Origin of the sequence: Nocardiopsis sp. N85 (assembly GCF_028882275.1) — a bacterium.
Taxonomy (GTDB): Bacteria; Actinomycetota; Actinomycetes; order Streptosporangiales; family Streptosporangiaceae; genus Nocardiopsis; species Nocardiopsis lambiniae.
Map to the genome: position 1 here is coordinate 57672 of NZ_JARBUT010000002.1, position 57671 is coordinate 115342.

Below are 57671 nucleotides of genomic sequence, written 5' to 3' on the forward strand. Positions count from 1 at the left end.
CGTCCTCGGGGATGGGCACCGTCTCGGGGTCGCCGTAGACCGTCGCGGAGGAGCTGAACACGAGGTCGCGGACGTCGTGCTCGTCCATGACCTCGACGAGGGAGAGCAGGGCGTCGAGGTTGTTGCGGTAGTAGCGCAGGGGCTGGGCGACGGACTCGCCGACGGCCTTGAGGCCGGCCGTGTGCACGACGGCGTCGATGTCGTGATCGGCCAGGACCCGGGCGACGGTGGCCCGGTCGGCGCAGTCGCCGTTCTCCAGGACGGGGGCCCGCCCCGTGATCCGCTCGACCCGGCGCAGCGACTCGGCGTGACTGTTGACCAGGTTGTCCAGGACGACGACCCGGTGTCCGGCCTGGAGGAGTTCGACCGCGGTGTGCGAACCGATGTACCCGGCCCCGCCGGTGAGCAGTACGTTCATCTTCGCTTTCCCTGCTGAGAGGAGCACCCGCCGCGCGACGGGTGTCCACCAGGATAGGTTCACCCGGCGGCCGGAGGCCACGGACACGACGGCGCCCGGCCGGAACGGGTCCGTTCCGGCCGGGCGCGGTGGTGCGGGGTCGGTCAGTACCGGCCCGGCGGGGTGGAGCGGCGGGTGTCCAGCCACAGCACCTGCGGGTCGTGGTCGCTGACCTGGTCGTGGAACTCGGAGTTGATCCGCACGACCTCGTAGTCGACTCGGCCTGCCAGGGCCTGGTTGACCAGGATGTGGTCCAGGGCCTGGGAGTTGCCGTCGAACACGTAGTTGTGGCGTTCGCCGGCGGGCAGGTCGGTCATCGGGTTGTGGAGCGGCCCGTCCCCGGCGAGGATCTCCAGGGTGCGGGAGAACTGGAAGTCGTTCAGGTCGCCCATGACCACCAGGTTCGCGTTCGGGTCCACGGCCAGCAGTTCCTCGGAGAAGTCCGCGACGAGCTCCGCCTGGGCGTTGCGCTGCGTCTCGCTGGTGCGGTTCGGCGGCTGCGCGACCCCGTGCAGCGCCTGGTCGCCGCCCTTGGAGTTGAAGTGGTTGGTCACCACGTAGATGTCGCGGTTGAGCGCGCGGAAGTGACCGACCAGCGGCTTGCGGCTGGACTCCCACGCCGGGTCCTTCGGGGCGATGCGTCCCGGGGACACCGACAACTCGGGGCCGCGGGCCCCCTGGACGACCTCGACGGCCGTGGTGGCGTCGCCGCCCGGGCGGTCCACGAACCGCACGCGCGCGGGGTCGAAGAGGAAGGCGTTGCGGATGTTGCCGCCGGGGGCGCCGCCGTCCTGCTTGTCCTCGGGGCTGATCTGCCGCCACTCGTAGGCGGGCCCGCCCTGTGCCTCGACCGCCGCCACCAGCCGGTCCAGGGTGACCCCGGCGTCGACGGTGCCGTCGTCCACGGCCCCGTTGTCGTCCTGGATCTCCTCCAGTCCGATGATGTCGGGCCCGCCGAGGTACTCGACGATCCCCGTGGCCAGCGCGTCGTACTTGGCCTGGTCGTCCTGCCCGCCGAGGTTCTCGACGTTGTAGGTGGCGATGGAGACCTCGTGCCGGGCGGTGTCGCGGACGGGGGTGCGCTCCAGGTCGCCGGGCACGTGCTCGCCCAGGGCGGTGGCGCGGACGAGGTAGCCGCCGAACCGGCTGTAGTACACCGGACCCTCGGTGACCCCGGCGAGCGTGTCGCCCACGTTGACCTGGGGGAACGGGCGTACGTCGCGGTCCAGCAGCGATTCGATCTTGACCCGGCCGGCGTTGGGGTCGTCGTAGGAGCCGTAGACCACGCCGCCGTTGGCGGTGCGGTTGTGGTCCGGCTCCACCGTGACCCAGAAGGCGGAGTAGGGGTCGGTGGGGGCGATGACGGGGGCGTCCTCGATCCGGACCATCATGTGCTCGTGGGCGGCCCAGAAGTCCAGGGCGTACGTGTCGGGGAGCAGTTCGAGGTCGGAGATGTCGCCGCCGTGGTCGGGGGCGTAGGTCGCGGGGATGACGCCCGCCTCCAGCGTCACCGACTCCGGTACCGGGTTGCCGGTGGACAGGGTCGTCCACACGGCCTGGTCGAGCTGGGTGATGGTCTGCGTGCCGGAGCCGGGCCGGTACTCGTTCACCCGGCCGGAGACCAGGACCTCGTCGCCCACGGCCAGGGCGGGTGTGGTGGAACCGGTGAACACGAACAGGCCCTCGCTGGTGCGGGGGTCGTCGTCGCCCTCGGGATCCTGGAACCAGAAGCCGCGCGCGCTGCCGAAGGCGTTGATCGCGGTGACCACACCGGGTACCCCGGTCACGGTGTCCCCGGCGTACGGGGAGGTGCGGGTGACGCCTTGGACGTCGTGGATGCGCAGGTCGCCGGGCTCTTCGGGACCTCCGGGGTCTTCCGGACCCTCGCCGAGGCCCTCCCCCGCCGCGTTCACGGGAGTGGGCTCACCGGCGCGGAAGTCGGCGGCGTTGTCGTCGGTGTCGGTGAGGGAGTCATCGCGGGCGGCCGCGGTGGTGTTGGTCAGCGCCGGGGCGGGCGCGCCCTCGCGGATGACGGCGCTGCCGTAGCCGACCACGTCGATGATCGTCTCGTCCTGGGCGCAGGCGGCGGCGGTGCGGCACTCGACGGGCGCGGTGCCGGAGACGAGCAGGACCGTGCCCGAGGTGGCGGCCATGTTGGCCGAGCCCACGGCGTCGGGGGTGGGCAGGTCGACCTCTCCCCCGGCGCCGGCGGCCTGGCGGATCAGGTAGCGGCCGTCGGCGGGGATCTCCCCGGACAGCGGCGTGACCTGGGCACGGGTGTTCGCGCCCGGGGAGGCGGGCAGGTACTGGACGCTCCATCCGTCGAGGCCGAGCGCGACCCCGGTGGGGTTGCCCAGCTCGACGAAGTCGTGGCGCAGCACGGCGCCGCTGTTGCCACCGCCGCCGTAGACCTCGGCGATCACCGGGGTGGTGGCGTCGGCGAGGGCGGTCGGGGCCGCTCCCAAAGCCGCGGCCAGGATCACCGCTGCCGCGGCGGACGTCGGCGCGAGCATGCGCCGTGGTCGATCGGGGGACACGTTCTCTCCGGGGTACTGGGGAGTAAGGGGGCGGGGACATCATGACGCCTGTCCGTGTCCGGTCGAAAGAGAGAACGTGAAAACAAGACGAAGCGGCACCGGGTTGGTGTGATCCGCCCAGTGCCACTCCGTCCTCCCTTCGTGCGATCCGCCGAATCGCGCCCCCGCGAGGCCGCCCACGGGGTTCTGGAGGCCGGCGCAGGAGACGCCCGAGGCACGAGGACGTCGACGCAGCGGCCGAAGGTTCCCGTTCCCCGGGCGGCCTCGCACGAACCGAAGCGCAGCGCAGGTTCACAGGAGGCACGGCCGCCCACGGGGTTCTGGAGGCCGGCGCAGGAGACGCCCGAGGCACGAGGACGTCGACGCAGCGGCCGAAGGTTCCCGTTCCCCGGGCGGCCTCGCACGAACCGAAGCGCAGCGCAGGTTCACAGGAGGCACGGCCGCCCACGGGGTTCTGGAGGCCGGCGCAGGAGACGCCCGAGGCACGAGGACGTCGACGCAGCGGCCGAAGGTTCCCGTTCCCCGGGCGGCCTCGCACGAACCGAAGCGCGGCGCAGGGCCGAAGGGGCACTCCCTCTCAGAGACGCGGGTCGACCGGCTCCGTCTCCAGCGCCAGGACCGCGAACACCGGCTCGTGCACCCGCCAGAGCGGTTCGCGGCGGGCGTGCCGGGCCAGGGACTCCAGGCCCAGCTTGTGCTCGCGCATGGCCAGGCCGGTCTTGCGGCCCAGGCCACGGTCCTTGAGGACCTCCAGCCGGTCCGGGTCGGTGTAGTCGGGACCGTAGATGATCCTCAGGTACTCGGGGCCGCGCACCTTGAGACCGGGCTGGGTCAGCCCCTTGCCGCCCTCGGCGCGGGCGCCCTGGAGCGGCTTGACGACCATGCCCTCACCGCCGGCGTCCACCATGTCCTTCCACCAGGAGGCGGCGGAGGCGCAGGCGGAGGGGTCGGTGGTGTCCACCACGAGGTAACGGGTGACGCGCACCAGCGGGTCGGCCTCGGCGAGCCGTTCGGCGATGGCCATGTGCCACAGGTGGTCGGCGTCGGTGTACTCGCGCCCTTCGGTGGCGAGCACCATGAACGGCGCGAACCGCAGGCCGGCGATCCCGTCGGTGTCCCAGGAGTAGCGCCGGTACACCCGGCTGAACTCCTCCATCCGCACCGTGCTCCGCTCGACCTTCTCCACCAGTCGGCCCACGTCCAGGCCGCGCGCGGCGGCGGCGGCCAGGGCGGTGCCGGCGGCGGGCAGGGAGGCGCGGGCCGCCGCGCCCACGGAGGCGTACTGGGAACGGATGAGCTCACGGGCCTTGGCCGACCACGGCAGCATCTCCCCGTCCAGCGCGATCCAGTCGGTGCCGAGGCGGTCCCACAGTCCGGCCTCGGTGACGGCGGCGCGCAGCCGGTCGATCACCTCGGCCTGGAGCACCGGGTCGTTGAAGAACGGCCGGCCGGTGCGCGTGTACACGGTGCCGAACTCCCCGGGCACGAACCGGCGTTCGGCGGCCTCGGCGTCGCGGCACAGCACGGCGACGGCGCGCGAGCCCATGTGCTTCTCCTCGCAGACGACCTGCCCGATGCCGGCGCCCCGGTACCAGGCGAACGCCTCGGTGGGGTGCTCCAGGTACCCGGCCTCGGCGCTGGTGGGCGCCGGGGCCATGGTCGGCGGCAGGTACAGCAGCCATCGGGGGTCGACCGCGAACCGGCTCATCACCTCCAGGGCGCCCAGGGTGCTCGCCCCGTTGGTCCGCACGGCCCCGTGCTCCGTCTCCACGAACTGTCCGGAGCCGTGGTCGCCGAAGCCGACGTCGGTGATGTCCACGACCGCGTCGGAGCGTTCCGTCGGACCGTCGGCGGTCTCGCCTCCCAGCGGTCGGGAGGGCTCGTACCAGGTCTCGCGGGCGGCGACGTCGACGATCTCGCGTTCGGGGTAGCGCAGCGCGGTGAGCCGTCCGCCGAACACGCAACCGGTGTCCAGGCACAGGGTGTTGTTGACCCACTCGGCCTTGAGCACGGGGGTGTGTCCGTACACGACGGCGGCCTTGCCCCGGTAGTCGCGGGCCCAGGGCAGGCGCACCGGCAGCCCGTACTCGTCGGTCTCCCCGGTGGTGTCCCCGTACAGCGCGAAGGAGCGCACCCGCCCGGAGGCCCGGCCGTGGTAGGCCTCCTTGAGTCCGGCGTGGGCGACCACGAGTCGCCCCTCGTCGAGGATGAGGTGGCTGACCAGGCCGTCGCAGAAGTCGAGGACCTCCTTGCGGAACCCCTCGCTCTCGCGGCCCAGCTGTTCCAGGGACTCGGCGAGCCCGTGGGTGGTCTGGACCTTGGCCCCCTTGAGCGCCCGGATCAGCTTGTTCTCGTGGTTGCCGGGCACGCACAGGGCGTCGCCGTCGCGGACCATGCCCATGGCGAGGCGCAGTACGCCGGGGGTGTCGGGGCCCCGGTCCACGAGGTCGCCGACGAACACCGTCGTGCGTCCCTCGGGGTGGTGGGCGCCGACGGCCCTGCCCCGGTCGTCGCGGGCGATCGCGTAACCCAGGGTGGTGAGCAGCTCCTCCAGTTCCTCCCGGCAGCCGTGGATGTCGCCGATGACGTCGAAGGGGCCGGTGAGTTCGCGCCTGTCGGGCCAGGCGCGCTCGCGTTCGATGGCGACCCGCTCGATCTCCTCCACGCCGTCGAGGACGTGGATCTTGCGGAACCCCTCCTTGCGCAGGTACTTGAGGCTCTGGCGCAGGTCGCGGCGCTGCCGTCGGATCACGTGGTCGCCGAAGTCCCGGTCGGGGCGGACCCGGTTGCGCTCCCGGGCCAACGCCTCGGGGACGTCGAGGACGATCGCGGTGGACAGCACGTCGTTGGCCTTGGCGATGGCCAGGAGTTCGGCGCGGGCCCTGGGCTGCACGTTGGTGGCGTCCACCACGGTGAGCAGGCCGCGGCGCAGCCGGATGTCCACCACGGTGTGCAGCAGGGAGAAGGCGTCCGCGCTGGCGCTCTGGTCGTTCTCGTCGTCGCTGACCACCCCTCGACAGAAGTCGGAGGAGATGACCTCGGTGGACCGGAAGTGCCGGGCCGCGAACGTGGACTTGCCGGAACCGGACACGCCGACCAGCACGACGAGTCCCATGGCGGGCACGCCGAGGACGCGCGGTGCGGCGTCCGGAGCGGTCTCATCGGTGCTCATCGTGTGAACACTCCCATCTGGGTCGGGGAACCGGTGGTCGGGTCCTCCGGACCCACCGGCAGGTAGCGGACGGTGTAGCCGTTGCGTTCGGCGACGCCGTCCGCCCACAGGGTGAACTCCGCGCGATTCCACTCGAAGCGGTGGTCCGCGTGGCGGAAGGCGCCGTCGGCCAGGCCCTCGTAGTGGACGTTGTACTCGGCGTTGGGCGTGGTGACCACGACGATCCGGGGCCGCGCGGAGGCGAACACGGTCTCCTCCAGGGCGGGCAGCCGCGCCGGGTCGAGGTGCTCGACGACCTCCATCAGCACGATGGCGTCGTGTCCGGCGAACCGGGCGTCCCGGTACACGGCCGAACCGACGAGCAGGTCGGGGCGGGGCGGCCGGGTGCCCTTCTCCCTCGTCCCCTCGGCGTCGGCGAACAGGTTCCGGTGCCGCCTGTTGCCGGGGGCGCAGCCCCGGCAGGTCCGGCGGTGCGCCATCTGGAGGGAGACGGTGTCGACGTCCACGCCGGTGACGCGCTCCAGGGTGGGGTCGGCGACCAGTTTCGTCAGCAGCGCCCCGGAGCCGCAGCCCAGGTCGAGCACGCTGGAGACGCCCTCCGCGCGCAGGACCGCCAGGACCGCCCCGGCGCGCTGTTCGGCCAGGGACGGCGGGCGCTCCTCCCCCTCGGGGGTGACCACGGGGGCCTCCTCCAGGCTCGGGTCGTCGACGCCCTCGTCCTCGGCGACGTCGTCGGCCTCGGCCAACCGCGCCAGGGCGGTGCGCACGTAGGTGGCGCGCCGATTGAGGTAGCGGCGGGTGATCCAGGCGCGTTCGGGGTGACGGGCCAGCCATCGGGACCCGGCCTCCGTGTCGGGATCCTCCTCGGTGGTCTCGGCCTCGGGGTCGGTGACGCGCAGGCCGCCGGCGCGCAGGAGCTTGTCGATCTCGGTGCGGTCCACCCAGTAGTGCTTGTTGCCGTCCATCGCGGGCAGCAGGACGTACAGGTGGCTCAGCGCCTCCGACAGCACCTGCTCACCGGTGAGGGTGAGCGACAGGTAGTGGGAGTCGCCCCAGTCGGGCAGACCGGGGTCGAGCGGCACGGGTTCGGCGGTCACCCGCCAGCCGAGCGGTTCGAACAGGGCGCGGGCCTTGTCGGCGCCGGCCCGGCACGGGACGGCGGGCAGGCGCAGTTCGAGGGGCAGGGGCGTGGTGACCAGTTCCGGCCGTGCCCGGCAGTCGCCCTTGAGCGCGGAACGGAACACCCGGCCCAGCGCGACCGTGAACAGCGAGGAGGTGGCGAAGGGGCGGTCGTTGACGTACTGGGCCAGGGCGAAGTCGGGTGTGCTGACGGAGGTGCGCGTCCGGAGCAGCGCCTGGGGGTCGACCTCCAGGAGCAGGGCCGCCGTGCACCGTTCCTCGGTCGCCTCGGGGTAGAACACGTGGGCGGTCCCGAAGGACTGCTCGAAGCTCTGCGCCCTGTCGGGGTGTTTCTGCAACAGGAAGCCGAGGTCGGTGGCCGGGGCCTCCGGGGTCGCGGTGGTGGTGATCGTCAGTAGCACCCGTGCATTGTGACCTGTGGGCCGGCACGTTGGCCAAGTCTTTTCCTCACGTTTCGCCCCCCGGGCCGCTCCGATGAGTGCTTCTCCTCGTGGCGGCGACGAAACCCGCGCCACCGCGGCGGCTCCACACCACGCGGGGGATGTGCGCCACGCGGGGGACGTGCGGGTCATGTCCCCACCGTCCCCCGTGGTGACCGTCCGCGCCCGAGTACCCCTACCCGGCTCCGCCCGGTCGAACGCCCAGCTCCTCCATGGCCCGGGCGACCTGGCGGCGGGGGTCTCCGAAGAAGGCCCAGGGCACGTCGCAGTACAGGTTGCCGACGGCGGTCAGGTGCCAGCGCGCGGCGTCGGCGAGTCCGACCCGGTGGAAGGCCCATCCGAAGAGGTGGTGCGCCTGGACGTCGCGCGGGTGCGGGGCGGCGCGTTCGGCCCAGCCCCGGGCCAGGTCGAACAGCTCGGTCACGGCCTCCCCGTGCAGCCGCCCCAGGGTCCGGTCCGCGATGAAGGCCATGGTGCCCTCCGCGGTGAGCCGTTTGTACTCGGCGCGCAGGAACTCGGCGTGCGCCAGCGCCAGTACGGCGGGCAGCGGATCGCCCTCGGGAGCGGTGTCGGCGGCGGCGCCGGCGAAGGCGAACATCTCCTCCTCGCTGCCGCCGCGCGCCGGGGACAGGATCCGCACCCGGCCCATGTGGGCGGCGAACAGGTGCGGGGCGCGCCGGTGGATCTCCGTCCACAGCAGGTCCTTGGTCTCCCGGTCCGCGCCCGCGCCCATCGCGACGGTCTGCAACGCGGTCCAGGGGGCGGCGTCGTCGGGGCGCAGTTCGGCGGCGGCCTTCAGGAGCCGGCGGGCGTCGTCGAGTCCGGCCTCGGCGGCCTTGTGCTCGGCGGTCCCGCCGTGTGCGCGCAGGGCACCGGTGAGCAGGGCGTGGCCGAGCCACAGGAGGACGTCGGCACGGTCGGCGGTGTCCATGAGGTCGCCCAGTTCGTCGACCCGGTCGGCGGCGGCCCGGCCGAGCACCTCGACGGTCGCCACCCGCGCCTCGGGGTCGTCGCGGGTCTCGGCGAGCAGGGGCAGCGCGTCGGCGAGGTCACCCTCGGCGATCGCCTCGGCCGCCGCCCGGAGCATGGGGTCGGTGCCCAGGGAGGCGGAGGTCAGGAGACTGTCGATCGGGACTCCGGAGGTCGCTCTCGGGTCGCCGGGATTCCATCGCCACATGTCGCCGAGGGTAGCGTTCCCGCCGCGCCGGCGGGACCGGGGCGGATGACCGGGCGGCACGGGTGCGCCCGCCGCGCCCACGTGAACGGGTAGGGGCGCGGCGGGCGGGCGGTCAGGCGACGGGGGTCGGCGTGCCGTCGGCCGTCGCGGGAGCGGTGTTCCGGTTCCGTCGGTGCGCGATCACCTGGAGGGCGATGAGGGCGGTCCCCAGGACGGATCCGGCCAGGACGAACCAGGAGGAGTCCACGCCGAGCGACAGCGCCGCCCCGAACAGGGCGCTCCACTCCGGAGCGATCATGATCAGCAGGGAGGCGACGACGAACGCGATCCGTTCGCCGACGGCGACCGGCCTCAGGAAGTGGCCCTCCAGGGCGATGGCCGCCGTGGCCAGGGCCACGCATCCGCTGACGACGGCGACGGCCAGGTCGGTGATCGGGCCGTCGACCTCCATGAGCGCCGAGTAGGCCATGAGCATCGGGATGAGGTAGAGCCCCTTGGCGAACTTCCACGCCGACAGTCCCGAGCGCATCGGGGAGGCGTTGGCCACGCCGGCGGCGGCGAACGCGGCGAAGGCCACCGGCGGTGTCACGTTGGAGTCCTGGCTGTACCAGTAGACGATCATGTGCGCGACGATCACCGCCAGCCCCAACTCCTGGAGGGCGGGGACCGCCAGCACGGCCAGGACCACGTAGGCGGCGGTCACCGGCAGGCCGATGCCCATGATGAGCGAGGCGATCGCCACCATGAGCAGGGTGAGCAGGAGGCTTCCGGCGAACACGGTGACCAGGACGTCGGACAGCACCAGTCCCAGGCCGGTCAGCCCGACCATGCCGACGATGATGCCCGCCACCGCGCAGGCCACCGACACCGGCATGGTGTTGCGGGCGGCCAGGACGAAGACCTCCAGGATGTCCCGGGGCCCCAGCCGGCTGGCGGCCCGCAGCATGGCCACGAGGAACAGGGCGCCGCAGGCCCACAGGCCGGCCCGGGTCGGGGGCACGTAGTTGAGCAGCAGGACGATGAGCAGGAGCAGGGGCGCGAGGAAGTGCCAGCCCGCCGCCATGACCGCGCGCATGCGGGGCAGGTCGGAGTCGCGGGCCACCCCGATGCCGTACTTGCGGGCGAGGATGTCCACGAACAGGAACATCACCCCGAAGTACATGAGCGCGGGGATGATGGCGACCTTGACGATGTCGGCGTAGGGGATGCCGGTGCGCTCCGCCATGATGAACGCGCCCGCGCCCATGATGGGCGGGAGGATCTGGCCGCCGGTGGAGGCCGCGGCCTCCACCCCCGCCGCGTCGTGCCTGCGGTACCCGACCTTCTTCATCAGGGGGATGGTGAACGGTCCGGTACTGACGACGTTGGCGATGGCGCTGCCGGACACCGAGCCCATGAGCGCGCTGCTGAGCACCGCGCCCTTGGCGGGGCCGCCGACCATGCGCCCGGTGAGCACGTAGGCCAGCCCGACGAAGAAGCTGCCACCGCCGGTCTTGGACAGCAGGGCGCCGAACAGGATGAACACGAACACGAAGGTGACGACCACGCCCAGGGTGAGGCCGTAGACGCCGTCACCGAGGTAGGAGTGCGTGGCGATGCGCTGGATGGTGGCGCCGGAGTGCCCGAACTGGCCGGGGACGAGCGGACCGACCCACGCGTAGAAGATGAACGCGGCGACCATCACCACCATGACCATGCCGACCGTGCGCCGGGTGGCCTCCAGCAGGACGACGATGGCGATCAGGCCCATGATCCAGTCGAGGTCGGTGTAGGCGCCCGCTCTGGAGGCCAGCTCCTGCTGGTACACGATCGGGTAGAGGCTGGTCACGAAGGCCGCGCCGATGAGCACCGTGTCGAAGACCAGGGCGGGGATCGACCGTCCCGCGCGACCGGGCAGGGACGGTTTGACCAGCAGCACCAGGACCAGCACGAACAGCAGGTGGATGAGGCGCTGTTGACGGGCGTCGAAGCCGCCCAGCAGGGCGATGTGGATCTGGAAGAGGCCCAGGCCCAGGGCCAGGACCAGCACCAGGACGCCGACGGTGGTGGCGAGCGGCCCCTCGCCCCAGCGTTCGACGGCCATCCGCTTCCAGACGGGTCCGGCCCCGTCGTCCTCCCCCTCGACGTCGGGGAGCACGTCGGCGGACGTGCCGGTGCGCCGGCGTCCGAACCCGGGTCCGCGGTCCGCGGTGTCCCCGTCGGTCGCGGTGGACGTCGCCGTCCCCTCCGTGGCGGGGACGGTCGCGGTCTCCTCCCCCTCGTGTCCGGGGGTGTCCCCCCGTGCCTGTGACGGTGTCTCGGCCATGGTCTTCCTCGGGTCGTCCGTAGGGGGCCGTCGGGGGCGCGGTCGTATGCGGGATCCCGGCGGCGGAGGCGGTGGTCGGGCGGCGCCCCGGAGCGTCAGCAGTCCGGTGCGGGCACGCGGGTGAGCGGCAGGTGGAGAGTGGAGAGGCGGACCGGCTCCACGGTCACCCGGTGGGCGGCGAGGCACGGGGAGAGCCGTACCTCGGCATCGGGTGTGCGGATCCGGTGGTCGATGGCGGGGGCGCCGACCCGCAGGGCCAGGACGGGCCCGATGTCGCGGCCCATGTCCTCGACGACCCACCACGGCCCTTCGGCCCGGCCGTTCCCCTCACCGGGGATCTGCCCCATACCGGCGCCGAACTGGCGGATCCGGGTGGCGTCGACGACGAGGTGTCCGTCGCGGACCACGAGGTCCTCCTCGATCGGCAGGCGGTCGATGGAGTGCACGTAGGAGACGGTGAACACCTCTCCCTCCGCCAGGGGGAGGTGTCCGATCACGGCGCCCTCGTCGGCGACGCGCAGGGCCGGGTGGACCGGCCACACCAGTGCGCCGAGGAGCGCCAGGGCGACGGTGAGCAGTGCGGCCGTGCGCACGTCGCGGTCGACGGGGGCCCCGGGACCGGGGCCCCCGGGACGCGGCCGCCCGGCGGTGCCGGGGGCCGCGTCGCGGTCGGGTGTCGTCTTCACGGGGTCCTACGTCAGGGGCGGAGTTCCTCGGGGATCTCGATGCCCTGCTCCTCGTAGTAGCGCAGGGCGCCGGGGTGCACCGGGACCGGGCTGTTGAGGATGGTCTCGGCGACCAGGTACTCCTCGGCCGGGGCGTACACGTCGAGCACCGCGTCGATGTTCTCGAACATGGCCTTGGTGATCTCGTAGGCCTGGTCCTCGTTGAAGCCGCCGCTGACCACGAGGGCGTTCCACACGGCGATGGTGGGGACGTCCTCGTCGACACCCGGGTAGGTCCCCGCGGCGATGGTGTGCTCGGTGTAGCCGCCGTAGCCGTTGACGACCGCGGAGCGCTCGTCGTCGCAGAGCGGGATGAGGTGGAGGTCGTCGGTGGTGCCCAGCTCGGTGATGCCTGCGTGCCCTTCGCCGACCACCCAGGAGCCGGCGTCGAGCTGGCCGTTCTGGAGGGCGCTGGCGGTCTCCGCGTAGCCGAGCTGGTCGATCTCGATCTGGTCGCCGGCGATCTCCAGGGAGGCGAAGACCTGGTTGGTGGTGGCCTCGTTGCCGCTGCCGACGTCACCGACGGAGTAGCGGCTCTCCACCACGTCGGAGAAGCACTCGAACCCCTTGGACTCGGCGATGGGGTCGAGGGTGACCGCGTGGAAGACGTTGGGGTAGAGCACGGCCAGGGAGTAGGTCTCGACGGGGGCGCCCTCGAAGTCGGCGGTGCCGGTGGCGGCCTGGTCGGCGGCGTCGCCCTGCACGATGGCCATGTGCGCGGTGCCGGACCCGAGGAGGCGGATGTTCTCCACGGAGGCGCCGGTGGCCTCGACGGAGCCCGACTGTCCTTCGATGTTGTCGCCGATGATGCCGCTCAGCGCGCCGCCGATCGGGTAGTAGACGCCCGCCGTGCCGCCGGTGGCGATGCTCAGCTGGTTCTGCACGGGCCCGGAGCCGATCTCCACCTCCTCGTCCCCGCCGGATTCCGCGGGCTGGGTGCAGGCGGTCAACAGCAGGACACCGGTGGACAGGGCGGCCAGGGAGGGGAGGGCGCGTCGCATGGTCAGGGGTCCTCTCGGGTGTTCCTCGGGGGCTGTCACGGAGCGGTGGGCGGCGGTCCCGTGCGCCCCGGGATCGGGGGGACCGCACCGGAGAGCGGGTGTGTCGCACGCCACTCCGTTGCCGAGAAACGTAACCGGCACCTCCCGGAAACCCCCCGTCCGTCCTCACCTTTTGAGGTTCCTCTGAGGTTTCCCCCGACTTGCTATCGTTCGAGCATGTCGCGGTCCTCTCTGAGCCTCGTGTGGCCCCTCACCGCGGCCCTCCTCGTGCTGACGGTGTCCACGCCGCTGCTCACCCGGGCCGAGCCACGGGAGGCGCCCCCGGTACACCTCTCCCTGGGCACCGGCGGGACCGGCGGCGTGTACCACGAGTACGGCGCGGCGCTGGCGCGGATCGTCTCGTCCTCGCACGGCGACGTGCGGATCACCGCGCTCACCACCGCGGCCAGCGTGGAGAACAACCGGCTGGTGGCCGAGGGCTCCCTGGACGCGGCCTTCACCCTGGCGGACGTGTCGGCGCTGGCCGTGGCGGGCGACCCGCCGTTCGACGAGCCCCTGCCGATCAACGCGATCGCCCGGTTGTACGACAACCACACCCACGTGGTGGTGCGGGCCGACTCCCCGTACCGGTCCCTGTCCGACCTGGCCGGGAGCACGGTGTCGGTCGGGGCGAAGGGTTCGGGTACCGAGATGATGGCCGAACGGCTGCTGGACCTGGTGGGGCTGGAGGAGGACGGCGGCCCCGATGCGGGGGTGCACCGGTTGCGGCTGTCCATCGGCGGATCGGCCTCGGCCCTGGAGCGGGGCGCCATCGACGCCTTCTTCTGGTCGGGCGGGCTTCCCACCCAGGCGGTGGCCGACCTCGCCGAGCGCTTCCCGATCCGGTTGCTGGACCTGTCCGAGCACGTCAACGCCCTGAGCGAGGAGCACGGGGCCTACTTCTCCGAGCTGCCGGTACCGGCGAGCACCTACCCGGGCGTACCGGCGGTGCGCACCATCGGTGTGCCGAGTCTGCTGGTGGTGGGCGCGGGCATGCCCCGCCCCACCGCCGAGGAGCTGACCCGGCTGCTCTTCGACTCCCGGGCCGAACTCGCCGAGATCCACCCGGTGGCGCTCCAGCTGCACCCCCGGTCGGCGATCGCCACCTTGCCGGTGCCCCTCCACCCCGGGGCCGCCGGTTACTACCAGGAGGTCAAATACGCGCACGATCGGGTGGCGGAATCGGCCGCGGTTCCGTGACCAGGCGGATCCGCGCGTCGATCCCCTGGGGGCGCGCGGGACGCAGGGTGAGCGAGGCCCCCTGGAGTTCGAGCAGGGTGACGACGATGGACAGGCCCAGGCCCGAACCGCCCACGCCGCCGTCGCGCCAGAACGGCCGGGTGGCCTGTGCCAGCTGCCCTTCCGGCAGGCCGGGACCGTCGTCGACGACGTGCACGTCCACGTGACCCTCCCCGTCCGGCCCGGGTGGGGACCCGTGGACGCGCACGGTGATCCGCACGCCCTCCCCCCCGAACTTCAGGGCGTTGTCGATGAGCGCGTCCAGGGTCTGGTCGAGCGTGCCCTCCACGCACCGGACCCGTATCCCGTCCCCGCCCTCCTGGAGCAGGGTCGCCCCGGCCCGTTCGGCGATGGGCTCCCATGAGAGCAGCCGGTCCCGGACGACCTCACCGACGTCCTCCCACACCGTCGAGTGCTCGGTGTCCTCGGTGCGCGCCAGGGTGAGCAGGCTGTCGCAGATGCGGGTGAGCCGGTCCACCTCGTCCAGGGCCAGCCTGTGTCCGGTGCGGCCCTCGGGGGTGAGGTGCCTCGACAGGGCGTCCACCCGCAGCCGCAGGGCCGCCAACGGGTTGCGCACCTGGTGCCCGGCGTAGGCGACGAAGACGCGCTGGCTCTCCAGCATCGCGGTGATGGTGTCGGCCATCCTGTTGAACGACTCCCCCAGGCGTCGCAGTTCGACCGGCCCCGCGGCGGTGCGCACCCGGATGTCCAGACTGCCTCCCGCGACCGCGCGGGTGGCCTCGTCGAGGTCGTCGATGGGCCGCAGGATCCACCGGGTGAGCGGCCCGGCCGCGGCGATGCCCGCGATCATGAGCGCGGTGACCGCCGCCGCGGCCAGGGCCCACTGGACGAGGGTGGCCCGGCGCAGCGACGCGGTGGGCGAGGCCGTGACGGCCGCGCCCACGACCTCACCGGACCGGCCGACGGGTTCGGCGACGATGAGGGGGCCGTCCTGCCAGGGGTAGACCACCCGGTCGGCGCCCATCCGGTTGCCGGCCAGCGCGTTGCGGACCGCCTCGGGCATCGGGTCGTCGGACCGCCGCCCGGGGTCGATGTCCGTGATGTCGAGGCCGGGCCGGGACGCGGCCACCACCCCGCCCTCGCGGTCCACGACGATGGCGGAGATGCCGTAGAGGCGGTCGTAGGCGGTCAGTTCGGCCGTGAGGATGCCCCCGGAGCCGGTGAGGACCGCGGGTTCGGCGATACCCGCGAACCGGGCGGTGTCGTTGATCCGGTCCAGGAGCATGTCGGAGGTGCCCCGGGCGGCGATGCTGCCGCACAGGGGGAGGGAGAGCCCGAGACAGGCGGCGACCAGCAGGGTCACGTACACGGTGATGACACGGCGATGCATCGGCCCGCCCCGGATCAGTGCCGTGACGCCGCCGGAACGGCGTCCGCCGACGCGTCCGCCGGTCCGTGGGCGACGGTGAGCCGGTACCCGACCCCGCGCACCGTCTCGATGAGGCCGGGAACGTCGAGCTTGGCGCGCAGGGTGCCCACGTGCACCTCCAGGGTGCGCAGCGTCCCCGACCAGGTGGTCCCCCAGACGCGCAGCAGCAGGTGCTCGCGGGACAGGACGGTGCCGGCCTCACGCGCCAGGGCCAGCAGCAGGTCGAACTCCTTGCGGGTGACCTCCACCCGGGCGCCGTCGCGTTCGACCGTGCGCCCGGCCGGGTCGATGCGCAGGGGTCCCGCGATCAGGGGTTCGTCGGAGGGGCGGCGGGTGCGGCGCAGCACCGCCTCCATGCGGGCGCACAGTTCCTCGATGGCCAGGGGTTTGACCACGTAGTCGTCGGCGCCGGAGCGCAGTCCGCGCACCCGTTCGCGCTGTTGGCCGCGCGCGGTCACCATGATGATCGCCGTGTCGCCGACGTCGTGGCGTTCCCGGATCATCCGGCACAGTTCCACGCCGTCCATGTCGGGCAGTCCGAGGTCGAGCAGCACGATGTCGGCCGGGTCGGCGGCCAGCGCCCGCTGCGCGGTGCGCACCTGGGTGACGGTGTAACCGTGGGTTTCCAACGCCCCGGCGAGGGCGTCGGCGAGGCGAACGTCGTCCTCGACGAGCAGCACCTTGATCATGGGTCGGGTCCTCGGGTGCGGGGGTGGTGATACCCCCGCACCCTAACCCGACGAGTGTGCCCGGGGACACACCAGGGCGTCCCGGACGTCACATTTCAGGGGCGCGAGATGTTCGCCTCGGGGACGATCTCGGGCGCACCGTGCTGGATGGCGTCCGCCTCGTGGTCGGTGTCCTGTTCCTGGGCGGAGCGCTCGGCCTCGATGCCCTTGCGGTAGTACTCGACCTCGCGCTGGACCTGCGCGTCGTCCCATCCCAGCGGTTCGGCCATGAGTTCGGCGGCCTCCTCGGCCGCGGCGATGCCGCGGTCCCAGGTCTCGAAGGAGATCCGGGTGCGCCGGGCCAGGACGTCCTCCAGGTGCCGGGCCCCCTCGGCGCGGACCGCGTACACCACCTCGGCGCGCAGGTAGTCGTCGGCTCCGGTGAGCGAGCGGCCCAGGTCGGGGCGTTCCCTGATCAGGTCGAGCAGGTCGTCGGCACAGGTGCCGTAGCGGCGCAGCAGGTGGGAGATGCGCGAGACGTGCAGCCCCGTGTCCCGGGCCAGCCGGTGGCGCTGGTTGACCAGGGCCGAGTAGCCGGAGGCTCCCACCAGCGGGAGCTTGTCGGTGACCGACTTGGGGATCCCACCGCCCAAGCCGTGCGCGACGGCGTCCACTGCGTCCTTGGCCATGACCCGGTAGGTGGTGTACTTGCCGCCGGCGATGAGGACCAGTCCGGGCACCGGATGGGCGACCACGTGTTCGCGGGAGAGCTTGGAGGTCTCCTCCGACTCCCCCGACAGCAGCGGGCGCAGGCCCGCGTAGACGCCCTCCACGTCGTCCCTGCTCAACGGGGTGCGCAGCACCTGGTTGAGGTGATCGAGGACGTAGTCGATGTCGGCGCGGCTGGCGGCCGGGTTCTCCTTGTCCAGGTCCCAGGCGGTGTCGGTGGTGCCGATGATCCAGTGCCTGCCCCAGGGGATGACGAACAGCACGCTCTTCTCGGTGCGCAGGATCATCCCGGAGGAGGCCTGGATGCGGTCGCGGGGCACCACCAGGTGGACGCCCTTGGAGGCGCGCACGTGGATCTGCCCGCGACCGCCGACCATCTCCTGGATCTCGTCGGTCCAGACCCCTGCGGCGTTGACGACCTGGCGGGCGCGGATGGAGATCTCCTCGCCCTTCTCCAGGTCCGCGGCGCGGGCGCCGACCACGTGTTCGCCCTCGCGCAGGAAGCCCACCGCCTGCACCCGCGAGGCGATCCGCGCCCCCAGTCCGGCGGCGGTGCGCAGGACGGTGGTGACGAAGCGGGCGTCGTCCACCTGGCAGTCCCAGTACTGGACCGCGCCGGCGAGCGCGTCGCGTTTGAGCGCGGGGAAGATCCGCAGCGCCCCGCCGCGCGTCAGGTGCCGGTGCGAGGGCAGTCCCCGGTTGTTCCGCGAGGTCATGGCCAAGGTGTCGTACAGGGACACGCCCGCGCCGATGTAGAAGCGTTCCCAGTGGTGGGCGAACGGGAAGAGGAAAGGCACCGGTCGCACCAGGTGCGGGGCGATGGTGGTGAGCAGCAGGCCGCGCTCCCGGAGCGCCTCTTGGACCAGTTCGAAGTCGAACTGCTCCAGGTAGCGCAGGCCGCCGTGGATGAGTTTGCTGGATCTGCTGGAGGTGCCCGACGCGTGGTCGCGCGCCTCGATGAGAGCCGTGGACAGCCCGCGCGAGACGGCCTCCAGGGCGATGCCCGCCCCGACGATGCCGCCGCCGACGACGAGGACGTCGAACTCCTCGTCCCGCATCGCCGCCAAGGCGTCCTCGCGCCCCTCCGGTCCCATCCAGGTGGTCGTCATACCCGTGTGTCCCTCCGTCGCGATGGTTCTTCCTCCCCGGCGCATACCCGCCGGAGGGGCCCGCCCATCGGAGCGGCCGAAGGACCCCAGGCTAACCGGGCCCTCGGCCGTCTCAGGGGACGCCACGCGCGGCGTCCGGTCAGCTCCGGTCGGGACGCGGCAGGAGCAGGGCCGCGAAGGCGACGACGACGGTGGCGGCTCCGCCGACCAGGGCGGCCGTGCCGAGCCCGCCCCAGACGCCGGCGACGGCGGCCAGCACCGTCAGACCGAGGGCCCCGCCGATCTGCTGGGCGGTGGAGGCGGCGGCGGAGGCCACCCCCTGTTCGCGTTCGCCGACCCCGCCGCCGGCGGCGGTGAACACGACCGGGTAGACGGTACCGGCCGTGAGGCCGAGCAGGATCACCACGGGGAGCATCGCCCAGTACGAATCGAAGGCCAGGGCGACGGCGAAGGCCGCGGAGGTGAGTCCGACGCCGACGGTGCCGACGAACAGTGCGGTGCGCACGCCCCGTGCCAGCAGGCGGGGCAGCAGCAGGGCGGAGCCGAGCATCGCGGCCGCCCCTTGGGGCAGGAAGCCGAGGCCGGCGGCGAGCGGGTCCAGTCCCAGAACGGTCTGGACGTGGGTCGTGTACACGTAGTGCAGCGTGGCCACGACGCCCATCAGGACGAGGATCAGGACCATCGCCACCGGGAGGTGACGGTCGCGCAGCAGGGTGGCGGGGAGCAGGGGGTCGGCGGAGCGGCGTTCGACGGGGACGAGGGCGGCCAGTGCCGCGAGGCCGAGGAGGAGGACACCGCCGCCGTCGAGGGAGAGCCAACCCGAGGTCTGGAGACGGAAGACCCCGAACACGAGCAGCAGCGCCCCGACGGTGACCAGCGCGGTGCCGGGCAGATCGAACCCGCGCGGGTCGGGGCGGTGCCGGTCGGCGGGGAGCAGGCGCGAAGCGGCCAGGGCCACCGCCAGGGAGGGGACGACGATCGCCCAGAACACCGCGGACCAGCCGAAGGCGCTGGCGAGGACGCCGCCGACGGCGCCGCCGGCGAGTGCGCCGCCGGCGCCGGCCGATCCCCAGACGGCCATCGCCCGGTTGCGGGCGGGGCCCGCGGGAAAGGCGGTGCCGATGAGGGCGAGGGTGGCGGGGAACAGGGCGGCGGCGCCGACCCCTTGGGCCGCGCGGGCGGCGATGAGCACGCCCGCGTGGTCGGCCAGGGCGCCGGCGACGGAGGACAGGCCCAGCAGGAGCGCGCCGAGCACGAGCATGCGGCGTGCGCCGAGGCGGTCGACGGCCCGCCCGCCCAGGAGGAGGAGACCTCCGTAGCCGAGGGCGAAGGCGTTGACCACCCACGGCAGGGCGGCGTCGTCCAGGTCGAAGGCCCTGCCGATCTCGGGCAAGGCGATGTAGACCACGTTGAAGTCGAGCGACAGGGTGAAGTGGGCCGTGGCCAGGAGGGCGAGGGCGGCCGGTCCGGCGGTGCGCGCCTCGGCGACGGTACGGGACTCCGGGGAGGTCATGGTGCACGTCCTTGACATTGATCCAGAGCTGGATTATTCAGCACTGGAATATATGTGGATGATGCGGCACTGGAACTTTCAGTGGGAGACTAGGCCAATTCATTCCAGCGCGCAACAATCCAGCGTGGTAGCATATCGGCATGAGCGAACAGGGCTGCCTCGACACGGCCGAGGAGCGGACCTGGGACGCCGCCACACTGGCGTTCCGGCTGCTCGACCAACGGGTGGAACGGGACGTACAGGCGGCGTCCGGCCTCCCGCTCACCTACTACGAACTGCTCGTCCTGCTCTCCAAGGCGCAGCGGCGCTCCCTGCGGATGAGCGAACTCGCCGAGATCACCCACACCCGCCCCAGCCGCGTCTCCCACGCCGTCGCCAAGCTCGCCGAGGCCGGGCTCGTCGAGCGCGTCCACTGCGAGACCGACCGGCGCAGCTGGTTCGCCACGCTCACGGACAAGGGCATGGACACCCTGCGCACGACCGGCATCGAACACGTGCGCAGCATGCGCGAGAACATGTTCGACCTGCTCAGCCCGGAACAGCAGGCCCAACTGCTCGACATCTCCCGCACCCTGCTGGACCGTCTGGCCCCGGGCGCGACCGAACACGCCACCCGGGTCCTCCAGGAGGTGTAGGGCCGCCCTCGAACGCCCTTCCGTGCCCTGGGGGGTTCTGGAGGCCCGGAGCGAACGTCCGAGGAACGAGGACGTCAGCACAGGGGCGAGGGTTCCCGTTCCCCGGGCGCCCTCGCACGGACCGAAGCGCAGCGGAGGTGCAGAGGCACGGCCGCCCACGGGGTCCGGGAGGCCGGCGCAGGAGACGCCCGAGGCGCGACGCCCGCCGCGCCGGGGAACGCCGGGCACCGGGCGGAACCCCTCCCGGTGCCCCTCCGAGAGGCCCCGGGCCGCCGGGAGAACCCCCGGTCAGGCCGCCGCGTCCGCGTAGGCGTGCGCGTAGGCCAGCACGTCGGCCACGTACTCCGACGACCGGTTGTACGACAGGATGGCCGCCTCCCAGTCCGCGGCGACGGTCAGGTCCCGGCCGCCCGCGCACAGGTAGCGCCCGGCGGACAGGGCGGCGTCGTCGATCTGGTGCGGGTCGGGATCGCCACCGCTCACCGAGACGCCCCAGCGGGCCCACGTGCTCGGGATGAACTGCATCGGACCGATGGCCCGGTCCCATTCGGCGTCCCCGTCCAGGAGACCGCCGTCGGTGTCGGGGATGGCCTGGGTGTTGTTGGTGCCGTCGAGCGGGATGCCGATGATGTCGACGGTGGTGGTGCCGTCCGGGCCGATCTCGCCGCCCGCGTAGGTGCCGTGCCGCGACTCCACGAACCCGATCCCGGCGAGGGTCGGCCACGACAGGTTGCACGAGGGCAGTTCCTCGGCGAGCGCCAGTTGCGCGCCGGCGTAACCCTCCAGGGCACGGGGCGGAACGGAGGTGGCCGTTGAGACCAGCTCCAGCCAGTCGTCGGCGGGGCGGCGTTCCGCGGCGCCGTCGGGGGTGGACCGTTCGTCGGCGCCCGCCGCCAGGGACTCCTCGGCGCCCGTGGCCGGATCGACCTCGGCGGGCGTGGGGGGACCGGTGAGCCCGTCGTGCGGAGGCGTCTCGATGGTGCCGTCGAGCGGGCCGGCGGCCGTCTCGGGGGGGACCTGCCAGGCGTCGAACGTCCGGGAGAGCCGGTCGACCACGAAGAGCACGCCGCCGGTCAGCAACAGGCAGAGCGCCAGGGTCGCGCAGACGGCGATGAGCGGGCCCTTGCCACGCTTCGTACCGCGGGTGCCTCCACCCAAGGTCGTTCCTTCCATCGGGGGCGTCGGACTCGTATGCCGACGGCCGGATCATGGTCGCACACCGCGTTCACGGGGGTTTCGACCGCACAACGCGGACGGGGGCGCCCCGGTTCCCCGGGACGCCCCTCGTTCGCGGAGAGCATCGGATCAGCGATGGGGGTTGACCACGACCTCGACCCGCTGGAACTCCTTGAGGTCGGTGTAGCCGGAGGTGGCCATGGTGCGCCGCAGCGCACCCATGAGGTTCATGGAACCGTCGCTGGTGGACGCGGGCCCGTGCAGGATCGACGACAGGTCGCCGATGGTGCCGACGTGCACCCGCTCGCCGCGCGGCAGCTCACCGTGGTGCGCCTCGCTCCCCCAGTGGTAACCGCCGCCGGGGGCCTCGGTGGCGCGGGCCAGCGGTGAACCGACCATCACCGCGTCGGCGCCGCAGGCCAGGGCCTTGGCGATGTCGCCGCTGGTGGTCATGCCACCATCCGCGAGGACGTGCACGTAGCGGCCGCCCGACTCGTCGAGGTAGTCCCGGCGGGCGGCGGCGACGTCACCGATGGCGCTGGCCATCGGCACGGCCACGCCCAGCACGGAGCGGGTGGTGTGACCCGAACCGCCGCCGAACCCGACCAGGACGCCGGCGGCGCCGGTGCGCATCAGGTGCAGGGCGGCGGTGTAGGTGGCGCAACCGCCGACGACGACCGGGACGTCCAGGTCGTAGATGAACTGCTTGAGGTTGAGCGGCTCGGCGCGCCCGGACACGTGCTCGGCCGAGACCGTGGTGCCGCGGATCACGAAGATGTCCACGCCCGCGTCGACGACCGCCTTGTGGTACTGGGCGGTGCGCTGCGGGGACAGCCGCGCGGCGGTGACCAGGCCGGCGTCGCGGATCTGCTCGATCCGGCGGCCGATCAGCTCCTCCTGGATGGGGGCGGAGTAGATCTCCTGGAGCCGCTTGGTGGCGGCGACGTCACCGAGTTCGCGGATCTCCGCCAGCAGGGGGGCGGGGTCCTCGTAGCGGGTCCACAGACCCTCCAGGTCGAGCACGCCCAGACCGCCCTGGCGGCCGACGGCCACGACCGTCTCCGGCGAGGCCACGCTGTCCATGGGGCTGACCATGAGCGGCGTCTCGAACCGGTAGGCGTCGATCTGCCAGGCGATCGACACCTCCTCCGGGTCGCGCGTGCGCCGAGCCGGCACGATGCCGATCTCGTCGAGCTCGTAGGCCCGGCGCCCGTTCTTGCCCAGCCCGATCTCCACCTGAGCCAACGATTCGATCCCCTCTGACGTGCTGCCCCGGCCGTATGACCGGTGCCTGTACTGCCGTCGCGAGTCTATCCGGCCACGGCCGGGGACGGGTCGGACCGCCCGGGAGGTGCTCCGGGCGGCCCACCTCAGGACAGGGCCTGCTCCAGGTCCCTCCACAGGTCCTCGACGTCCTCGATGCCCACGCTGACCCGGATCAGCCCGACGGAGATCCCCGCCGCCGCCAACCCCTCCGCGTCCAGTTGCCGGTGCGACGTGGTCGCCGGGTGCATGACCAGCGTCCGGACGTCGCCCAGCGAGGGGGCGAGCGCGGCCAGCCTCACCCGCGAGGCGAACGACCGGCCCGCCGAGAGCCCGCCGGCCAGGTCGAAGGCGAGGACTCCCCCGAACCCGCCGTCCAGGATCCGTCGCGCGGTCGCGTGCCCGGGGTCCTCGGGCAGGCCCGGGTAGCGCACCCGGGCGACGGCCGGGTGCGCCGCCAGCCGCTCGGCGAGCTCCTGCGCGTTGGCGCAGTGCCGCTCCATCCGCACCGCGAGCGTGCTCAGGCCGCGGGAGACGAGCCAGGCGGCGAAGGGGTCCATGACGGCGCCGAACTCGGCGGTGCGCGAGCGCACCGTGTCCAGGGTGTCGGGGTCGGCGAACACCGCCACACCCCCGATGGTGTCGGAGTGGCCGCCCATGTACTTGGTCGCCGAGTGGACGACGACGTCGGCCCCGTGTTCGAGGGGTCGACACAGCAGCGGGGTCGCGAAGGTGTTGTCCACGACCGTCGTCGCGCCGACGGCCCGGGCGAGCGCCGTGAGCACGGGCAGGTCGACCACCTGCCCGGTCGGGTTGGAGATGGTCTCCAGGAACAGCACGCGGGTGTCCGGGCGCAGCGCGGCGCGCACGGACTCCGGGTCCCCGCCGTCGACCCGGGTGACCTCGATCCCCCAGCGGGTGCGCAGCGCGTCCAGCAGGTCCTGGGTCCCCCCGTACAGCCGGTCCTGGGCGACCACGTGGCCGCCGGTGTCGAGGAGGGCCCAGAGGGTGGCCGAGATCGCGCCCATCCCCGAGGCGGAGGCGATCGCCCCCGCCCCGTTCTCCAGGTCGGCCACCGTGCTCTCCAGCGCGTCGATGGTCGGGTTTCCGTAGCGGGCGTACACGTACGGGGCGCCCGGACCCTGGAACGCCTCGGCCATGGCGTCGGTGTCGGCGAAGGAGAAGGTGTGCCCCTGATAGAGGGGCACGCCCAGCGGGGTGCTGCCCGCGGTCGCGGGGACGGGCTGGTGGACGGTTCTCGTGCCGGGGTGCGTCATGGGATCCAGTCTGGTCGGGGCCCGATCCCTCCGGCAGAGCCAATCCGGCACAATTGGCCGCATGGGAGATCCGATCCGCGCCGACGGCCTGTCCTCCCTGCTCGGCCGCTGGGCGGCCGGGCGCGGCCCGCTCTACCGACTCCTCGCCTCCCGCATCCGCTCCCTGACCGAGGAGGGAACGCTCGCACCGGGCACGGGGCTGCCCGCCGAACGGCCGCTCGCCGCGCACCTCAGCGTGGGCCGCGGCACCGTGGTCCGCGCCTACGACCTGCTCCGCGACGAGGGCGTCCTGGTCCGCCGCCGGGGCAGCGGCACCGCCGTGGCCCCGCGAGCCGTGCCGGAACCGGACGCGGGCGGGGTCCCGCGGTACGGCATGGCGTTCCTCGGCATGTTCGAGGAGCCTCCCCCGGCGTCCCTGGTGTTGACCTGCGCGGCCCCCGACTCCCCGCCGCCCGAACTGGGCCGTGCCTACCGGGAGGCGGTCGGGCGGCTGGCCGGGTTCTCCGACGACATCGGCTACCACCCGGCGGGCCTGCGGGAACTCCGGGAGGCCATCGCCGACCGGTTCACCGTGCGCGGCCTGCCCACGACCCCCGAGGAGGTGCTCGTCACCAGCGGCGCCCAGCAGGCGCTGGACCTCCTGGTGGGCTGTCACGTCCTGCCCGGTGACACCGTGGTCGCCGAACGTCCCACCTACCCGGGCGCGCTGGCGCTGTTCGACGAGGCGGCGGCGGTGGTGCGCACGGTCGACACCGGGCCCGAGGGCGTGGACGTTCCCGCCCTGCTGGCCGCGATGGCCGACAGGCCGGCCCTGACCTACCTGGTGCCCTCGTTCCACAACCCGACCGGGACGGTCCTGGCTCCGCTGTACCGACGGCGGATCGCCGCCGCGGCGGGGGCGCACGGACTGCTCGTCGTCGACGACGAGACCATGGTGGACCTGGGGTTCGAGGGGTCGCCGCCCGGTCCGCTGGCCTCCTACCCGGGAGGGGAGCGGATCGTCACGGTCGGTTCGTTGAGCAAACTGGCCTGGGGCGGGCTGCGGGTGGGATGGATCCGCGCGCGGCCACCGGTGATGGAGCGGCTGCGCCGCGCGAAGGCGCTGTCCGACATGGGCGGGGACGTCGTCTCCCAGCTGGCCGCCGCGTCGCTGCTGCGCGATCCCGACGCGCTCGTCCGGCGCCGCCGGGCGGAGCTGCGGACCGGGCACGACCGGCTGGCGGCCGAGCTGGACCGTGAGCTGCCGGACTGGCGGTACACCCCCGCGACGGGCGGGCAGACGCTGTGGGTCCGCATGCCGCACGGCGACTCCGCGTCGTTCGCGCAGGTCGCGCTGCGCCACGGGGTGGCCCTGCTGCCCGGGGCGGCGCTGTGCGCCGGGGGCGGCGGAGAGGCGTGGCTGCGCCTGCCGTTCCTCGCCCCGGAGGAGACCCTGGCCACGGCCGTGCGACGGATCGCCGACGCCTGGGAGCACTATCGCTCCGCCGGAGGGCCGCGGACCGCGTCGCCGCGCATCATGGCCGTGTGAGGGCGGAGAAACGGGTCGGGCCGCCCGGGAGGTGCTCCGGGCGGCCCGTGACGGCGTGGTGTCAGCGCGCGTTGTAGTTGGGCGCCTCGACGGTCATCTTGATGTCGTGCGGGTGGCTCTCGCGCAGGCCGGCGCTGGTGATGCGCATGAGCCGACCGCGCTCGCGCAGCTCGTCCAGGGTGCGGCTGCCCGCGTACCACATGGACTGGTGCAGACCACCGACGAGCTGGTGGGAGACCGCCTGGAGCGGGCCCCGGAAGGGCACCTGGCCCTCGATGCCCTCGGGGATGAGCTTGTCCTCGGAGGAGACCTCGGCCTGGGCGTAGCGGTCCTTGGAGAAGGAACGGCCGCGCATCGCGCCCAGGGAGCCCATGCCCCGGTAGGCCTTGAACTGCTTGCCGTTGATGAAGATCAGCTCACCGGGGCTCTCCTCGACACCGGCCAGCAGGCTGCCGAGCATGACGCTGCTGGCGCCGGCCGCGATGGCCTTGGCGATCTCGCCGGAGTACTGGAGACCACCGTCGGCGATGAGCGGGACGTCGGCGGGGCCGCACGCCTTGGCCGCCTCCAGGATGGCGGTGAGCTGCGGGGCGCCCACACCGGCGACGACGCGGGTGGTGCAGATGGAGCCGGGGCCCACGCCGACCTTGACGGCGTCGGCGCCGGCGTCGACGAGCATCTGGGCGCCGGCGTGGGTGGCGATGTTGCCGGCGACGACGTCGGCCCGGGAGTTGGCCTTGAGCTTGGCGACCATCTCGGCCATGCCGGCGGAGTGGCCGTGGGCGGTGTCCACGACGACGAAGTCCACACCGGCCTCGACCAGCAGCTTGGCGCGCTCGGTGGCCTCGGGACCCACGCCGACCGCGGCGCCGACGATGAGGCGGCCGTCGGCGTCCTTGGTGGCGTTGGGGTACTGCTCGCTCTTGATGAAGTCCTTGACGGTGATGAGGCCGCGCAGCCGGTTCTCGGCGTCGACCAGCGGGAGCTTCTCCACCTTGTTGTGGCGCAGCAGCTCGAAGGCCCGTTCACGGGTGACGCCGACGGGCGCGGTGACGAGGTTCTCGGTGGTCATGACGTCGCGGACCAGGCGGGTGCGGTCGCTCTCGAAGCGCATGTCCCGGTTGGTGACGATGCCCACCAGACGGCCGGTCTCGTCGGTGACGGGGACGCCGGAGATCCGGTAGTGCGAACAGAGGCGTTCGACCTCGGCGAGGGTGTCCTCGGGCTTGCAGGTGACAGGGTCGGTGACCATGCCCGCCTCGGAGCGCTTGACCAGGTCGACCTGGGCGGCCTGGTCCTCGGCGGAGAGGTTGCGGTGCAGGACGCCGGCGCCGCCCTGGCGGGCCATCGCGACGGCCATGCGGGCCTCGGTGACGGTGTCCATGGCGGCGGACAGCAGCGGGATGTTGAGGCGGATGTTGCGGGACAGGCGCGTGGCGGTGCTCGCCTCGCCGGGCTGCATGTCGGAGTAGGCCGGTACGAGCAGTACGTCGTCGTAGGTCAACCCCGGCGGCAGCAGTTTGTCCCCGTAGTCGCCGATGTTCTCCTGACCCATGACACAACCTCCGCTGCTCGCTCCGGCCCGCCGGCCCTCCGGCGCGCCCGCGGTGCTCGCCCCCGCGTGTCGTCTCATCCTAGGTCGTCGGTCCGGGCGGCTCGGGGGGAACGGGGTGTTCTCCCCGCCACCGGGACGGGAAAGTGAGCAGTCTCACGGTTTGGGACGGGCCGCGCGAACGGGAAGGGCCCTGCCCAGGTCAACACCCCGGCACGGGGGCCTTCTTCCCTCCACAGGGCGGCGCACCCCGTGTGGGCGGCGCCGACGACACCCGTACGTCGGTGTCGCCCGTACGTCAGTGGCGTCCGCGCGGACGGTACCGGATCGGGCCCACGGCCCGGCAGGCCACGAGGGCGTGGGGGCGGGGACGGTCGGGACAGGGCCGAGGCCCCTCTCCGGGGCGGCCGGCGTGTTCAGGGGAGGAGTCGGTTCGCCACGGCCACCTGCCGAAGCCGAGCGATAGCCCGGTGCTGGGCGACCCGTACCGCACCCGCCGACATTCCAAGTACATGTCCCGTCTCATCCGCTGTCAGTCCTGCGATCACCCTCATGATCAGCAGTGTGCGCTGTAGTTCCGGGAGCTCTTCGAGCAGCTCCCTGGCGCGTTGGGCCTCGATGACCCGCACCGCCGCCTCCTCCGGGCCGGGCGCCTCGTCGGGGTGGTCCGGAACGGTGTCGGTCGAGACCAGTTCGACCCTGCCGGCACCGCGCAGGGTGTCGGCCACCTTGTGCGCGGCGATCCCGAAGACGAAGGAGGCGAAGGGCCGGCCCCGATCCTGGTAGCGGGGAACCGCCGAGAGCAGGGCGATGCAGACCTCTTGGGCCACGTCGTCGGAGTAGTGGGCCAGCCCGGAGACCCGGGCCAGCCGGGCCCGGCAGTAACGGACCACCATGGGGCGGACCTCTCGGAGGAGCGAGTCCATGGCCCCGTCCTCCCCTCGGACCGCACGCGATCCCAGGCTGTTCAGGCCGGTATCGCGTGAGGTGGGATCGGGTTCCCCTGGTGTCCCTGGCCGCTGCGCGGTAACGCCCCCCCGGGCGTTTGCATCCGTCACGCTAGTGATCATGCCCCCGCCGACCGACTTGACCGCCCCAATCGCCAACTACGGAATGGTCACGTTTTGGAAAATTCACCCCAAAACGGTACCGGACTCACGGCCGAACGTGAGACCCGCGTGATAGGGAGCACCCTCCGAGGCTCCTGAGGACGCCCCTCCGCGACCTCGGGTCACGGCCCGCACAGGCCGGTGGGCCGGTCCCGGATACCCCCGGGCCGGCCCACCGTCGACGTCCGCGAACGGATCGGGTCCGTCAGTGGCCGTGGCCGTGGCCGTCGTCGGCCTCGTCCTCGGGCTTGTCGGCGACCAGCACCTCGGTGGTCAGCAGCATGCCCGCGATGGACGCGGCGTTCTGAACGGCCGAGCGGGAGACCTTGACCGGGTCGATGATGCCCTCGGCGGCCAGGTCGCCGTAGGTGCCCTTGGCGGCGTTGTAGCCCTGCCCGACCTCCATCTCGGAGATGCGGTGGACCACCACGTAGCCCTCGGCGCCGGCGTTCTCGGCGATCCAGCGGGCAGGCTGCACCAGGGCGCGGCGGACGATGCCCACACCGGTGGCCTCGTCGCCGGTCAGGCCCAGGTCGTCCAGGGCCGTGGAGGCGTGCACCAGGGAGGCGCCGCCGCCGGCGACGATGCCCTCCTCGATGGCCGCTCGGGTCGCCGAGATGGCGTCCTCAAGGCGGTGCTTCTTCTCCTTGAGCTCGACCTCGGTGGCCGCTCCGACGCGCAGCACCGAGACGCCGCCGGCCAGCTTGGCCAGGCGCTCCTGGAGCTTCTCGCGGTCCCAGTCGGAGTCGCTGGCCTCGATCTCCTTGCGGATCTGCGCGATCCGGTCGGCGACCTCGGACTGCTCACCGGCACCGTCCACGATGGTGGTGGTGTCCTTGGTGATGGTGATGCGGCGGGCGTTGCCCAGCACCTCCAGGTCCGCGTTCTCCAGGGTGAGGCCGACCTCTTCGGCGATGACCTGACCGCCGGTGAGGATCGCGATGTCCTGGAGCATGGCCTTGCGGCGCTCGCCGAAGCCGGGCGCCTTGACCGCGGCGACGTTCAGGGTGCCGCGGATCTTGTTGAGCACCAGGGCGCCCAGGGCGTCGCCCTCGATGTCCTCGGCGATGATGAGCAGCGGCTTCTTGTTCTGGACGATCTTCTCCAGCAGCGGCAGGAGCTCGTTGAGGCTAGAGACCTTGCCCTGGCTGATGAGGATCTGCGCGTCCTCCAGCACCGCCTCCTGGCGGTCGCCGTCGGTGACGAAGTAGGGGGAGATGTAGCCCTTGTCGAACTGGAGGCCCTCGGTGAACTCCAGGTCGAGACCGAAGGTCGGGGACTCCTCGACGGTGATGACACCGTCCTTGCCGACCTTGTCGAACGCCTCGGCGATCAGGTCGCCGATCTGCTCGTCCTGGGCGGAGTTGGTGGCGACGTACGCGATGTCCGCGCGCTCCTCGACGGGGCGGGCGCGCTCCAGGAGGATCTCGGACACCCGTACTGCGGCGGCGTCGATGCCCTTCTTCAGGGACATCGGGGAGGCGCCGGCGGCCACGCTGCGCAGACCCTCGCGTACGAGCGCCTGGGCCAGCACGGTGGCGGTGGTGGTGCCGTCACCCGCGGCGTCGTTGGTCTTGGTGGCGACCTCCTTGACCAGCTGGGCGCCCAGGTTCTCGTGGGGGTCCTCCAGCTCGATCTCACGCGCGACGGTCACACCGTCGTTGGTGATGGTGGGGGCGCCGAACTTCTTGTCGATGACGACGTTGCGGCCGCGCGGGCCGAGCGTCACCTTGACGGCGTCGGCGAGGCGGTCGACGCCCCGCTCAAGGGCGCGACGGGCGTCGTCCTCGAACTCCAGGATCTTCGGCATGTGGTTCTTCCTCTTAGGCCTGGTCGAAAGCGAACATCCCGCCCGCCCGGCGAGATGCCGACCGGTGCGGGATGCGCGGAAATGCTCCGGACCCGTACTGACGGGCCGTGTCGAGGACTACTTCTCGACGACCGCGAGGAGATCGCGGGCGGAGAGGACCAGGTACTCCTGGCCGTCGTACTTGACCTCGGTGCCGCCGTACTTGCTGTAGAGGACGACGTCGCCGACCTTCACGTCCAGCGGGATGCGCTTGTCACCCTCGTCGTCCCAACGGCCCGGGCCCACCGCGAGGACCTCGCCCTCCTGGGGCTTCTCCTTGGCGGTGTCCGGAATGACCAGACCGGAAGCGGTGGTCTGCTCGGCCTCCAGGGCCTTGACCACGACACGGTCCTCAAGCGGCTTCAGCACGGTCTTGGTGGCGGTCGACACTGTGTGACCTCCCCCTTCAAAGTTTCGGTGTCCACTTCGGCCCGTGCGAAGGCACGGACCGGTTAAGGAAAAGGGGCGACCGCGGCGGTCTGTCGTCGCGGGTGCCAGACCGGCCTCGTCGCGATTAGCACTCTACCCCCGAGAGTGCCAGAATGGAAATGTGACCGTGACCCCTGGTCGGTGGCGTCGGTGAACCGGCATCGCCGGGTGGACCCATCCTGTGAGGGAGACCCATGCGCGTGCCCGCGTTCGAGGCCCTGCTGACCGACGCGGGCCGTGAGCTGCTGGCGTCGGTGGACGACGCCGAGGCGACCCGGGACGCGCTGGCGGCGGCCTCCCGGTTGCGCGAGGACCCACGGGTGGCCGGCCTCGACCCCGATCTACCCGTTTCCGAGCTGGTGAACGCGATCCTGACGCAGATTTCGCTGCGCGTTCGCGGGCGCGTCAAGTTCGGTGCCCTCGCCGATCGGATGTTCTTCACCCCGAACGGTCTGGAGCAGTCCACCCGGGGTTCGGTGGCCGCCCACCGCGCCGAGCGGATCTCCACGGTGGGTCCGGGCCCGGCCGGGGACCTGTGCTGCGGGATCGGTGCCGACCTGTTGGCCCTGGCCGGCCGGGGCGTCCCGGTGGAGGGCGTCGACCTGGACCCGCTGACCGTGGCGGTGGCACGGGCCAACATCGCGGCACTGGGGCTGGGCGACGTGGCCCGGGTGCGCGAGGGGGACGTCACGGAGGTCGCCCCCGGCGCCTACCCCCTGCTGGTGTGCGACCCGGCACGGCGCGGCGGACGCGGCCGGGTGTTCGATCCGGCGGCCTACTCGCCGCCGTGGGACGTGGCCGTCGGGCTGGCGGAGGGTTCGGCCGCGGCCTGCCTGAAGGCGGCGCCGGGGATCCCGCACGAGGTGCTGCCCGCCGGGGCGGACACCGAGTGGATCTCGGTGGACGGCGAACTGAAGGAGGCGGCGTTGTGGTTCGGCGACCTGGCCGGGGGGCCGCGGCGCCGGGCGACGGTGCTGTCCGAGCGCGACGGCGCGCGGACCCGCCTGGACGAGGAACCCGGCCTGGGACCGGCCCCGGTGGGGGCGGCCCGACGCTACCTGTACGACCCGGACCCCGCGGTGGTCCGCTCACACCTGGTCGCCGAGGCGGTCGCCCGAGTGAACGGGGCGCTGCTGGACGAGCGGATCGCCTACTTCACGGCCGATGAGGCGGTGCGCTCGCCGCTGTGGCGGGTACTGGAGGTGACCGAGGTGCTGCCGTTCTCCCTGAAGCGCCTGCGATCGGCGTTGCGGGAGCGCAAGGTGGGGACGGTGACGGTGATGAAACGGGGGTCGGCGGTGGACACCGAGAAGCTGCGCCGCGACCTCAGGGCCTCCGGCCCGGAGTCGGCGACGGTGGTCCTCACCCGCGTCGGGGAGCGCCCCTTCGCCCTCCTGTGCCGCGAACTCCCCGCCGCCTGACCCTCCCGCCGGGGACGGCCGTCCCGGAAACGACCGCGCACAGTCGGTTCGTCCCTTACATGACCAGGGACGACGCCCTGGATCACCCGACGTCGCGACGGTCACCCAGCGTGGAACGCGAGGTATCGGATCGTTATCTCGTGGAGCGAGATCTTTCGCCGCTCCCTGGGGCGAAGGCGCTCCGTGTCGTTAGACTGGCCGGGCGATTCCCTCCCTTCTCATGGGTTCATCCGGAAGGCCGTGCGTGAGTGATCCGCAACGCGGTTCGGTCGACGTTCCATCTTCGCCTCTCTCGCATACGCACAGTCACACTCTGATCACATTGGGGCACGAACGGCTGCGGGAGTGCCACCCATCCGGGGACCATCGAGAACCCGACCTGCCCGGAACACCCACCGTCCATTCCCCCGGGCCAGGTGTCGGGAGCGCCAGAGACAACAAGGAGCACCTCGGTGGAACAGACCAATCACAACTTCCTCAACGGGGGAGGTCAGGCCGGGATCTCCGACCGCATGCGCGACCTGCTCTCCCAGGCGGCCCACGAGCACGACTCCGAGCAGAAGTCCATGGGCGCGGTCAACGAGGAGATGCGCCAGCGCCTCGAAGGCATGGAGTGGCTCCTGCGTGAGCTGCGCGAGCGCGAGCTCGTCGGGCTCGCCGAGTCGGTCACCGCGGTCAACGGCCGGATCGACGACTTCCTCGCCCGTCCCCCGGAATGGGCCGAGACCCTGGCCGAGCACATCGAGGTCGTCGGCCGCCAGGTCAAGCCGCTGTCGGACATGCCGTCCCTGCGGGCGGACACCCACCGCATCGCCGGCCACCTGGACACCGCGCTCACCCGTCTCCAGCGCATGTCGGAGACCGGTACCCGCACGGCCGACCAGGTCGGCGAGCTGGGCGAGCGGCTGACCTCGCTGAGCGAGACCTTCGAGTCCAGGCTCGACGCGCTCGACGGCGCCCTGTCCGCGCTCACCGCCAAGACCGAGGCCGTGGAGACGTCGCTGAACGCGCTCGCCGAGGTCTCCGGCACCCGGCACACCGAACTCGCCGAGGCGCTGTCGGAGAACCGCGCCGAACTCACCGAGGCGGTCACGACCGCCCGCGAGGAACTGTCCACCGCGCTCGGCGAGGCCCGCACCACCCTCACCGAACAGGCCGACACCAAGGCCGCCGAACTGACCGACGCCGTCTCGACCACCCGCGAGGAACTGTCCACCGCGCTGGGAGAGACGCGCGCCGGGCTCGCCGGGGCCCTCGACGCCAAGGCCGCCGAGCTGACCGAGGCGGTCACGACCGCCCGCGAGGAACTGTCCACCGCGCTCGGCGAGGCCCGCACCACCCTCACCGAACAGGCCGACACCAAGGCCGCCGAACTGGCCGACGCCGTCTCCACCACCCGCGAGGAACTGTCCACCACCGTCACCGAGGGCCGCGCCGCCCTGACGGAGGCCCTGGGCGAGGCCCGCACGGACCTGGTCGAGCGCACCGAGGAACTGCGCACCGCGCTCACCGAGCAGGCCGACGCCAAGGCAGCCGAGCTGGGCACCGCCCTGGAGGAGCGGCACGAGGCGCTGCTCACCCGTCTCCAGGAGAACACCGGCGAGCTGAACGGCGAGCTGAACGCCCTGGCCACCGCCGCCGGCGAGCGCCACGACGACCTCGTCGAACGGCACGAGACCCTGGCCGCCAAGGTCACCGAGAGCGTCACCCACCTGACGACCCTCGCCGAGGAGAACCACGCCGAGGCCACCGCGGCCGTCGCCGACGTCACCGGCGCGGTCGGTGGTCTGCGCAAGGACCACGAGACCTCGCTCCTGGAGCTGCGCACCCACCTGCGCCAGCGCCTGGCCGAGATCAACGAGCAGATGGAGCTGGGCCGCACCGAGGCCCGCGAGCGCTCCGAGGCCACCGCCGAGCGGATGAGCGCGTCCTTCACCGAGCGCGCCGACTCCCTCGCCGAACGGATCACCGAGGACTCCGAGCGCGTCACCACCGGCTTCGAGGAGCTGCGGACGTTCGTGGCGGAGAGTTCCGCCCGGCTCGCCACCGACGCCGAGGACCGGTCCCAGACCCTCACCGAGGCGCTCACCGAGCAGGTGGAGGCGCACCGGATCGCCCTGGACGAGCGGTTGGAGCGTCAGCGCGAGTCCCTCACCGGGAAGGTGGACAACCACCTCTCCCAGATCACCGGCAAGGTCGACCACGAGCTGGGTCGGCTCACCGACCGCTTCGACACCTTCGAGGGGCACTTCGAGGGCCAGTTCGAGGGCATCGAAGGCAAGATCGACCGCATCGACGGCCGAATGGACGGCATCAACGGCCGCCTGGACGGCATCGACGGTCGGGTCAACGGGGTCGAGGGCCAGTTCGACGGCGTCAGCGGGCACTTCGACGGGGTCGACGGCCGTCTGGAGGCCGTGGACGACCGGCTGGAGGCGCTCAACCAGCGCCTCAACCAGCTCCCGCAGACCATGGAGGTCAGCGAGCTGCACCGCCGCCTGAGCCAGCTGGTCGACCGCCCGCAGATCGACCACGGTTCCAAGCTGGACGAGATCGACGAGCACGTCACCTCGGCCGTCTCCCCGGTGCTGCGCGAGTTGAAGCAGCGCCCGGACCGGCACGAGCTGGAGGAGACGATCACCGAGGCGGTCGAGAACTCCCACGACGACATCACCAAGCGCTTCTCCTCCCTGGAGGAGACCGTGCTGGCCCTGGCCGAGGCGCTGCTGCGACCGGGCCGCGAGGGCGGGCCCAAGCGCAAGCGTCGCCGCGACGAGGAGGACGACGACGAGTAGGCCGCAGGTCGCGTTCGCGGAATCGCGATGAGGGGCGGGGCGCCGAGGCGCCCCGCCCTTGCGCGTGGGGAGTGCTCCCCACCCGATCCCCGGCGGGGGCGCCCGCGGCCGGCGAACGCGGCACGGTCGGCGCCACCCTCCCGGGCACCCGGGAGGCGCAGGACCGACACCGACGGGACGAGGCCCTGCACCGACCTCCGACGGGCAGCGCGCCGGGAGCGCCCGGAGCGCTCCCCGCCCCGTCAGACCGTGAAGACGACCTTGCCGAACAGAGCGCCCTCGGCCATCGCACGGAAGCCCTCGGCCGCCCGGTCCAGCGGCAGCACCCGGTCGATGACCGGCCGCACCCCGGTGCGGGCGCACATCTCCGTCAGGGTCGCCAGCTCCTCCTTGGTGCCCATCGTCGAACCGATGACCCGCAACTGGAGGAAGAACAGCCGGGTCAGCTCGGCCGGGGGCGCCTCACCACTGGTGGCGCCGCAGATGACGATGGCCCCGCCGGGCTTGAGGGAGCGCACCGAGTGCGCCCAGGTGGCCTGACCGACCGACTCGAACACCGCGTCCACCCGCTCGGGCAGCCGGTCCCCCGTCTGCACCACCGCGTACGCGCCCATGTCCAGCGCCTTCTTGCGCTTGCCCTCGTCGCGACTCGTCACGTACACCCGGTGCCCCGCCTGCACGGCCAGCCGGACCAGCGCCACGGACACGCCGCCGCCCGCGCCCTGCACGAGGATCGTCGACCCGGGACGCAGGTCGATCTTGCCGAACAGCATGCTGTAGGCGGTGAGCCAGGCCGTGGGCAGGCAGGCCGCCTCCTCGAAGGACAGCTCCGGCGGCTTGGGCAGCAGGTTGGCCCGGGGCACGAGGATCCGCTCGGCGAACGCGCCGTCGTACTTCTCGGACAGGATCGTGGGGCGAGAGCCACCGTCCTCGACGACCGCGTGGACGACGACCTCGTTGCCGTCCTCGTCGATCCCGGCGGCGTCGCAGCCCAGGATCATCGGAAGGCGTTCGGCGGGAAGGCCGATCCCGCGCAGGCTCCACAGGTCGTGGTGGTTGAGCGAGGCGGCCTTGACGTCGACCACCGTCCACCCGTCGCGGGGTTCGGGGTCGGGGCGTTCACCCGCCTCCAGCGCGGAGAGGGGGTCTTCGAAGGACGAGCGTGCTGCTGTGATCGCGAACATGTCCAGTAGTGGACCACACCGACCGAACCCGGTTCTAGCCCCGGCCCGCCCCGGAGACGATCTTCTTCCGCGCCGGGAGGCCGTGGAGGATCGTCGTCCGTTGGTGGGAAGGTACCGACCCATGGAACAACGCACCCACTTCATCACCCTGGCCACCGCCGATCTGGAGGCCGTCCGCCGCTTCTACGTCGAAGGACTGGGCTGGGAGCCGCGCCTGGACGTGGCGGAGGAGATCGTCTTCTTCCAGGTGGCCCCGGGGCTGCTGCTGGGCTTCTTCGACGCCGTGAAGTTCGACCGCGACCTGGGCGGCGCCGGCGACGCTCCCGTCGCGCCCTCGGGGCTGACCCTGGCCCACAACGTCGGCGGACCACAGGAGGTGCGGGACCTGGTGGCCGCGATGGCGACCGCCGGGGGGACCGTGCTCAAGCCGCCGCAGGAGGGCGCGTTCGGCGGCGTGTTCCACGCCCACGTGGCGGACCCGAACGGCGTCGTCTGGGAGATCGCGCACAACCCGCACTGGCGCGTCGACGAGGACGGGACCGTCCACCTCGGCTGAGGCCCCGACGAAGACGACCCCGCCCGGGGCGACCGGGTACCGGCCCCGGGGCGGGGTCGCGCGACCGCCGTCTACCGGACGGCGGGGACCTCGAAGTTCACGAGCCGGGAGAGGTGGGCCCGGAGTTCATCGACCATGTCGACGGCCTCCCGGTCGAGGAGCCACTGGACCTGGAGCCCGTCGAAGAGGCCGATGGTGCTGCGGGCCGCGCTGGCGGGGTCGACGCCCTCGACCAGGTCTCCCTGGTCTCGAAGCGCCTCGAAGATCGAGGTGACCGTCCCCCGTATCCAGTCGTAGCGGCGCACGAAGTAAGCGTGGGCGGGATGCGCGGGCGCGGTGGCCTCGGCCGAGAGGGTGCAGTACAGCTCGACGATTCCCGGAACCGAGGAGTTGTAGGCCGTGAGTCGGAGGATGCCGATGAGCCCCGTCCTCGCGTCTCCGGGGTCATCCGATTCGAAGAAGTCCGCCGTGCGCTGATCCCGGTGTTCGAGCACCGCCGCGAGCAGGGCGCTCTTGTTCGGGAAGTGGTGCAGGAGCCCGGCCTCGCTCATCTGCACGCGGTCGGCGATGTCGCGCAGCGAACCGGAGCGGTAGCCGTCCTGGGCGAAGACCTCGAAGGCGGCCTCCAGGATCAGGCGCCGTTTCTGCTCGCTCTTGGCGTAAGACCCGCGTTTCCTGCCGACCCGTCGGCCCGAGGGGGGCTGGACCGCCGTCATCTGTTCACGACTCCTTCCGGATCCGGTGGGGCCTCAGCCTAGTTCAGCGCCCCCGTTCGGAGGACACGAGACGCCGCACACCGTCTCCACCTGGGAAATTACAGTACGGTAAAAGCCTAGTGGTCACTTGGTTTTTAAGTTAACGTGTTGGACATCACGGCGGATCGCCGCTTCCCCCAGAGTCGCGAAGGAGTCAAGAACGTGTCCCAGAAGAAAACTTTGGTGGTCATGGCCCTAGCGGCCCTCACCCTGAGCGGGTGCGCCAACGGCGAGGGCGCCGGATCCGGTGACTCCGACACGCTGACCATCGGAACGATCCTGCCGCCCACCACCTTCGACCTGGAAGGACGCGAGTGGGGCAACGCCTCGCCCTTCTACCAGGCCGTGTACGACACGCTGCTGAGCGCCACCCCGGACGGGGACGTCGAACCGCGTCTGGCCACCGAGTGGTCCTACGACGAGGACGGCACCGTCCTGACGATGGAACTGCGCGACGACGTCACCTTCAGCGACGGCTCCGAGTTCACCGCCCGAGTCGCGCGGGACAACCTGGAGGCGTTCCAGGAGAGCGGCGCCACCGCCTCGATCTACCTGGCGGATGTGACCGGCGTCGAGGCGACCGGGGATCACACCCTGGAGATCACCCTGGCGGAACCCGACCCCGCCTTCCTGAACTACCTGGCGCGCGACCCCGGGGTCATGGTGAGCGGTGAGGCCCTGGGCGACGACTCCCTGGCCGGCGAGCCCGTCGGGTCGGGCCCGTACCTGCTGGACACGTCGGCGACGGTCACCGGCACCGGCTACGTCTACACCCGGAACCCGGACCACTGGGACACCGAGGCGCAGCACTACGACAGGCTCGTCATCAACGTCTACGAGGAGCCGACCGCCGCGCTCAACGCGATCAAGGCGGGGGAGGTCGACGCCGCGCAGCTGGCCTCGAACGACAACCGACCCGAGGTCGAGGCCGCGGGCTGGGACATCCACACCGTCGAACTGGACTTCCAGGGCCTGCTCCTGTTCGACCGGGCCGGTGACATGAACCCGGCGCTGAGCGATCCCCGGGTCCGCCAGGCCATCAACCACGCCGTGGACCGGTACGCGATGCTGGAAGCCCTTCAGGGCGGCTACGGCTCGGTGACGTCCCAGGTCTTCCCGGAGCACTCCATGGGGTTCGACCCCGAACTGGAGGAGTACTACGACTACGACCCGGAAAGGGCGCGGGAGCTGCTGGAGGAGGCCGGTTACGGCGACGGGTTCGTCCTGGAGATGCCCATGTCGACCGCCCTGGGCAGCACGCCCTACACGCTGCTGGAACAGCAGCTCAACGACATCGGGATCGTCGCCGAGCACACCGACTCCGGCAACAACTTCTTCGCGGACATGCTCGCGCCCAAGTACCCGGCCGCGATGATGAGCCTGGAGCAGAACCCCGACTGGCAGCTCGTCCGGTTCATGGTGGCGCCCGGGGCCCAGTTCAACCCGCTCGACTCGCAGACCGACGAACTCGACGCCCTGATCGAGGAGCTCCAGTACGGCGCCGATCAGGAGCAGGCCGCCCGCGCCATCAACACCTACCTGGTGGAGGAGGCCTGGTTCGCGCCGTTCTACCGGGTGGACGCCGCCTTCGCGACCAGTGAGGGGGTCGAGGTCGACACCCTGGCCACCAACGCCTACCCGAACCTGTACGACATCCGCCCGCAGTCCTGAGGACGGTGATGCGGGAGGTCCGTCCGGGCCTCCCGCATCACCTCTTCCGCAAGTTCCCTGGACGAAGCCCGTGTTCAGATTCGCACTCCGCCGCCTGCTCTCGGGCGGCGTGCTCCTCTTCCTCATCACCACCGTGGCCTACGCGCTGCTGTACGCGGGCGGAGGCGACATCGCCCGCCGCATCATGGGCCCCAACGCCACGCAGGACCAGGTGGACCGGAGAGCCGCCGAACTCGGCCTGGACCGCCCCCTGTGGGAGCAGTACTCCTCATGGCTGGGCCAGGCCGCGACCGGCGACCTCGGAACCGCCTGGTTCAGCCGACAGCCGGTGCTCACCGAGGTGACCGACCGTCTGGGGGTCACCCTTTCACTGGTCATCGGCGCCACCGTGGTCGCCACGGTCGTGGCCGTGGCCCTGGGTGTGCTGGCCGCCGTCCGCCGGGGCTGGATCGACCGCGCGGTCCAGGTTCTCGCCCTGCTCGGCTTCGCCGTCCCGGGATTCCTGATCGCACTCGGACTCGTGGTGCTCCTCGCCATCGAGCTGGGATGGTTCCGGGCCACCGGCTACATACCCCTGGACCACTCCCCGGGCGGATGGCTGTCCTCGGTCACGCTTCCGGTCCTCGCGCTCTCGGCGAGCGCGGTGGCCGCGGTGGCGCAGCAGATCCGCGGGTCGGTCATCGACGCGCTGGACCGCGACTACGTGCGCACCCTGCGCAGCCGGGGCCTGGGCTTCCGTCGTGTGGTCCTCAAGCACGTGCTGCGCAACTCGGCGGGGCCCGCCCTGGCCGTCCTGGGCGTGCAGTTCATCGGCCTGCTGGGCGGAGCGGTGATCGTGGAACAGGTCTTCTCCATCCCCGGCCTGGGACAGCTCTCGGTCCAGGCCACCGGGAACGGCGACATCCCCCTGGTCCTGGGGCTGGTCCTGGTGACGGCCGCCCTCGTCATCGTCGTCAACCTGCTCATCGACCTCTGCCAGGCCGCCCTGAACCCGAAGGTGAGGCTGTCATGACCCAGGAGACCGCACGGCGGCGACGGGCCCCGGGACGAGGGCTCCTCGCCAGGCTGTTCGCCAACCCGGCCTCGGCCGTGTCGCTGGCCTTCCTGTTCTCGGTCGCGATCGTCGTGGTCCTCGGGGAGCCGCTGGCCCCGCGCGACCCCAACCACTCCTCGCTGTACGACATCCTGTCGGCCCCCGGGGGCGAGTACCCGCTCGGCACCGACGGGGCGGGACGCGACGTCCTCTCACGGCTGCTGGTGGCGACCCGGGTCAGTGTCCTGGCCGCGCTGCTCGCCCTGGCCGTCTCCCTGGTGCTGGGAGTGGCGGGAGGAATGCTGGCGGGCTACTACGGGGGCTGGTTCGACACCGTCTCCACCTGGCTGACGAGCCTGGTCATGTCGCTGCCCGCCATCGTGGTCCTGCTCGCGGCGCGCGCGGTCCTGGGTCCTTCGGTGTGGCTGTCCATGGCCGTCTTCGGGGTGATCCTGTCACCGGTCTTCTTCCGCCTGGTGTACAGCCTGGTCTCCTCGGTGAGGGAGGAACTCTACGTCGACGCGGCCCGGGTCTCCGGGCTGGGGGACGCCAGGATCATGGGGCGGCACATCCTGGCCGTGGTGCGCGCGCCGATCATCGTCCAGGCGGCCATCGTGACCAGCACGGCCATCGCCGTCCAGTCGGGGCTGGAGTTCCTCGGGCTGGGGGACTCCTCCGTGCCCACGTGGGGCGGCATGCTCAACGAGGGGTTCGCGAACATCTACCGCGCCCCGATGCTGCTGCTCTGGCCCGCGCTGACGATCGCCCTGACCAGCGTCGCCCTGGCGATGCTGGCCAACACCCTGCGCGACGAACTGGAGGGCGGAAACCGCTCGGCCGAGGGCCGCGGGGACGGGGAAGGGGACAAGGAGAACGGTTCCCGGGAGGCCGCGCACGCACCGATCCGCCACGGCGCGGAGCAAGCGGACGCCGGACGGGAACTCCTGACGGTACGGGGTCTGCGCGTGGGCTACCGGACCCCGGCGGGGATCACGGAGGTCGTGCACGGGGTCGACCTGAGCGTCGGCCGCGGCGAGGTCCACGGACTGGTCGGGGAGTCGGGGTCGGGCAAGACCCAGACCGCCTTCGCCGTCATGGGCCTGCTCTCCCGAGGAGGACGGGTGCTGGAGGGCTCGGTGTCCTTCGACGGCGAGGACCTCGTCACCGGTGGGGAGAGCGCCCTGGCGCGGATCCGCGGCCGGGGCATCGGTTACGTTCCGCAGGAGCCCATGAGCAACCTGGATCCGTCCTTCACCATCGGCTCCCAGCTGGTGGAACCCCTGCGGGTGTGCCTCGGCATGGACCGGCGGGCCGCTCGGGCACGGGCCCTGGAACTGCTCGAACGCGTGGGCATCCCCGATCCCGAGCGCACCTTCTCCTCCTATCCGCACCAGGTCTCGGGAGGCATGGCCCAGCGCGTCCTCATCGCGGGCGCCGTCTCCACCGAACCGGCGCTGCTCATCGCCGACGAACCGACCACCGCCCTGGACGTGACCGTGCAGGCCGAGGTCCTCGACCTGCTACGCGACCTGCGGCAGGACCTGGACATGGGCGTTCTGCTGGTCACGCACGACTTCGGTGTCGTCGCCGACCTGTGCGACCGGGTCTCGGTCATGCGGTCGGGCCACATCGTGGAGACCGGCCCCACCCGAGAGATCTTCCACCGGGCGCGGCACCCGTACACGCGGTCGCTGCTGGACTCCATCCTCGACGGCGGCGGTGCCCGGGGCCCGCTGGCCCCGACCGACCGGAAGGGCGTGACCCCGTGACCGATCCCCTGCTGGACGTACGAGACGTCGAAGTGCGCTACCCCGGCCGGGGCCTGCGCTCCAGCGGTTTCCTCGCGCTGCGCGGGGTGAGCCTGGACATCCGCGAGGGCGAGACCGTGGGGCTGGTGGGCGAGTCGGGGTCGGGCAAGACCACCCTGGGCCGCGCCATCCTGGGCCTGGCCCCCGTGACCTCCGGCGGCATCGGCTACCGCGGCCGGGAGATCTCGGGGCTCTCGCGCCGCCAACGGCGCGCGCTCAGCGACCAGATCCAGGTCGTCTTCCAGGACCCCTACAGCTCCCTGAACCCGTCGATGACGATCGAGGCGATCCTCGGCGAGCCCCTGACGGCGCGGGGGCGGACCGGTGGGGAGGCCGGCAGGCGGATCGCCGAGCTCCTGGAGCGGGTGGCCCTGCCCTCCGACGCGGGCCGACGCCTGCCGCGCGAGTTCAGCGGAGGGCAGAGGCAGCGCATCGCGATCGCCCGCGCCCTGGCGCTGGAGCCCCGGCTCATCGTCTGCGACGAGGCCGTCTCGGCCCTGGACCTGTCCAACCGGGCGAGGATCCTGCGGCTGCTCACCGAGATCCAGGAGACCACCGGGGTCTCCTACCTGTTCGTCTCCCACGACCTGGCCGTGGTCCGGCACATCAGCCACCGCGTGGCGGTCATGTACCGCGGGGAGATCGTCGAGTCCGGGGACGGCGACACCGTCACCTCCGACCCCGCACACCCCTACACTCGGCGGCTGCTCTTGGCCGCCCCGGTGCCCGACCCCGACCTACAGGCACGGCGGCGCCGAGAGCGCGCGGCACTGTCGGACCGAGAGAACCACGAGAGGCCCGCATGACCACCAGTAGGCGACCGAGCGAACTCGTCGCTGAGCTCAGCCTTGAGGAGAAGGTCCGACTCGTCTCCGGGGGCGGTTTCACCACCACCACGCCCCTGGAGGGCATCGGGCTGCGACCCCTGTGGCTCTCCGACGGGCCGTCCGGTGTCCGGGGTCCCGTCTGGGACGAACGGGATCCCTCGCTGTGCCTGCCCTCGCCCACCGCCCTGGCCTCCTCCTGGGACACGGAGCTGGCCCGGGAGTACGGGACGGTGATCGCCGCCGAGGCGTCCCGCAAGAAGGTCGACGTGGTCTTCGGGCCGGTCATCAACATGCACCGCTCGCCCCTGGGCGGTCGGCACTTCGAGGCGTTCAGCGAGGACCCGGAACTGACCGCGGCCCTGGCGGCGGCCTACGTCCGGGGACTCCAGGAGAACGGCGTGGCGGCGGCGCCCAAGCACTACGTCGCCAACGACTCCGAGACCGACCGCATGTCCCTGGACGTGCGCGTCTCCGAGCGGGCCCTGCGCGAGGTCTACCTCCTGCCCTTCGAGCGCGTCGTCGAAGCGGGGACCTGGGCGCTGATGAGCGCCTACAACGCGGTCAACGGGACACCCATGACCGAGCACCCGCTGCTGGAGGAGCCCCTCAACCGGTCCTGGGGCTTCGACGGCGCGGTGGTCAGCGATTTCATGGCGGTACGCGGCACCGCCGCCGCGTCCGCCTCACTGGACCTGGCCATGCCGGGCCCCTCGCCGGTCTGGAGCGAGGCCCTGCTGACCGCCGTGCGCGAAGGAAGGGTGAGCGTCCGGGCGATCGACCGCAAGGTGGAGCGCCTGCTGGGCCTCGCCGCCCGGGTGGGCGCCCTGGAGGGCACCGCCCGGCGCCCGTCCGCGCCGGTGAGCGGTCGGGACTTCGCCCGCCGGGCGTCGGCCGAGGGCATGGTCCTCCTGCGCAACGAGGCCGCGCTGCCCCTGCCCGCCTCCCTGAAGAGCCTCGCCGTCATCGGCCACAACGCCGGGACCGCCCGCGTCCAGGGCGGCGGCAGCGCGACCGTCGTACCCGACCGGGTGGTCTCCCCCTTGGAGGGGCTGCGCGCGGCCCTGCCCGACACGCGCGTCGGGTACGCCCTGGGAGCGATCGTCCAGGAGGACGTCGAGGGGTTCGCCCCGGAGCTGACCCGGGACCCGGTGACCGGCCGGCCCGGTGTGCGCGCCACCTTCCTGGACGCGGAGGGAGAGGTGGTCTTCAGCGAGCACCGGCGGTCGAGCGCCCTCTACTGGATGGGTGACGAGCGGCTGCGCCGGGCCCGGCGCCTCGTCCTGCGCACCGCCCTGGGCTTCGCCGAGAGCGGTGACGTGCTGCTGGGATTCGCCACCGCCGCCATGGGCCGCCTGAGCGTGTCCGGGCGGACCGTGCTCAAGGGCAGGCCGGACACCCTGGCGCTGGACCCTGCGGCGGCGGTCCTGTCGCCCCCGGCCCTGACCACGCCCCTGAGCGTGACCGCCGGGGAGTCCGTCGACGTGGTCGCCGAGTTCGAGATGGACCCCGACCGACCGCTGACCGACGTCTTCTCCGCGATCCTGGGGACGGCCCCGGTGCCGGTGCCGCCGGCCGACCTCATCGCGGAGGCGGTGGCCGCGGCCCGCGAGGCCGAGGCCGCGGTCGTCGTGGTCGGGACCAACACCGCGGTGGAGTCGGAGGGACACGACAGGACCGGACTGGCCCTTCCCGGGCATCAGGACGCTCTGGTCAGCGCGGTGGCCGCCGTGAATCCGCGCACCGTCGTCGTGGTCAACGCGGGCGCCCCGGTACTGATGCCCTGGCGGGAGGAGGTCGCCGCCGTACTGCTCGGCTACTTCGGCGGGCAGGAGTTCGGCAACGCTCTCGCCGACGTGCTGCTGGGCGAGCGCGAGCCCGGCGGCAGGCTGCCGACCACCTGGGCGGCGCACACCGGCGACGTACCGGTGCTCGACGTGACCCCGGACGGAGGGCTGCTCTCCTACGACGAGGGCGTGCACATCGGTTACCGGGCCTGGCTCAGGGACCGTGCCGAGCCCGCCCATCCCTTCGGTTTCGGTCTGGGCTACACGTCCTGGCGCCTGGAGGGGGCCGAACTCCTGACCGAGGCGGGCACCGGACCCGCGCTTCGGGTGGAGATCACCAACACCGGAGGGCGTCCGGGCAAGGAGGTCGTCCAGGTCTACGCCGAACGCCCCGACTCGCGCGTGGACCGCCCGGTCAGGTGGCTGGTGGGTTTCCGCCCGGTGCGGGCCGAGGCCGGCGAGCGGACGACCGTGGACATCCCGGTGCGCCCCCGTTCCCTGGCCCATTGGGACGGTGAGTGGGTCTACGAGCCGGGGGACTTCCGGCTCCGTGTGGGTACGTCGGTGGCGGACCTCGCCCTGGACGTGACGGTGGGACTCGACGGCGAGGGGTGCCTGAAGTGACGAACGCGCACATCACGGAACTGCGCGCCGAGCGGCGCCGGGGGGACGCGCCGGTGGCCGTCGCCGAGCCGAGGCTCAGCTGGGAGGTGGGCGGCGGCGTCGCGGACTGGCGGCAGAGCGCCGCCGAGCTGCACTGCGACGGCCGGTCGGTGAGGGTCTCCGGTTCCGAGTCGGTGCTGGTGGACTGGCCTTTCGCGCCCCTGTCCCCCGGCGAGGTCCGCGAGGTGCGGGTCAGGGCCGCGGACTCCGAGGGGACGTGGACACCGTGGAGCCGCCCGCTCCGCGTGGAGGCCGCCTTCCTGGGGGAGGGCCGGTGGCGGGCACGGCCGATCGGGCTGGCCGCCCCGGAGCGGCCGGCCCAGCCCGTGCTGCTGCGGCGATCCTTCACCGTGCGGGGCCCCGTGCGCCGGGCACGGCTGAGGTGGACGGCGCTCGGGGTCGCCGAGATGGAGGTCAACGGCTCGCTCGCCGACGACTCGGTGCTCTCCCCCGGATGGACCGACTACCGGCGGCGTCTGGTCTACGACACCGCCGACGTCACCGCGCTGCTGGTCCCCGGCGAGAACGTCGTCGGTGCCCGTCTGGCCGGCGGCTGGTACACGGAGGAGTACGGCTTCTTCGGCCGGGTGTCCCGCCATTACGGCGAGCAGCCGAGCCTGATGGCGCAGCTGACGCTGGAGTACGAGGACGGCACCTCGGAGGAGATCCTCACCGACGGCCTCTGGCGGGCCAGGGGGGACGGCCCCCTGGTCTCCAGCGGGATCTACGCCGGCGAACACCACGACGCCGGTCGTGAACAGCCGGACTGGTCGCGCCCCCGGGCGTCCGTGGACGGTTGGTCGGCCGCGGCCCTCACGGAGGAGGACGTCCCCGAACCGGAGCCCCGTTCCCTCCCCCCGGTGCGGCGGATCGAGACGCTGCCGGTGCGGGAGGTCATCACGTCGCCCTCCGGTGCCCTGCTGCTCGACTTCGGACAGAACCTGGTGGGGAGGCTGCGCATCCGGGTCAGGGGCCCGCGCGGCACGGTGATCACCCTCCGGCACGCCGAGGTCCTGGAGGACGGCGAACTCGCCCTGCGGCCGCTGCGCCGCGCCGCCGCCACGGACGTCTACGTGCTCTCCGGTGAGGGGGAGGAGGAGTGGGAGCCGAGGTTCACCTTCCACGGTTTCCGCTACGCGCGAGTGGACGGCTGGCCGGGCGGGTTCGACCCCACCGACGTCACCGCCGTGGTGGTGCACACCGACATGGCCCGGACCGGCTGGTTCACCTGCTCGGACCCGCTGCTGAACCGGCTCCACGAGAACGTCGTGTGGAGCATGCGGGGCAACTTCCTGGCCATCCCCACCGACTGTCCCCAGCGGGACGAGCGCCTGGGGTGGACCGGGGACATCCAGGTGTTCGCGCCCACCGCGTGCTTCCTGTACGACAGCTCGGCCTTCCTCTCCTCCTGGCTGCGGGAACTGGCGCTGGCCCAGGAGGAGGCGGGGGGCGTGGTGCCCTTCGTCGTACCCTCGGTGACGAGCGGCCTGGGCGACGGCGCCGCCGCCGCGTGGGGCGACGCGGCGACGGTGGTGCCGTGGGTCCTCCACGAACGCTACGGCGACACCGGCGTGCTCCGCGCCCAGTACCCGAGCATGCGCGACTGGGCGAACGTGCTGTTGGAGGAGAGCGGAGGCACCGGGCTATGGGAGGGGACCCTCCAGTTCGGTGACTGGCTGGACCCATCCGCCCCCGCCGACCGGCCCGGACAGGCCAGGACCGACTCCGACATCGTCGCGAGCGCCCATCTGTTCCGGTCGCTGGACATCGTCGCCCGGTGCGCCCTGCTGCTGGGCCACGAGGAGGACGCGCTCCGGTTCTCCCGTGAGGCCGAGCACGCGCGCCACGCCTTCGTGAACACCTACGTGACCGCCGCAGGTCGTATGGTCTCGGACGCCCCGACCGCCTACGCGATGGCCCTGCGCTTCGGCCTGGTGACCGACGGGGAACCACGCCGACGGCTGGCCCGGCGTCTGGCCGAACTGGTACGCGGGGACGGCTACCGAATCGGCACGGGGTTCGTGGGGACCCCGATCGTGACGGACGCCCTCACCGACCACGGATACGTCGAGGCGGCGGGGCGGCTGCTCACGCAGACGGAGAACCCGTCCTGGCTGTACCCGGTCACCATGGGCGCCACCACCGTGTGGGAACGCTGGGACGGCCTCTTGGAGGACGGCACCCTCAACCCGGGTGAGATGACCTCCTTCAACCACTACGCCCTGGGGGCGGTGGCCGACTGGATGCACCGGGTGGTGGCGGGCCTGGCACCCGCCGAACCCGGTTATCGAAGGATTCGGGTGGCACCCCGGCCACTGCCCGGTCTGGAGCACGCGAGCGCCCGCCATCTGACGCCGTACGGTCCCGCGAGCGTCGAGTGGCGCAGGCGGGGCGAGGACGTGGTGGTGTGCGCGACCGTACCGCCCAACACGGAGGCCGTGGTGGAGTTGCCCGGCCGGGAGGTGTTCTCCGTCGGCTCGGGTGAGCACGAGTGGGTCTTCCACGGGCCGCCCGCGAAGCGGCGGGGCGGCACGCTGGACCTGGAGTCGTCGACCGCCGAAGTCATCGACGATCCGCGTGCGTACGCGGCCGTGCTCGAAGCGATCGGGGAGCACTCCTCGGAGATGGCTCGGGAGATCGGCCGCACCACCGTCTGGGGCGAGCGGCGCACCCTGAGGCAGGCGTTGATGTTCCTGCCCCCGCAGGTGGCCGCGAGCGTCGAGAGGGCACTGGCCTCGTTGGTGGAGGCGTGAGGGCGGGGGCGTGCCGGCGGTCGGCGTATCGCCGGCGCGCCCCCGGTGTAGTCGTTCCCGAATACGCACGACGCCCCGCCGAACGGCCCCTTCCCGGGACCGGCGAAGGGTGTTCCGACCGGCCGGGAGGCCGGCCCCTGGCCGTCAGGTGTCAGCGGGCGAAGCGCGTGAGCGGGTCGGTGTCCAAGACGATCCCACGCCCGGGGACGGGCACCGCTTCGCCGTAGGGGTGTGTGCTGCGGTCCAGGTATCGACCGCCGACGGGACGGCTGTGGACCATGACGGCGTCGGCGTCACGGTCGACCAGCAGGTGGAGATCGATCGCGGTCGCCGCGTAGGCGGAGGGCTTCTCGACACGGTCGCGGGCGGCGTCCCACGAGGTCACCTCGACGACGGCGAGGGCACCGTCGGGATCCGCCCCTTCGCCTGATCGGTCGAAGTGGCCGATGGGGACGAGGACACCCCGGGACGGGCCCGTCCCTTGCGGTAGGTGTCGACCTTGAGACCGAGCCCGCTGGTGATGAGGTCGAGGTCGGGTCGATGGGCGATGCACTCCCGCATCAGCCATGCGAGGACTCCGGCGTGTGCCCCGCCGGTCGCCTTGTGGACCCGGACCTTATCCGTTGAACATCTCCATGCGGACGCGATCGGCCTCGGACGCCTGCTCGGCAAGGTGCTCGAATTCTTCGTCCTTGAGGCCCTCACCAGCGGCCGGGTGGGAGGTGTGCCGCTCTCCGCGGTTCGGAGGTTCTCCGTATCCGCCCTTGCCCCACCGCCCGGTCAGACGTAGGAGTCGTCGAAGACATGCGGTTCGAAGGAGTCGACGATCGTGGTGGCCATCTCCCGATGTCTCTCCGCGTCCACGGCCGGGAGGCTCACCCGGATGCCGTACGCCATGCCCGTGTCCTCCCTCGTGACGACCTTCTGGAGGACGAGCCGGTGGGGGTCGTCGACGTCGACGTGGATCCACCAGCGTTCGCCCTGTTCGAGGACCGCCTCGAACTCCAGGAGCGCGGTGGAACCGTTCACGCTGAACAGGTTCGCCAGTCTCCGTTTCTCCAGGGAGAGTCGCTCATAGGATTCGGCGGCCTCCGAGGTCTCGGACTCCCTCTCCTCCGTCCACTCCACGGCGCTCTCTCCGGAATCGAGACCGGCCCAGATCGTGTGGACGACGACATCGTGGTCGGGTCCCCTGATGACGCCGGTTTCGAGACCGTGGTCCTTCGTATCCCAGTCGATGTGGAGTTTCCCCTCGTCATACCAGTCCACCGGCAGTTCCACCGTGAAGTTCCCCGATTGATGCCGCTCGTAACCGGAAGCGGGCGCTCCTCCACCGCAGGCCGAGACCGGGAACACGATGAGCATCGCGCAGAAGGCGGAGGACAGGGTGCGGCGGAACATGAAGACCTTTCCGTAGGCGGGGATCGTCCGCATGAACCGTTCGGGCACATGACGCACACGGCCCACCCGTCCGCGGCGTGGGCCGACGCGCCACCCGCCCGGACATCTCATGCGGTAACGGTGTAGGACGCGACGTGCCCCGAGGATGTTCGACACCCGATGCCGTGGTCGTCGAGGACGACCGGCAGAACCCGCTACCGCCTCGGGCCGCCGTGGAGTCGCCGGTCCATGCGCTCGGCCCATCCGGCGACACGGCACGGCCATGGTCGACCACGACGGGGACCGTGGGCGCGGTCGGCGGACGCGCGAAAGGGGGTCCCGGAGCGTTGCTCCGGGACCCCCTTTCGCGCGTGCGGGCGTCAGCCGGCCAGGGGGGACTCCACCGGGAGGGAGGTGTCCGTGGCCAGGTCGAGTGTCGACGGGGGCAGGCCCGCCGCCACGACCTCGGCGCCCAGGGCGGCGATCATCGCGCCGTTGTCGGTGCACAGCCGGGGCCGGGGCACCCGCAGGGTGATGCCCGCCTCGCGGCAGCGCTGCTCGGCCAGGGTGCGCAGCGCCGAGTTGGCCGCCACCCCACCGCTGATCACCAGCGTGCTCACCCCGTGCTCCACGCAGGCGTCGACCGCCTTGCGGGTGAGCACGTCCACCACCGAGTCCTGGAACGCCGCCGCGATGTCGGCGACCACCAGCGGCTCGCCCCGGCGGTCGGCGTCCTCCACGTGGCGGGCGACGGCGGTCTTGAGCCCCGAGAACGAGAAGTCGTACGTGCCGTCCCCCCACTTGCCGCGCGGGAAGCGGATCGACTTGGCGTCGCCCCGCTGCGCGGCCTTGTCGATGGGCGGGCCGCCCGGGTAGGGCAGGTCCAGCAGTCGGGCCACCTTGTCGTAGGCCTCGCCCGCCGCGTCGTCCACGGTGTCGCCGAGCGACACCACGTCGGTGGCCAGGTCGTTGACCAGCAGCAGCGACGTGTGTCCGCCGGAGACGAGCAGCGCGATCGCGGGCTTGGGCAGCGGCCCGTGCTCCAGCTGGTCCACGGCCACGTGCCCGACCAGGTGGTTGACCCCGTACAGCGGCTTGTCCAGGGCCATCGCGTAGGCCTTGGCCGCCGAGACCCCCACCAGCAGCGCGCCCGCCAGGCCGGGCCCGGCGGTGACGGCGATGGCGTCCACGTCGGAGAGCTTCACCCCGGCCGAGTCCAGCGCCCGCCGAACGGTGGGCGTCATGGCCTCCAGGTGGGCGCGACTCGCCACCTCGGGCACCACGCCGCCGAAGCGGACGTGCTGCTCCACACTGGAGGCCACCGACTCGCCGAGCAGCTCACAGCCGCGCACGAGTCCCACTCCGGTCTCGTCGCAGGACGTCTCGATGCCCAGGATGAGCGGGAGGTCGTGGTCACTCATGGGTACCCTCCTCGGCGATGCGCCGCATGACCAGGGCGTCGGCCCCGTTGTAGTAACCGCGTCGGACGCCGATCCGCTCGAATCCGAAGCGGCCGTAGAGCTTCTGTGCGCGCGGGTTGTCCGAGCGCACCTCAAGGAACATGTGGGTCACCCCGCGCCGGGCGGCCTGGTCGAGGAGGCCGGTGAGCAGCGCGCCCCCGATCCCCTGCCCCCAGGCGGACGCGGCGACCGCCATGGTCTGCACGTCGCCCTCGGGCGGGACGAACCGCAGGCCGGCGTAGCCGACCGGCCCGCCCTCGTGGGTGACGGCGACGATGTAGTGGCGGGTGGCGACCTCGGCCAGTTCGTCGCGGAGCATCCCCTCGGTCCAGGCGTCCGCCGGGAACAGGGCCCGCTCCAACGCCATGACAGCGTCGACGTCGTCGGCGGTCATGGGGCGCAGGGTCACGCCCTCGGGCGATGCGACGCGCACCGCGTCCAGTGCGGTGTCGCGGACCGGTGTCACCTCACCCACTGGCGGACCTTCTTCGGCGCGCCCGGCACCACCGCGTCGGGTCGGCGCAGGTAGAGCGGGGTGGGTTCGGGGAGCGCCTCGCCCCGGTGGAGCCGGTACAGGGCCAGTTCGGCCATGGCTGCGGCGTCCGGGTACACCGGTTCCGGCGCGGACGCGGCCTCGCCGAACACGTCGGCGTACATGCGGGCGCCGTCGCCGACCAGCGGAAGGCCCCCGGTGTCGAGGTCGGCCGGTCGCTCCACGGCGACCTCGCCCACGCGGGTGAGGTGGTCGTCGTAGCGCGCCCAGAACACCTCTTTGCGGCGGGCGTCGGTCATCGCGACGAACGGCCCGTTCCTCTTGGTCGCGAAGGCCAGCGCGTCCAGGGTGGTGACCCCGTGGCAGGCGATGCCGAGGGCGTCGGCCAGGGCGTGGGCCGTGGCCAGTCCCACACGCAGGCCGGTGTAGGGGCCGGGCCCGACGCCGACGGCGATGGCGCCGAGGTCGGCCAGGGCGACCCCGGCCTCCTCGGTGAGGGACCGGATGGTCGGGGAGAGCAGTTCGCCGTGGCGGCGGGCGTCCACGGAGGACGCGCTCGCGCGCGGGGTGAAGGAGCCGTCCGCGCCGGACTCGCCGATGGCGGCGGTGACGGCGGGGGTGGCGGTGTCGAAGGCGAGGAGGAGCACGCGTCTACCCTTCCGAGTTCTCGTCGGGGACGCCGGTCGCGCCCTCGTCGGCGATGTCGGCGGAGGTGGGCAGGGCGACGCCCGCCCAGCGGTGGCCGACCGGGGTGAGGTGGACGGTGCGACCGTCGTCCGGGTGCCGCTCGATCCGGATCTCCAACCGGTCGTCGGACAGGCCCTCGGCGACGCCCTCGCCCCACTCGACGACGGTGACGGAGTCGGGGAGGGTCATGTCGAGGTCGATGTCGTCGATCTCGTCGGGCCCGCCGAGGCGGTAGGCGTCCACGTGGACGAGCGACGGTCCGCCCACCAGCGAGGGGTGGATGCGGGAGATGACGAAGGTCGGGGAGGTGACCGAGCCGCGCACGCCCAGCCCCCGGCCCAGGCCCTGGGTGAGGGTGGTCTTGCCCGCGCCGAGCGGGCCGGACAGGATCAGCAGGTCGCCTGGTCGGCTGAGGCCGGCCAGGGCGCGGCCGAGGGCGCGCATGGCGCCGTCGGTGGCGGCGGTCACCGCGTGGACGGTGGACGCGTTCGCTGTGGTCGTCACGTCTGTCATCGGGCTCGCAAGGCTGTGTGTCGGTACGGTTCGGGCGGTGGCCGGCCGGGGTGGGGCGCGACCGCCGGGTGGTGTGTCCTCCTCACCCCAGGTTAGGCGGGGCGGCGGGGGCGCGTGACCGGTTGTGGACGATCGGTGGAGGTCGTTCACGCCACACCCCGGACCGGCCGGAACACGACCGCCGACCGCGGGTCAGCCGCCGACGTACTCGCGGGGGACCCGGACGCCCACCCTGGTGACGATCTCGTACGGGATGGTGTCCAGGACCCGGGCCCAGTCCTGGGCGCTCGGGGTGCCCGGGTGCTCGCCCGGGTCGCCGAACAGCACCGCGTACTCTCCGGCGGTCACCTCGTCGTCGCCCACGTCGATGACGAACTGGTCCATGCACACCGTTCCGGCGATGACGCGCGGGCGTCCGCCGAGGAGCACCGGCCCCTTGTTGGTGGCGGCCCGGGGCACGCCGTCGGCGTAGCCGAGGGGTACCAGGGCCAGAGTGGTCTCGCGGTCGGTGACGTAGCGGTGGCCGTAGGAGACGCCGCTGCCGGCCGGCACCCGCTTGGTGAGGGCGACACGGGCGCGCAGGGTCATCGCGGGCCGCAATCCGGGCACGTCGTAATTCGGGATCGGGGAAAGACCGTAACTCGCGATCCCGCCCCGGACCAGGTCGAAGCGCGCCTCGGGCAGGGTGAGCAGCGCGGCCGAGTTGGCGATGTGGCGCACCTCGGGGGTGAGGCCGACCTTGTCGGCGGCCGCCAAGGCGTCGTGGAACACCGCGAGCTGAGCGGCGATCGAGGGGTGGCCGGGTTCGTCGGCGCAGGCGAAGTGCGACCAGACGCCGCTCACCTTGAGGTCGCCGGTCTCCTCGGCGCGGGCGGCGGCCTCCACCAGGTCGCCCCACTCGGCGGAGCCGACCCCGCCCCGGTTGAGACCGGTGTCGATCTTGAGCTGCACCCGCGCGGTGCGCCCCAGCCGCCGGGCTTCGGCCAGGACGGCGTCCAGCAGGAGGGGATCGCTGACGCCGAGGTCGATGTCGTTCTCGATGGCCGCGCCCAGGGGCTCGCCCGGGGGGATGATCCAGGACATGACGGGGGCGGTGATGCCGGCTTCGCGCAGGCGCAGACCCTCGTCGATGAACGCGGTGCCGAGCCAGCTCGCCCCGCCCGCGAGCAGGGCGCGGGCGGCGGGGAGCATGCCGTGCCCGTAACCGTCGGCCTTGACCACGCCCATGAGGGGGGTCCCGCCGGCGTGCCCGCGGAGCGACCGTGCGTTGTCGGCGATCGCGTCCAGATCGACGCGAGCGTGCGCGAAGTGAGCCATGACCTCAGTCTTCCACGTGTGGGTTACCTTCGCGGGGCTTCGGGTATGTGGGCTACGACCGAGTACGGACGTATCCGGATGTATACGGAGTGCGACGATACTCGACGCCGTATCTGGGGGTATCGGCATGAACGAGTTCACAACCGAACGAACCGTCAACGCGGTCCGCTTGTGGTCCGGCGGCCTGGCGACGGCGGTGGTGGCGGCACTGGTGATCCTCGTGGGCACCCTGTTCGTCCGGGGTGTGCTGGGGATTCCCGTGCTGGCCCCTGAGGAGGCCGGTTACCTCGGTGACGCCGGGACCGCGCTGTACGCCCTGGTGGCGGCGATAGCCGCCTTGGCGGCCACGGCCCTGATGCACCTGCTGCTGGTGGCGGCGCCGCGTGCCCGCGCCTTCTTCGTGTGGATCATAGGGTTGATCACCGCCATAGCGGTGGTGACCCCGTTCACCCAGGGGGCCGAGGGCGCCAGCCAGGTCGGCACCGCCCTGATCAACCTGGTCGCCGGTGTGGCCATCGCCATCCTGGTGAACAGCGTGGCACGGACCGCCGTGGTCCGCAGCGACAGCCGCGGTACCGAGAGGCCCGTCCTGCGCCACGAGGGCATCCTGCCCGACGTCGATCAGGCCGAGTTCCGTGGGGAACCGCGCGGCCGGTGATCCCCTGAACCAGGGTCATCAAGGGGAGGGGCGGAGCCGATCGGCTCCGCCCCTCCCCCACGTGCGGACCCCGAGCCCCGCACGGTCCTCACCGGGCACCGGGTCAGGCGACGCGAAGGACGAGCCGGTCGGCGTGCCCCGCCGTCAGGCCGCGCGCCGGGCCTCGCACGGCCTTCGTGGAGCGTCCCCGTCAGGCGGTGCCGGAGATGAGCCGGTCGGCGTGCTCCGGGCTCAGACAGTGCTCGATGACCAGCACCGCCGCGCCGATGACGCCGGCGCCCTCCCCCGCCTCCGAGGAGACGATGTTGAGGTGTTCGGTGGCCAGCGGCAGCGACCGCTGGTAGATGACCTCGCGCACGCCCGCCAGTAGGTGATCGCCGGCCAGGGCCAGGGCCCCGCCGATGACGATGACCGACGGGTTGAACATGTTGACCGACGCGGCCAGCACCTCGCCGATGTCGCGGCCGGCCTGGCGCAGGGCGCGCAGCGCCGGGACCGAGCCGTTGCGGGCCAGTTCCACCACGTCGCGGGCGCCGGCGGCGGGCACGCCCTCCTCGGTGAGGGCGGCGGCCAGGGCCGCGCCGCTGGCGACGGCCTCCAGGCAGCCGGTGTTGCCGCAGCGGCAGGGTTTGTCGGCCCCGGTGGCGACGTGGATGTGCCCCATGTCGCCGGCCGCGCCCTGCGCGCCCCGGTACACGCGGCCCTCGCTGACGATGCCGCAGCCGATGCCGGTGGCGACCTTGACGAACATCAGGTGGCTCGCGATGGGCCAGGCGGTGTGGTGTTCGCCGATGGCCATGATGTTGACGTCGTTGTCGACCAGGACCGGCACGGCCAGGCGTTCGCCCACGTAGCCGGGCACGTCGAAGCCGTCCCACCCCGGCATGATCGGCGGGTTGACCGCCCGGCCGGTGGAGTGCTGGACGGGTCCGGGCAGGCCGATGCCCAGGCCGAGGAGTTCGGAGACGTCGCGGTCGGCCTGGGCGATCAGGGCGCGGCCGCGCTCGACGACCCAGTCGAGGACGGGTTCGGGGCCCAGGGAGATGTCGAGGTCGGCGCGGGCCTCGGCGACGACGTCCGCCGCCATGTCGGTGAGGGCCAGTCGGGCGTGGGTGGCGCCCAGGTCGGCGGCGAGGACGACCCGGGCCCGGGGCCGGAACGAGAACGTGGTGGGCGGGCGCCCGCCGGTGGACACCGCCTCGCCGGTGGGGCCGATGAGGCCGCTGGCGAGGAGGGCGTCCACCCGCTGGGTGACGGTGGACCGGGCCAGCCCGGTGGCCCCGGCGAGTTCGGAGCGGGTCCGGGGGCGACCGTCGCGCAGGAGTCGGAGCAGGGTCCCCGCCCCGAGCGCGGTGGTGGAGGGAGCGGCGCGGAGCCGGGTGAGGGCCGCCGCGTCGGTCAGCGCGTCTTCCGTCATGGGACAAGTCAAGCACAGGATCTATTGACCGACTGGTGTCACCCTATTGCGGTCACATTTCTCAACTTATGCTTGACCATCGTCATAAGTCCGGCGTACGGTTCCACCATGTCAGTGAGCAAGGTCACAAGCATCGGCGGCGGATCCGATGCCACGACCACGACGAACGCCTACCGCGCCGCGGTCATCGGCACCGGGTTCATGGGGCGGGTCCACGGCCACGCCGTCCGCGCCCACGGGGGCGCGGTGGTCGGGGTCGCGGGCTCCTCCCCGGAGAAGGCCGAGGCCTTCCGCGTCGCCCACGGCGCCGGACGCGCCCACGCCGACGCGCTCGACCTGATCCGCAGCGACGACGTGGACGTGGTGCACGTGTGCGTCCCCAACCACCTGCACGCACCGCTGAGCCTGGCCGCGCTCGACGCCGGCAAGCACGTGGTGTGCGAGAAACCCCTGGCCACCGACGCCGCCACCGCCCGGGAGATGACCGCGGCGGCGGAGGCCGCGGAGCGGGTCGCCGTCGTCCCCTTCGCCTACCGCTTCCACCCCATGGCCCGTGAGGCCCGCGCCCTGGTCGCCGCCGGCGCCATCGGCCGGGTCGGACTGGCCCACGGCGGCTACCTCCAGGACTGGCTCCTGTACCCGGGGGAGGACAACTGGCGGGTGGACCCGGCCATCGGCGGACCCACCCGGGCCTTCGGCGACATCGGTTCGCACTGGTGCGACATGCTGGAGTTCGTCACCGGCGACCGGATCACCTCCGTCAGCGCGCAGACCGGCCGTTTCAACGACGTCCGCGACGGACGCCCGGTCGCCACCGAGGACCTGGTCACCCTCCAGTTCACGACGGCGGGCGGGACCATCGGGAGCGCCGTCATCAGCCAGGTCTCCCCCGGCCGCAAGAACAGCCTGGTGCTGGAGGTCTCCGGCACCGAGGGGTCCCTCCGCTTCGACCAGGAGCGCCCCGAGACCCTGTGGGCGGGCGGGCGCGGGCGCACCGCGATCATCTCCCGCGACTCCCCCGACCTGAGCGCCGACGCCGCCCGGCTCTCCGGCGTCCCCGTCGGTCACCCCCAGGGCTACCAGGACTGTTTCAACGCCCTGGTCGCCGACACCGCCGACGCCGTGGCCGGCGGCGCCCCCGAGGGGCTGCCGGTCTTCGCCGACGGGCTGCGCGCGGCGGTCATCGCCGAGGCCGTGCTCCTGTCGGCGCGCGAGCACCGCTGGGTCGACATCACCGAGGTGGACCGGGGATGAGCGCCGAACCCCCCGAGGCACCCGTCATCCGCATGAGCGGCATCACCAAGTCCTTCCTGGGCGTCCGCGTCCTGCACGGCGTCGACCTGGAGCTGTACCCGGGACGGGTGCACGCCCTGGTCGGTGAGAACGGCGCGGGCAAGTCCACGCTGATGAAGGTCCTGGCCGGGGTCCACCCGGCCGACGAGGGCGTCGTCGAACTGGACGGACGCCCCGTCTCCTTCGAGCACCCGGTCCAGGCCCAGCGGGCGGGCGTGGCCACCGTCTTCCAGGAGTTCAACCTGCTCCCGGAGCGGACCGTCGCCGAGAACGTGTTCCTGGGCCGGGAGATCCGGGGCCGGTTCGGCACGGTGGACGGCCGGGCCATGGAACGCGCCACCGCCGCCCTGCTCGCCGACCTGGACCTGGAGGGCATCGACCCCTGGGCGCGGGTCCGGTCCCTGTCGGTGGCCCGGCAGCAGGTGGTCGAGATCGTCAAGGCGCTCTCGCACGACGCCCGCGTCATCTCCATGGACGAGCCGACCGCCGCGCTGGCCGAGGGCGAGGTGGAGGTGCTCTACCGGATCATCGGCCGCCTCCTCGAACGCGACGTGGCGGTGCTGTACGTCTCGCACCGGATGCGGGAGATCTTCGACCTGGCGAGCCGGATCACCGTCCTCAAGGACGGTCGCCTCGTCGACACCGTGGAGGCCGCCGACACCCGCCCCGCCGACCTGGTGCGCATGATGGTGGGCCGCCCGGTGTCGGCGGTCTTCCCCGGTCACCTGGAACCCAGGGGGGAGC

General features: G+C 72.3%; 43 protein-coding genes and 1 pseudogene (2 of these 44 cut by a window edge). 15 read left to right on the forward strand and 29 right to left on the reverse strand.

The window, feature by feature from the left end; all coding sequences use genetic code 11:
* The 8 genes from galE to PWG71_RS04305 form a co-directional block, all read right to left on the reverse strand.
* Positions 1 to 418, reverse strand: the beginning of a protein-coding gene (gene galE, locus PWG71_RS04270) for a UDP-glucose 4-epimerase GalE (protein ID WP_274808185.1). 596 nt of this gene lie to the left of the window's left edge; the window shows 418 of its 1014 coding nt (coding positions 1–418); its start codon is at positions 416 to 418; its stop codon lies off the left edge, out of view.
* 143 nt (positions 419 to 561) lie between these two features.
* Positions 562 to 2994, reverse strand: coding sequence for an endonuclease/exonuclease/phosphatase family protein (locus PWG71_RS04275; protein ID WP_342455939.1), 2433 nt, complete (start codon positions 2992 to 2994; stop codon positions 562 to 564).
* A gap of 577 nt (positions 2995 to 3571) precedes the next feature.
* On the reverse strand, positions 3572 to 6166 hold the full coding sequence (locus tag PWG71_RS04280) for a polynucleotide kinase-phosphatase (protein ID WP_274808187.1): 2595 nt from the start codon (positions 6164 to 6166) through the stop codon (positions 3572 to 3574).
* A complete protein-coding gene (locus tag PWG71_RS04285; RefSeq protein WP_274808188.1) occupies positions 6163 to 7707 on the reverse strand; it encodes a 3' terminal RNA ribose 2'-O-methyltransferase Hen1 in 1545 nt (514 codons plus the stop codon). Before PWG71_RS04285 ends, PWG71_RS04280 begins: the two co-directional genes overlap by 4 nt.
* 214 nt (positions 7708 to 7921) lie before the next feature.
* The gene (locus PWG71_RS04290; RefSeq protein WP_274808189.1) at positions 7922 to 8923 is read right to left on the reverse strand and encodes a hypothetical protein; all 1002 of its coding nucleotides are present in this window, start codon (positions 8921 to 8923) and stop codon (positions 7922 to 7924) included.
* A gap of 112 nt (positions 8924 to 9035) precedes the next feature.
* A complete protein-coding gene (locus PWG71_RS04295; protein ID WP_274808190.1) occupies positions 9036 to 11228 on the reverse strand; it encodes a TRAP transporter permease in 2193 nt (730 codons plus the stop codon).
* A gap of 95 nt (positions 11229 to 11323) precedes the next feature.
* On the reverse strand, positions 11324 to 11914 hold the full coding sequence (locus tag PWG71_RS04300) for a DUF1850 domain-containing protein (protein WP_446724975.1): 591 nt from the start codon (positions 11912 to 11914) through the stop codon (positions 11324 to 11326).
* A gap of 11 nt (positions 11915 to 11925) precedes the next feature.
* The gene (locus PWG71_RS04305; RefSeq protein WP_274808191.1) at positions 11926 to 12954 is read right to left on the reverse strand and encodes a TAXI family TRAP transporter solute-binding subunit; all 1029 of its coding nucleotides are present in this window, start codon (positions 12952 to 12954) and stop codon (positions 11926 to 11928) included.
* A gap of 216 nt (positions 12955 to 13170) precedes the next feature.
* On the opposite strand from PWG71_RS04305, the gene PWG71_RS04310 reads away from it, so the two are divergent.
* On the forward strand, positions 13171 to 14193 hold the full coding sequence (locus tag PWG71_RS04310) for a TAXI family TRAP transporter solute-binding subunit (RefSeq protein WP_274808192.1): 1023 nt from the start codon (positions 13171 to 13173) through the stop codon (positions 14191 to 14193).
* On the opposite strand, the gene PWG71_RS04315 is transcribed toward PWG71_RS04310, so the two are convergent.
* The 4 genes from PWG71_RS04315 to PWG71_RS04330 form a co-directional block, all read right to left on the reverse strand.
* Positions 14147 to 15583, reverse strand: coding sequence for a sensor histidine kinase (locus tag PWG71_RS04315; protein WP_274808193.1), 1437 nt, complete (start codon positions 15581 to 15583; stop codon positions 14147 to 14149). The two genes, PWG71_RS04310 and PWG71_RS04315, sit on opposite strands and share 47 nt — an antisense overlap.
* Before the next feature lie 14 nt (positions 15584 to 15597).
* The gene (locus PWG71_RS04320; RefSeq protein WP_274808194.1) at positions 15598 to 16311 is read right to left on the reverse strand and encodes a response regulator transcription factor; all 714 of its coding nucleotides are present in this window, start codon (positions 16309 to 16311) and stop codon (positions 15598 to 15600) included.
* Between the two features lie 95 nt (positions 16312 to 16406).
* Positions 16407 to 18128: a glycerol-3-phosphate dehydrogenase/oxidase gene (locus tag PWG71_RS04325; RefSeq protein ID WP_274808195.1), complete on the reverse strand. Its 1722-nt coding sequence runs from the start codon at positions 18126 to 18128 to the stop codon at positions 16407 to 16409.
* Between the two features lie 139 nt (positions 18129 to 18267).
* Complete coding sequence (locus PWG71_RS04330) at positions 18268 to 19641, reverse strand: MFS transporter (protein ID WP_274808196.1); 1374 nt, start codon at positions 19639 to 19641, stop codon at positions 18268 to 18270.
* Positions 19642 to 19781: 140 nt separating this feature from the next.
* On the opposite strand from PWG71_RS04330, the gene PWG71_RS04335 reads away from it, so the two are divergent.
* Positions 19782 to 20276: a MarR family winged helix-turn-helix transcriptional regulator gene (locus tag PWG71_RS04335; protein WP_274808197.1), complete on the forward strand. Its 495-nt coding sequence runs from the start codon at positions 19782 to 19784 to the stop codon at positions 20274 to 20276.
* A 288-nt stretch (positions 20277 to 20564) separates the two neighbouring features.
* On the opposite strand, the gene PWG71_RS04340 is transcribed toward PWG71_RS04335, so the two are convergent.
* The 3 genes from PWG71_RS04340 to PWG71_RS04350 all read right to left on the reverse strand — a co-directional run bounded on the left by PWG71_RS04340 (position 20565) and on the right by PWG71_RS04350 (position 23992).
* Positions 20565 to 21434: a lytic transglycosylase domain-containing protein gene (locus PWG71_RS04340; RefSeq protein ID WP_274808198.1), complete on the reverse strand. Its 870-nt coding sequence runs from the start codon at positions 21432 to 21434 to the stop codon at positions 20565 to 20567.
* Positions 21435 to 21581: 147 nt separating this feature from the next.
* A complete protein-coding gene (locus PWG71_RS04345; RefSeq protein WP_274808474.1) occupies positions 21582 to 22688 on the reverse strand; it encodes a GuaB3 family IMP dehydrogenase-related protein in 1107 nt (368 codons plus the stop codon).
* Positions 22689 to 22822: 134 nt separating this feature from the next.
* On the reverse strand, positions 22823 to 23992 hold the full coding sequence (locus tag PWG71_RS04350; RefSeq protein ID WP_274808199.1) for a trans-sulfuration enzyme family protein: 1170 nt from the start codon (positions 23990 to 23992) through the stop codon (positions 22823 to 22825).
* Positions 23993 to 24053: 61 nt separating this feature from the next.
* On the opposite strand from PWG71_RS04350, the gene PWG71_RS04355 reads away from it, so the two are divergent.
* Positions 24054 to 25520 (forward strand): aminotransferase-like domain-containing protein, encoded by a 1467-nt coding sequence (locus PWG71_RS04355; RefSeq protein WP_274808200.1) that lies wholly within the window; start codon positions 24054 to 24056, stop codon positions 25518 to 25520.
* A gap of 61 nt (positions 25521 to 25581) precedes the next feature.
* Here the strand turns inward: PWG71_RS04355 and guaB are convergent, their stop codons facing one another.
* The 4 genes from guaB to groES form a co-directional block, all read right to left on the reverse strand.
* The gene (guaB, locus tag PWG71_RS04360) at positions 25582 to 27075 is read right to left on the reverse strand and encodes an IMP dehydrogenase (protein WP_274808201.1); all 1494 of its coding nucleotides are present in this window, start codon (positions 27073 to 27075) and stop codon (positions 25582 to 25584) included.
* 413 nt (positions 27076 to 27488) lie between these two features.
* Positions 27489 to 28130 carry an RNA polymerase sigma factor ShbA gene (gene shbA / locus PWG71_RS04365; RefSeq protein ID WP_446724976.1) on the reverse strand — a complete coding sequence of 214 codons (642 nt, stop codon included), beginning with the start codon at positions 28128 to 28130 and terminating at the stop codon, positions 27489 to 27491.
* A 256-nt stretch (positions 28131 to 28386) separates the two neighbouring features.
* Positions 28387 to 29991: a chaperonin GroEL gene (groL, locus tag PWG71_RS04370; protein ID WP_274808203.1), complete on the reverse strand. Its 1605-nt coding sequence runs from the start codon at positions 29989 to 29991 to the stop codon at positions 28387 to 28389.
* Between the two features lie 117 nt (positions 29992 to 30108).
* Positions 30109 to 30420, reverse strand: coding sequence for a co-chaperone GroES (gene groES, locus PWG71_RS04375; protein ID WP_073376999.1), 312 nt, complete (start codon positions 30418 to 30420; stop codon positions 30109 to 30111).
* Positions 30421 to 30653: 233 nt separating this feature from the next.
* On the opposite strand from groES, the gene PWG71_RS04380 reads away from it, so the two are divergent.
* Both PWG71_RS04380 and PWG71_RS04385 read left to right on the forward strand, forming a co-directional pair.
* Positions 30654 to 31880: a class I SAM-dependent methyltransferase gene (locus tag PWG71_RS04380; protein WP_274808204.1), complete on the forward strand. Its 1227-nt coding sequence runs from the start codon at positions 30654 to 30656 to the stop codon at positions 31878 to 31880.
* A gap of 452 nt (positions 31881 to 32332) precedes the next feature.
* Entirely contained in the window at positions 32333 to 34675 is a 2343-nt protein-coding gene (locus PWG71_RS04385) for an apolipoprotein A1/A4/E domain-containing protein (RefSeq protein ID WP_274808205.1), read from the forward strand.
* Between the two features lie 242 nt (positions 34676 to 34917).
* On the opposite strand, the gene PWG71_RS04390 is transcribed toward PWG71_RS04385, so the two are convergent.
* Entirely contained in the window at positions 34918 to 35859 is a 942-nt protein-coding gene (locus PWG71_RS04390; RefSeq protein WP_274808206.1) for a zinc-binding dehydrogenase, read from the reverse strand.
* 121 nt (positions 35860 to 35980) lie between these two features.
* Here PWG71_RS04390 and PWG71_RS04395 point away from each other — a divergent pair, with 121 nt between their 5' ends.
* A complete protein-coding gene (locus PWG71_RS04395; RefSeq protein ID WP_274808207.1) occupies positions 35981 to 36415 on the forward strand; it encodes a VOC family protein in 435 nt (144 codons plus the stop codon).
* Between the two features lie 71 nt (positions 36416 to 36486).
* On the opposite strand, the gene PWG71_RS04400 is transcribed toward PWG71_RS04395, so the two are convergent.
* Positions 36487 to 37131, reverse strand: a complete 645-nt coding sequence (locus PWG71_RS04400; protein WP_274808208.1) for a TetR/AcrR family transcriptional regulator — start codon at positions 37129 to 37131, stop codon at positions 36487 to 36489.
* Between the two features lie 201 nt (positions 37132 to 37332).
* On the opposite strand from PWG71_RS04400, the gene PWG71_RS04405 reads away from it, so the two are divergent.
* The 6 genes from PWG71_RS04405 (at position 37333) to PWG71_RS04430 (ending at position 47709) form a co-directional block, all read left to right on the forward strand.
* Complete coding sequence (locus PWG71_RS04405) at positions 37333 to 38841, forward strand: ABC transporter substrate-binding protein (RefSeq protein WP_274808209.1); 1509 nt, start codon at positions 37333 to 37335, stop codon at positions 38839 to 38841.
* 70 nt (positions 38842 to 38911) lie between these two features.
* Positions 38912 to 39853 (forward strand): ABC transporter permease, encoded by a 942-nt coding sequence (locus PWG71_RS04410; RefSeq protein ID WP_274808210.1) that lies wholly within the window; start codon positions 38912 to 38914, stop codon positions 39851 to 39853.
* Positions 39850 to 41643: a dipeptide/oligopeptide/nickel ABC transporter permease/ATP-binding protein gene (locus tag PWG71_RS04415; protein WP_274808211.1), complete on the forward strand. Its 1794-nt coding sequence runs from the start codon at positions 39850 to 39852 to the stop codon at positions 41641 to 41643. Before PWG71_RS04410 ends, PWG71_RS04415 begins: the two co-directional genes overlap by 4 nt.
* The gene (locus PWG71_RS04420; protein WP_274808212.1) at positions 41640 to 42488 is read left to right on the forward strand and encodes an ATP-binding cassette domain-containing protein; all 849 of its coding nucleotides are present in this window, start codon (positions 41640 to 41642) and stop codon (positions 42486 to 42488) included. The genes PWG71_RS04415 and PWG71_RS04420 overlap by 4 nt, the downstream gene beginning before the upstream one ends.
* Positions 42485 to 44917: a beta-glucosidase family protein gene (locus PWG71_RS04425; RefSeq protein ID WP_274808213.1), complete on the forward strand. Its 2433-nt coding sequence runs from the start codon at positions 42485 to 42487 to the stop codon at positions 44915 to 44917. The genes PWG71_RS04420 and PWG71_RS04425 overlap by 4 nt, the downstream gene beginning before the upstream one ends.
* Positions 44914 to 47709 (forward strand): alpha-L-rhamnosidase, encoded by a 2796-nt coding sequence (locus PWG71_RS04430; RefSeq protein WP_274808214.1) that lies wholly within the window; start codon positions 44914 to 44916, stop codon positions 47707 to 47709. The genes PWG71_RS04425 and PWG71_RS04430 overlap by 4 nt, the downstream gene beginning before the upstream one ends.
* Before the next feature lie 151 nt (positions 47710 to 47860).
* Here the strand turns inward: PWG71_RS04430 and PWG71_RS04435 are convergent.
* The 7 genes and pseudogenes from PWG71_RS04435 to alr all read right to left on the reverse strand — a co-directional run bounded on the left by PWG71_RS04435 (position 47861) and on the right by alr (position 53559).
* A pseudogene (locus tag PWG71_RS04435) lies at positions 47861 to 48346 on the reverse strand (Uma2 family endonuclease).
* Between the two features lie 143 nt (positions 48347 to 48489).
* On the reverse strand, positions 48490 to 49143 hold the full coding sequence (locus PWG71_RS04440) for a hypothetical protein (RefSeq protein ID WP_274808215.1): 654 nt from the start codon (positions 49141 to 49143) through the stop codon (positions 48490 to 48492).
* Between the two features lie 326 nt (positions 49144 to 49469).
* Entirely contained in the window at positions 49470 to 50510 is a 1041-nt protein-coding gene (tsaD, locus tag PWG71_RS04445; protein ID WP_274808216.1) for a tRNA (adenosine(37)-N6)-threonylcarbamoyltransferase complex transferase subunit TsaD, read from the reverse strand.
* Entirely contained in the window at positions 50503 to 50982 is a 480-nt protein-coding gene (gene rimI / locus PWG71_RS04450; RefSeq protein ID WP_446724978.1) for a ribosomal protein S18-alanine N-acetyltransferase, read from the reverse strand. Before rimI ends, tsaD begins: the two co-directional genes overlap by 8 nt.
* A gap of 29 nt (positions 50983 to 51011) precedes the next feature.
* Positions 51012 to 51689 (reverse strand): tRNA (adenosine(37)-N6)-threonylcarbamoyltransferase complex dimerization subunit type 1 TsaB, encoded by a 678-nt coding sequence (gene tsaB, locus PWG71_RS04455; RefSeq protein WP_274808217.1) that lies wholly within the window; start codon positions 51687 to 51689, stop codon positions 51012 to 51014.
* Between the two features lie 4 nt (positions 51690 to 51693).
* Complete coding sequence (gene tsaE / locus PWG71_RS04460) at positions 51694 to 52242, reverse strand: tRNA (adenosine(37)-N6)-threonylcarbamoyltransferase complex ATPase subunit type 1 TsaE (RefSeq protein WP_274808218.1); 549 nt, start codon at positions 52240 to 52242, stop codon at positions 51694 to 51696.
* Between the two features lie 192 nt (positions 52243 to 52434).
* Positions 52435 to 53559, reverse strand: a complete 1125-nt coding sequence (gene alr, locus PWG71_RS04465; protein ID WP_274808219.1) for an alanine racemase — start codon at positions 53557 to 53559, stop codon at positions 52435 to 52437.
* Positions 53560 to 53686: 127 nt separating this feature from the next.
* On the opposite strand from alr, the gene PWG71_RS04470 reads away from it, so the two are divergent.
* The gene (locus tag PWG71_RS04470; RefSeq protein WP_274808220.1) at positions 53687 to 54217 is read left to right on the forward strand and encodes a DUF6069 family protein; all 531 of its coding nucleotides are present in this window, start codon (positions 53687 to 53689) and stop codon (positions 54215 to 54217) included.
* A gap of 190 nt (positions 54218 to 54407) precedes the next feature.
* On the opposite strand, the gene PWG71_RS04475 is transcribed toward PWG71_RS04470, so the two are convergent.
* Positions 54408 to 55634 carry an ROK family transcriptional regulator gene (locus PWG71_RS04475; RefSeq protein ID WP_274808221.1) on the reverse strand — a complete coding sequence of 409 codons (1227 nt, stop codon included), beginning with the start codon at positions 55632 to 55634 and terminating at the stop codon, positions 54408 to 54410.
* A gap of 114 nt (positions 55635 to 55748) precedes the next feature.
* On the opposite strand from PWG71_RS04475, the gene PWG71_RS04480 reads away from it, so the two are divergent.
* Positions 55749 to 56888 (forward strand): Gfo/Idh/MocA family protein, encoded by a 1140-nt coding sequence (locus PWG71_RS04480; RefSeq protein WP_446724979.1) that lies wholly within the window; start codon positions 55749 to 55751, stop codon positions 56886 to 56888.
* Positions 56885 to 57671: the beginning of a sugar ABC transporter ATP-binding protein gene (locus PWG71_RS04485; RefSeq protein ID WP_274808223.1), read on the forward strand. The gene runs 899 nt beyond the window's last position; only the first 787 of its 1686 coding nucleotides appear in the window; it begins with the start codon at positions 56885 to 56887; the stop codon falls past the right edge of the window. Before PWG71_RS04480 ends, PWG71_RS04485 begins: the two co-directional genes overlap by 4 nt.

Excerpts from the sequence above, each read along its gene's own strand:
- groL (WP_274808203.1), bottom strand. The coding sequence starts at position 29,991 with ATGCCGAAGATCCTGGAGTTCGAGGACGACGCCCGTCGCGCCCTTGAG.
- PWG71_RS04315 (WP_274808193.1), bottom strand. The coding sequence starts at position 15,583 with ATGCATCGCCGTGTCATCACCGTGTACGTGACCCTGCTGGTCGCCGCC.
- PWG71_RS04320 (WP_274808194.1), bottom strand. The coding sequence starts at position 16,311 with ATGATCAAGGTGCTGCTCGTCGAGGACGACGTTCGCCTCGCCGACGCC.
- PWG71_RS04290 (WP_274808189.1), bottom strand. The coding sequence starts at position 8,923 with ATGTGGCGATGGAATCCCGGCGACCCGAGAGCGACCTCCGGAGTCCCG.
- alr (WP_274808219.1), bottom strand. The coding sequence starts at position 53,559 with ATGGCTCACTTCGCGCACGCTCGCGTCGATCTGGACGCGATCGCCGAC.
- PWG71_RS04440 (WP_274808215.1), bottom strand. The coding sequence starts at position 49,143 with ATGCGGACGATCCCCGCCTACGGAAAGGTCTTCATGTTCCGCCGCACC.
- PWG71_RS04295 (WP_274808190.1), bottom strand. The coding sequence starts at position 11,228 with ATGGCCGAGACACCGTCACAGGCACGGGGGGACACCCCCGGACACGAG.
- PWG71_RS04475 (WP_274808221.1), bottom strand. The coding sequence starts at position 55,634 with ATGACGGAAGACGCGCTGACCGACGCGGCGGCCCTCACCCGGCTCCGC.
- guaB (WP_274808201.1), bottom strand. The coding sequence starts at position 27,075 with ATGGGTCAGGAGAACATCGGCGACTACGGGGACAAACTGCTGCCGCCG.
- PWG71_RS04415 (WP_274808211.1), top strand. The coding sequence starts at position 39,850 with ATGACCCAGGAGACCGCACGGCGGCGACGGGCCCCGGGACGAGGGCTC.
- PWG71_RS04355 (WP_274808200.1), top strand. The coding sequence starts at position 24,054 with ATGGGAGATCCGATCCGCGCCGACGGCCTGTCCTCCCTGCTCGGCCGC.
- PWG71_RS04325 (WP_274808195.1), bottom strand. The coding sequence starts at position 18,128 with ATGACGACCACCTGGATGGGACCGGAGGGGCGCGAGGACGCCTTGGCG.
- PWG71_RS04470 (WP_274808220.1), top strand. The coding sequence starts at position 53,687 with ATGAACGAGTTCACAACCGAACGAACCGTCAACGCGGTCCGCTTGTGG.
- PWG71_RS04425 (WP_274808213.1), top strand. The coding sequence starts at position 42,485 with ATGACCACCAGTAGGCGACCGAGCGAACTCGTCGCTGAGCTCAGCCTT.
- PWG71_RS04400 (WP_274808208.1), bottom strand. The coding sequence starts at position 37,131 with ATGACGGCGGTCCAGCCCCCCTCGGGCCGACGGGTCGGCAGGAAACGC.
- tsaD (WP_274808216.1), bottom strand. The coding sequence starts at position 50,510 with ATGAGTGACCACGACCTCCCGCTCATCCTGGGCATCGAGACGTCCTGC.
- PWG71_RS04310 (WP_274808192.1), top strand. The coding sequence starts at position 13,171 with ATGTCGCGGTCCTCTCTGAGCCTCGTGTGGCCCCTCACCGCGGCCCTC.
- PWG71_RS04350 (WP_274808199.1), bottom strand. The coding sequence starts at position 23,992 with ATGACGCACCCCGGCACGAGAACCGTCCACCAGCCCGTCCCCGCGACC.
- PWG71_RS04390 (WP_274808206.1), bottom strand. The coding sequence starts at position 35,859 with ATGTTCGCGATCACAGCAGCACGCTCGTCCTTCGAAGACCCCCTCTCC.
- PWG71_RS04395 (WP_274808207.1), top strand. The coding sequence starts at position 35,981 with ATGGAACAACGCACCCACTTCATCACCCTGGCCACCGCCGATCTGGAG.
- tsaE (WP_274808218.1), bottom strand. The coding sequence starts at position 52,242 with ATGACAGACGTGACGACCACAGCGAACGCGTCCACCGTCCACGCGGTG.
- PWG71_RS04330 (WP_274808196.1), bottom strand. The coding sequence starts at position 19,641 with ATGACCTCCCCGGAGTCCCGTACCGTCGCCGAGGCGCGCACCGCCGGA.
- PWG71_RS04280 (WP_274808187.1), bottom strand. The coding sequence starts at position 6,166 with ATGAGCACCGATGAGACCGCTCCGGACGCCGCACCGCGCGTCCTCGGC.
- PWG71_RS04380 (WP_274808204.1), top strand. The coding sequence starts at position 30,654 with ATGCGCGTGCCCGCGTTCGAGGCCCTGCTGACCGACGCGGGCCGTGAG.
- PWG71_RS04305 (WP_274808191.1), bottom strand. The coding sequence starts at position 12,954 with ATGCGACGCGCCCTCCCCTCCCTGGCCGCCCTGTCCACCGGTGTCCTG.
- PWG71_RS04335 (WP_274808197.1), top strand. The coding sequence starts at position 19,782 with ATGAGCGAACAGGGCTGCCTCGACACGGCCGAGGAGCGGACCTGGGAC.